At 72.2% G+C, this 47,681-nt stretch carries 26 protein-coding genes; 19 read left to right on the top strand and 7 right to left on the bottom strand.

Annotated elements, in window-relative coordinates; genetic code table 11:
- The 4 genes from ACFWU3_RS30725 to ACFWU3_RS30710 form a co-directional block, all read right to left on the bottom strand.
- On the bottom strand, positions 1-3,012 hold a 3,012-nt coding region (locus ACFWU3_RS30725), incomplete at its 3' end, for a beta-ketoacyl synthase N-terminal-like domain-containing protein (protein ID WP_384444243.1).
- Positions 3,013-3,340: 328 nt separating this feature from the next.
- On the bottom strand, positions 3,341-3,607 hold the full coding sequence (locus ACFWU3_RS30720) for an acyl carrier protein (RefSeq protein ID WP_384444241.1): 267 nt from the start codon (positions 3,605-3,607) through the stop codon (positions 3,341-3,343).
- A 321-nt stretch (positions 3,608-3,928) separates the two neighbouring features.
- A complete protein-coding gene (locus ACFWU3_RS30715; RefSeq protein WP_384444239.1) occupies positions 3,929-5,860 on the bottom strand; it encodes a BTAD domain-containing putative transcriptional regulator in 1,932 nt (643 codons plus the stop codon).
- Positions 5,861-6,053: 193 nt separating this feature from the next.
- On the bottom strand, positions 6,054-7,592 hold the full coding sequence (locus tag ACFWU3_RS30710; RefSeq protein WP_384444245.1) for an MFS transporter: 1,539 nt from the start codon (positions 7,590-7,592) through the stop codon (positions 6,054-6,056).
- 260 nt (positions 7,593-7,852) lie between these two features.
- Here ACFWU3_RS30710 and ACFWU3_RS30705 point away from each other — a divergent pair, with 260 nt between their 5' ends.
- Entirely contained in the window at positions 7,853-8,542 is a 690-nt protein-coding gene (locus ACFWU3_RS30705; protein WP_384444237.1) for a TetR/AcrR family transcriptional regulator, read from the top strand.
- 451 nt (positions 8,543-8,993) lie between these two features.
- Here the strand turns inward: ACFWU3_RS30705 and ACFWU3_RS30700 are convergent, their stop codons facing one another.
- Entirely contained in the window at positions 8,994-14,144 is a 5,151-nt protein-coding gene (locus tag ACFWU3_RS30700) for an SDR family NAD(P)-dependent oxidoreductase (RefSeq protein WP_384444235.1), read from the bottom strand.
- A gap of 128 nt (positions 14,145-14,272) precedes the next feature.
- Entirely contained in the window at positions 14,273-15,583 is a 1,311-nt protein-coding gene (locus ACFWU3_RS30695; protein ID WP_313946588.1) for an AMP-binding protein, read from the bottom strand.
- Between the two features lie 275 nt (positions 15,584-15,858).
- Here ACFWU3_RS30695 and ACFWU3_RS30690 point away from each other — a divergent pair, with 275 nt between their 5' ends.
- The 14 genes from ACFWU3_RS30690 to ACFWU3_RS30625 are packed head-to-tail and all read left to right on the top strand — an operon-like array spanning position 15,859 to position 37,353.
- Entirely contained in the window at positions 15,859-16,896 is a 1,038-nt protein-coding gene (locus ACFWU3_RS30690; RefSeq protein ID WP_384444233.1) for a ketoacyl-ACP synthase III family protein, read from the top strand.
- A gap of 11 nt (positions 16,897-16,907) precedes the next feature.
- On the top strand, positions 16,908-18,527 hold the full coding sequence (locus ACFWU3_RS30685) for a (2,3-dihydroxybenzoyl)adenylate synthase (RefSeq protein ID WP_384444231.1): 1,620 nt from the start codon (positions 16,908-16,910) through the stop codon (positions 18,525-18,527).
- A 1-nt stretch (position 18,528) separates the two neighbouring features.
- Positions 18,529-18,807: a phosphopantetheine-binding protein gene (locus tag ACFWU3_RS30680; protein WP_384444228.1), complete on the top strand. Its 279-nt coding sequence runs from the start codon at positions 18,529-18,531 to the stop codon at positions 18,805-18,807.
- The gene (locus ACFWU3_RS30675) at positions 18,804-20,288 is read left to right on the top strand and encodes an amidohydrolase family protein (protein ID WP_384444226.1); all 1,485 of its coding nucleotides are present in this window, start codon (positions 18,804-18,806) and stop codon (positions 20,286-20,288) included. Before ACFWU3_RS30680 ends, ACFWU3_RS30675 begins: the two co-directional genes overlap by 4 nt.
- A complete protein-coding gene (locus ACFWU3_RS30670; RefSeq protein ID WP_384444224.1) occupies positions 20,285-21,061 on the top strand; it encodes a 2,3-dihydro-2,3-dihydroxybenzoate dehydrogenase in 777 nt (258 codons plus the stop codon). The genes ACFWU3_RS30675 and ACFWU3_RS30670 overlap by 4 nt, the downstream gene beginning before the upstream one ends.
- A 55-nt stretch (positions 21,062-21,116) precedes the next feature.
- Positions 21,117-21,782 (top strand): isochorismatase family protein, encoded by a 666-nt coding sequence (locus ACFWU3_RS30665; protein ID WP_384444222.1) that lies wholly within the window; start codon positions 21,117-21,119, stop codon positions 21,780-21,782.
- Positions 21,779-23,665 carry an anthranilate synthase family protein gene (locus ACFWU3_RS30660; protein ID WP_384444219.1) on the top strand — a complete coding sequence of 629 codons (1,887 nt, stop codon included), beginning with the start codon at positions 21,779-21,781 and terminating at the stop codon, positions 23,663-23,665. The genes ACFWU3_RS30665 and ACFWU3_RS30660 overlap by 4 nt, the downstream gene beginning before the upstream one ends.
- Entirely contained in the window at positions 23,662-25,065 is a 1,404-nt protein-coding gene (locus tag ACFWU3_RS30655) for a 3-deoxy-7-phosphoheptulonate synthase class II (protein ID WP_384444217.1), read from the top strand. Before ACFWU3_RS30660 ends, ACFWU3_RS30655 begins: the two co-directional genes overlap by 4 nt.
- On the top strand, positions 25,058-25,822 hold the full coding sequence (locus ACFWU3_RS30650; protein WP_384444215.1) for a 4'-phosphopantetheinyl transferase family protein: 765 nt from the start codon (positions 25,058-25,060) through the stop codon (positions 25,820-25,822). Before ACFWU3_RS30655 ends, ACFWU3_RS30650 begins: the two co-directional genes overlap by 8 nt.
- Before the next feature lie 39 nt (positions 25,823-25,861).
- On the top strand, positions 25,862-27,217 hold the full coding sequence (locus ACFWU3_RS30645) for an acyltransferase domain-containing protein (protein ID WP_384444213.1): 1,356 nt from the start codon (positions 25,862-25,864) through the stop codon (positions 27,215-27,217).
- A gap of 14 nt (positions 27,218-27,231) precedes the next feature.
- Positions 27,232-30,543: an SDR family oxidoreductase gene (locus ACFWU3_RS30640; protein WP_384444211.1), complete on the top strand. Its 3,312-nt coding sequence runs from the start codon at positions 27,232-27,234 to the stop codon at positions 30,541-30,543.
- Positions 30,540-33,491, top strand: a complete 2,952-nt coding sequence (locus ACFWU3_RS30635; protein ID WP_384444209.1) for a KR domain-containing protein — start codon at positions 30,540-30,542, stop codon at positions 33,489-33,491. Before ACFWU3_RS30640 ends, ACFWU3_RS30635 begins: the two co-directional genes overlap by 4 nt.
- Positions 33,488-34,894: a cytochrome P450 gene (locus ACFWU3_RS30630; RefSeq protein WP_384444207.1), complete on the top strand. Its 1,407-nt coding sequence runs from the start codon at positions 33,488-33,490 to the stop codon at positions 34,892-34,894. Before ACFWU3_RS30635 ends, ACFWU3_RS30630 begins: the two co-directional genes overlap by 4 nt.
- Entirely contained in the window at positions 34,891-37,353 is a 2,463-nt protein-coding gene (locus ACFWU3_RS30625; protein ID WP_384444205.1) for an SDR family NAD(P)-dependent oxidoreductase, read from the top strand. The genes ACFWU3_RS30630 and ACFWU3_RS30625 overlap by 4 nt, the downstream gene beginning before the upstream one ends.
- Before the next feature lie 76 nt (positions 37,354-37,429).
- Here the strand turns inward: ACFWU3_RS30625 and ACFWU3_RS30620 are convergent, their stop codons facing one another.
- A complete protein-coding gene (locus ACFWU3_RS30620) occupies positions 37,430-38,023 on the bottom strand; it encodes a TetR/AcrR family transcriptional regulator (protein ID WP_384444203.1) in 594 nt (197 codons plus the stop codon).
- Between the two features lie 262 nt (positions 38,024-38,285).
- Between ACFWU3_RS30620 and ACFWU3_RS30615 the strand changes: the two genes are divergently transcribed.
- The 4 genes from ACFWU3_RS30615 to ACFWU3_RS30600 all read left to right on the top strand — a co-directional run bounded on the left by ACFWU3_RS30615 (position 38,286) and on the right by ACFWU3_RS30600 (position 47,549).
- Positions 38,286-40,469 (top strand): MMPL family transporter, encoded by a 2,184-nt coding sequence (locus tag ACFWU3_RS30615; protein WP_384444201.1) that lies wholly within the window; start codon positions 38,286-38,288, stop codon positions 40,467-40,469.
- A gap of 155 nt (positions 40,470-40,624) precedes the next feature.
- Positions 40,625-42,421, top strand: a complete 1,797-nt coding sequence (locus ACFWU3_RS30610; protein WP_384444199.1) for an ABC transporter ATP-binding protein — start codon at positions 40,625-40,627, stop codon at positions 42,419-42,421.
- Complete coding sequence (locus tag ACFWU3_RS30605; RefSeq protein ID WP_384444197.1) at positions 42,418-44,157, top strand: ABC transporter ATP-binding protein; 1,740 nt, start codon at positions 42,418-42,420, stop codon at positions 44,155-44,157. Before ACFWU3_RS30610 ends, ACFWU3_RS30605 begins: the two co-directional genes overlap by 4 nt.
- Positions 44,158-44,786: 629 nt before the next feature.
- Positions 44,787-47,549: a LuxR C-terminal-related transcriptional regulator gene (locus tag ACFWU3_RS30600; protein ID WP_384444195.1), complete on the top strand. Its 2,763-nt coding sequence runs from the start codon at positions 44,787-44,789 to the stop codon at positions 47,547-47,549.
- Positions 47,550-47,681: the final 132 nt, after the last annotated feature.

Raw genomic sequence — 47,681 nt, 5'->3', positions numbered from 1 at the left:
GACGGCGGGGGCGGACGCGGCGGCCGGCCGTGCGGCGGGCGGGGGGGCCGGGGGCTGGACCGTCACCGGGGCCGGTCGGGGCGTTGCGGCCACCGGTGACGGGGTCGGGGTCGCGGCCGCGGCCGCGGCCGCGGCGGGAGCCGGTACCGCGGGTGTGGCCGGGACGGCGATCCGGTAACCGTTGTCGATCGCGTCGCGGTAGGCCGCCCTGCGCTCGGGAGAGACGTAGTTGATGCCGTTCAGCAGGATCGACATGCCCTTGGCGGGCACCTCGGCGACGGCCTCGGCGACATAGCGGTCGGTGGTGGCGAGCGACAGTCCGAGGACGGCGAGCTGGGCGACGCCCTGCTTCAGCGCGACATCGGCGTCCCGTCCGGGGCCGGCGTCGAGGCTGACCACGGTGTGCTCACGGTCGCCGAGGATGCGGCGCACGAGCTGGGTGAGGACGCTCTTCGGACCGAACTCCACGAAGACGCGGAACCCGGCGGCGTACATCTCCTCGACGCGGGCGGCGAAGTCGACCGGGTTGATGAGCTGTTCGGCGAGGACCGTGCGGTTGGCGTCGATGTCGTCGCCGTAGGCCGCGCCGCGGGTGTTGGCGAAGACGGTGCCGTTCGGCCGGCGGACCTCGACCCGCGCCACGTCACCGCGGAAGGCGTCGACGGCGTGGCCGACGAAGGGGGTGTGGAACGCGGCGGACACCGGCAGCCGGCTCGCCCGCAGACCCGCGTCCTTGGCGGCGGCGACCAGTCGCTCCACCTCTTCGGTGGCGCCGCCGACCACGATCTGGTCGGCCGCGTTGCGGTTGCAGACGACCAGGCCGGGGCGGTCGGCGAGGAGTTCGGCGACCCGCTCCTCGGGGGCGGAGACCGCGGCCATCGCGCCGGCGTCGAAGCCGGACTCCGGCGGCGGGGCCATGGCCTTGCCGCGGGCCCGGGCGAGGGCGAAGAAGGCGTCGTCGTCGAGGGCGCCGGAGGCCCACAGCGCGGTCAGCTCGCCGAAGCTGTGGCCGAGGAACCCTTCGGCGCCGAAGCCGAGTTCGGACAGATAGCGGAACTGGCCGGCGGAGAGGGCGCCGATCGCGGGCTGCGCGTACGCGGTGGCCTGGAGGGCGGTCTCCTGCGCGGCGCGCACATCGGCGCCGAACAGCGGCGGCGGGAACGCGACACGGGACAGCGGCGCTGAGCCCTCGAAGTGCACATTGGCCCGGTCGAAGGCGGACCGCAGCGGCGGCAGCGCCATCACGGCGCTCTGGCCGAGGTTGACGTACTGGCTGCCCTGACCCGCGAAGAGGGCGCCGACCTTGCCGGCCGGAGCGGCGCTGCGGCGGTAGTGGACACCCTTGGGGTGCGACCAGGCGTCGGCGTCGGGCCGGGCGCGCAGTTCGCCGAGGGCCAGGTCGCGCAGGGACTTCAGCTCGTCCTCGCCGCGCGCGGCCAGTGCGACACGGGCGTGGCCCGCGGGGGCCGGACCGCCGGTCGCGGGCACGCCGTCCGCGAGCAGCTCGGTGAGGGCCGCGGTGTCGGGCGCGTGCCACAGGTGCACGCGGGCGACGGGGTAGGAGACCCGCAGGTCGTCTCCGTCGCCGTGCTCCTCCAGCACCATGTGGAAGTTGGTGCCGCCGAAGCCGAACGAGGAGATGGCGGCGCGGCGCTTGGGGCGCTCGGGGTCGCGGATCCAGGGCCGTGCCTCGGTGTTGACGTAGAACGGCCCGGAGGCGAAGTCGATGGCGGGGTTCGGCTCGTCGACGTTGATGGTCGGCGGCAGGACCTTGTGGTGCAGCGAGAGCGCCAGCTTGATCAGGCCGGCCGCGCCCGCGGCCGCCTTGGTGTGCCCGATCTGGGACTTGACGCTGCCGACGGCCGCGTACTGCCGGCTGTCGTTGCCGTCGGACACCACCGCGGACAGCGCGCTCAGCTCGGTCGCGTCGCCGACGGCGGTGCCGGTGCCGTGCGCCTCGAAGAGCTCGATGCTCGATGGCGTGCAGTCGGCGTCCTCGTACGCGCGGCGCAGGGCGACCATCTGGCCCTCCTTGCGCGGGGCGTAGATGGACTTGAACCGGCCGTCGCTGGAGGTGCCCATGCCGCGCAGGACCGCGTAGATCTGGTTGCCGTCGCGCTCGGCGTCGGCGAGGCGGCGCAGGGCGAGCATGCCGATGCCCTCGCCGATGAGGGTGCCGTCGGCGTCCTTGTCGAACGGGCGGATGCGCCCGGACTTGGACAGCGCGGGCGTCTTGCTGAAGCACAGGTACATGAAGATGGTGTTCTCGGCGTCGCAGCCGCCCACCAGCATCGTGTCCGAGCGGCCTTCGAGCAGCTCGCTCACCGCGGTCCTGACCGCGCCGAGGGAGCTGGCGCAGGCGGCGTCGATCGTCATGTTGATGCCGCCGAGGTCGAGCCGGTTGGCGACCCGTCCGGCGACGACGTTGCCGAGCATGCCGGGGAAGGAGTTCTCCTCCCACGGGGCGTACGCCAGGCGGAACTTGGCGACGATCTCCTCGGCGTCCTTGTCGGAGAGGCCGCAGCTGCGGACGACCTCCTTGAGGACCGGGCTCTGAAGCCGCGCGGTCAGCGGCTGGGTGAGCTGGTTGGCGCCGGTGATGCCGAGGACGACCCCGGTGCGGGAGGCGTCGTACCACGACTGGCCGGCCTTGTCGGCCCCGGCGTCCTTCAGCAGGTCCCGGGCGACCACCAGGCTGAGCAGCTGGAGGACGTCGGTCACCTCGAGGGTGTTCGGCGGGAGGCCGAACTCCAGCGGGTTGAACGGGACGTCGGGGATGAAGCCGCCGCGCTTGGAGTACGTCTTGTCGGGCACCGTGGGGTCGGGGTCGTAGTGCTCGTCGACGTCCCAGTGCCCGGCGGGCACGTCGTCGATGCAGTCGGCGGCCGAGACGACGTTCGCCCAGAAGTCCGTGAGATTGCTGGACTTGGGGTAGAGCGCGGAGAGGCCGACGATGGCGATGGGGTCCCGGGCGAGCCGACGGTCGAGGTCGGATTCCTGCGAAGAGTTCACGGCAAGTCTCTCTGGATCTGGGCGAACAGGGACTTCGGTCTCGGCGCCCCGGCTCCCGGTCCGTGTGGGACCGGGGCGGTCGGCGGCCGCCCTCGGGGCGGCGGACCGGATCGGCGACTGTCGCGGCGGCGGGCGGGCGGCCGGCGCCGTACCGGGGTCGTCTGATGCGATGTGGGAGGCAAGGCCGTCGGTGGCGGGGTTCCGCTCCGGCCGAACGGCACGTTCTCGGTGCCTCGTCGGGCCTTGCCGGGCACCAGCGGTACGGAACCGGCGGGTCTCGCTCGCCTGGCCGCACCGGCCGGCAGTGGCCGTCCGGTGCGCCGTGGCGCTACGCCGCGGCGGTGCGCTTCTCGCTCTCCTCGGCGATGTGGGCGGCGAGGGCCTCGATGGTGGGGTGGTACCAGAGGGCCGTCGTTCCGAGCTCGAAGCCCAGCCAGTTCTCCATCTCACCGGCGATGATCAGCGCCTGGGTACTGTCGAGGTCGAGCTCGTCGAAGTACTGGTCGGGCGGAACCTCCGTCGGCGCCACACCCAGGCGCTGGGCGATCTCCTCGATCAGCCATTTCTGGGCTTCTTCGGCCGTCACGTTCGCCATTTCCCATCCTCTCCAAACGGCTTATTGCATGCCTTCGGGGAATGTTCGGCTTTTCCCCGTGAGGGCGCCTCGCACATCGAGGCGCCAAAGAATCATCAGCATTGGCCGGACCGGCCGCTAATCGGGACTTGCCCGCGATCGTGACCATAGGTGGGCACCCCTGCCGGGGCAACCGAACTCCGCTGCCGCAAACGTCGATTTACGTGCGGCAAATCAGCCTGTCAACCTGCGGGCCCCGGAATTCCTGCGCTGAGCTGCGATGATTCCTTCGGAGCGGACGGGACGGAATTCCCTGTCAGCCTGGCGTAAGGCTGTCAGCGCTCATGTCAGCCGTTGCCGCCGGCTGTCAGCGGCTTTGTTTGTACGGCCCGGCCTCGACGCCCGGTGTGCGCGCAGCGGGTAGAGGTTGTCGGCCTCACCGCCGCGGGCGAGTTCGGAGACGAGTGCGCGGATGGAGACGTGCGGCGTCGCCGCGAGACGGGCGACGGCCATGCGCAGTTCCAGCGGATATTGCCCGCAGACGGCGGCCAGTTCCTGGGTGGCCTCGGGTTCCGCCGCCGTGCGTTCCGGACCGAGATACGTCTCGATCAGCTCGTACGCCTCGCCGGCGGACAGGACGTCGAGGGCCACGGTCATGGCGCCCTCGCGCGTCACCAGGTCGATGAGGGGCGCCCGGCTGGTGACGAGGACGACGTTGCCGGGTGTCCCGGGCAGCAGGCAGCGGACCTGCGCCGCGTCCGCCGCGTCGTCCAGCACGACGAGGAAGCGGCGGCCGGCGAGCAGGCTGCGGAAGAGGGCGGACGCCTCCTCCGGGTTGTCCGGAATCCATTCGTCGGGCACGCCGAGGGAGCGCAGGAACCGGGTGAGCACGGTACTCGGGTTCACCGGCCGCTCCGCCGGGTCGGCGCTGCCCTGCAGGTCGGCGTACAACTGCCCGTCGGGGAACTCGGCGTGGTGCTGGTGGGCCCAGCGGACGGCCAGTGCGGTCTTCCCGATCTCGGAGGGACCGTGAACGGCCGCGATACCGACCGCCGCGTATCCCTTGTGCTGCTGCGCCAGCAGGCCGTCGAGCGCCGCCAGTTGCTGCTGTCTCCCGGTGAAGGGGGCGATCACCGGGGGGAGCTGGGCGGGCGGGGCGAGGCTGCGGGGACGGGCGGACGACGGCGGGGTGCGAGGCGGCGGCCCGTCCCAGGAGTGGTCGGGCGGGGCGTACCGCCCGCCCGGTGCGGGGCCGGCGGCCTCGGGGCGGTTCTCCGCGCCGTCCTGGACGAGGATGCTGTTGCGCGCCTGCCAGATCTCCTCGCTCGGTTCCACGCCGAGTTCCTTCTTGAGCCGCATCCGCAGGTCGGTGAACAGGCGCAGGGCCGCCGCGCGGCGGCCGGAACCGGCGAGCGCCAGCATGATCCGGGCCTGGAGCGATTCATGCAGCGGTTCCTCGTACGAGGCGACTCTGAGGTACTCGACGGCGAAGGCCGAGCGGTTCAGCCGCAGCGCAAGATCGGCGAACTCGATGGCCACGTCGATGTGACGCTGGGCCACCCTGACCACGGACGGGTGGTGCCAGAGCTGGGGCAGGTCCTGGAGCAGCCGGCCCTGCCAGCAGCGCAGGGCCTGCCGGTACAGCTCCAGCGCGGCGGTCGGGTCGTCCGTCGCGGTCCGGGCGGCCAGGGCGGCGCGCTCCTCGAACAGCGAGAGGTCCAGCTGCACTCCGCCGCTGTTGAAGACGTATCCACCGCGGACGGTGCTGATCCTGCGGGTCGTGCCGCCGTGGCCGGGGCCGGGCTCGATGATGCGGCGCAGCCGGGCGACGTAGGTGTGCACCAACTGCGGGTAGGCGGGCGGCGCTTCGCCGTTCCACAGGACGTCGGCGATCTCTTCGTGGCTGACGGTCTGGTCGGGCTGCACGGCGAGCAGGCCGAGCAGGGCGCGCTGCTTGAGCGGCATGGACACGGGCTCGTCGGCACTCAGGACGGTGAGCGGTCCGAGCAGCCGTATCTCCTGGGCGAATGCGGGTGGTTCGGCAGGGGCGCCGATATCGGGAGCGTCATCCGGAACCGCGGCCTCATATCCGACGACCTCGGCCATACGGGCCAGGGTCTCGAGCCGCGGATTCTTCACGTGCCCGCGTTCAATGTGACGGACGGTTCGCACGCTGATGGCGGCGCGCCTGGCCACCTCGTCCTGTGTTAATCCTGCCTTGATGCGCGCGGCACGCAGTCCGGAACCCCGTACAATCCTCAACCATCCCCCCACCCTTCAAGCAGGCAAAGACAAAACCGGCGCCAATAGCTCTGACTTACGTTCCGCTCACAATCACTCTATTGCGAAAAATTCACGGAAGCGATCATTCCGATTCAGGAATTCGTCAAGGTCGGCCTACCGACCGGACGGTCATCCGTTTTCCGGGGCCCGCGCGCGGCCGGCCGCGTGCCCCGGAAAGCGGTTCTCACACGGCCCGGAGCGAACCCTCCGCCGCCGTCTTCGGGCGGTCGTCGTCGTCCGGCACCGCGGTGTCGTGGTGCTCGGGAGAGCGGCGCACCAGCAGCAGGACCAGCACCCCGGCGAGCAGCGCGGCGAGCCCGCTCACCAGGAAGACCTGGTCGAGTCCCGCGGCGTACGCGTCCTCGACGGCCCGCGCGCCCGCGGCCTGTGCCTGGGCGGGCAGTTCGGCGACCACACTCGCCGACCTGCCGCCGGTGACCAGTTCGGCCGCCGCGTCGGAGTCGGCGAACGCGCCGTTGTCGGCCAGCTCCCGTCCGATCGCGCCGGTCAGAATGGCGCCGACCACCGGAATGCCGACGGCGAAGCCCAACTGCCGGAACGTGTTCGCCGCTCCACCCGCCATGCCCGCCCGGCTCGCCGGCGCGGCGGCCAGTGCGGCCGACGCGAGGATCGGCGAGGCGATACCGACACCGATACCCGTCAGCAGCATGCCGGGCAGCAGTGCCGTCCAGCCGGAGGTGCCGGTGAGCAGCATCTCCAGCAGCGTGCCGGCACCGATCAGCAGCAGACCCGCCCCGATCGGCCACTGGGGCGCGACGTTCGCGAGGAAGCGGCCCGCAAGGCCCGCCGCCACGAAGGACATTCCGCTGAGCGGCATCAGGATCAGACCGGCCTTCACCGGGCTGAGCTCCAGTACCGACTGCGCCCAGACGGAGACGAACACCAGATTGGCGAAGGCGGCCGCACTGAAGACCACCGCACCGGCCATCAGCCCGCCGAACGACGGTGTCCGCAGCAGCTTCAGATCGAGCATGGGATCGCGCCGGCCGCGTTCGACCAGGACGAAGGCGATCAACGCGACCACCGTGCCACCGAACAGCGCGAGCGTGATGTCCGCGCCCCAGCCGTCCTCGCCCGCACGGATCAGGGCGAAGATCAACAGGGTGGAGGCCAGGGTGAAGCCGACCGTACCCGGGATGTCGACCCGGCGGTCGGTCCTGACGGACGAGCCCGTCAGGTGCTTGTGGCCGACGACCAGGGCGATGGCCGCGACGGGCAGGTTGACCAGGAAGATCCACCGCCAGTTCAGATGCTCGGTGAGCAGGCCGCCGAGTATCGGACCGGCCGCGGCGGCGGCACCGTTGACGGCGCCCCACAGACCGAAGGCGATGCCCCGGTCCTTGCCGCGGTAATTGCTCGCCAGCAGTGCGGTGTTGGTGGCGAACATCGCGGCCGCGCCGAGGCCCTGGACACCGCGCGCGGCGATCAGCATGCCGCTGCTGTCCGCGAGCCCGCAGGCGAGGGACGCCAGGGCGAACACGGCCAGGCCGGCGAGGTAGACCCGGCGGGCGCCGGTGAGGTCGGACAGCGAACCGATCGCCATCAGCAGTGCGGCGAGCACCAGAACGTAGATGTCGACCACCCATTGCAGGGCGGAGAACGACGCGTCGAGCGAGTCGGTCATCTGGGGCAGCGCCACGCTGACGATGGTCACATCGATCAACAGCATGAAGGTGCCTAAGCAAACCGCCAGCAGCGGCATCCATTTGCGCATGACGCGGAGCCTCTCAGGGAGCGAGCCGAAATGCGGACAATTGCGCCGGTCGGCAGGTCGGGTCGACCGACGGCCCGAGCGAGCGGGGCACGCCTCGACCAGCGCCGTGAGCGGCGGTATCGGCAGCGGGCAGGTCTGTTCGGGCACCTCTTAGACAGTGGCTAATAGGTTAGGCTGACTCTATGCCCTGCGGGTCGCCGGGCGTCAAGTCGCTCCGGCCACTTCCCCTCAGCGTTAGGTTTCTCGTCATGTCTGAGTCAGCGCCGCGCCGTCGCTCACGCGCCTCGGCAGGCCTGCCGCCGATCACGGCGGAGAAGATCATCGACGCGGCTGTCGAACTGACCGCGGAACGCGGCCTCGACGGCTGGTCGATCCGGCAGATCGCCACCAAGCTGGATGTCTGGCCCGGTGTGGTCGCCCATCACGTGGGCGACCGGGAGGCGGTCGTCATGGCGGTCACGGACCAGGTGATCGGCCGGATACCGGTACCGGATCCGGATGTTCCGTGGCGCGACTGGTTCAGCTCGCTCACCTTCGACGGGCGCGAGGTCCTCAAGCAGTACCCGGGTGTGGCGCGGCGGCTGGTCGTGGTGGGTCCGAACGTGCCGTCCGCGCTGCCGACGATCGACACCGGCATCAAGGTGCTCCTGCTCGCGGGGTTCGGCGACCACGCGACGGAGATCTACCGCTATCTGCTCAACAGCGCGTTCATGCTGGTGGCGGTGGAGGACGACCGCGACAGCTTCTTCCCGAGCGCACGCGCGGACATGGGCCGCACGATGGCCGCGTTCGCGGCGGACCCGACCCGGCCGGGCCTCGCGGCGGCGGGCGCGCAGGCGATGGCCCGCAGTGCGGACGCGGGGGCGCAGGACCTGGCGTTCTTCCGGCTGACGGTGGAGAGGTCGCTGGACGGGGCGGAGGCGTTGCTGAAGGGGTGAGCCGTGGGGTGGGGTCCGGGGGTTGCGGCCCCCGGGGCCCGCGCCTCGGGCTGGTGCCCCGCACGACCGGGCGCGGACCTGGTTGTGGCGGTGGGCCTGCCACCCGCCGTACGTGGCGCACGGCCTGCGGCCGTGTCCTCAAGCGCCGGACGGACTGCAATTGCCGGCCCGCACGACCAGGCGCTGACTCGTTGCGGGCCGTGTGTCGGCCGACCCGCCATCCGTGCCGCACGACCTGCGGCCGTGTCCTCAAGCGCCGGACGGGCTGGAATTGCCGGCCCGCACAAACAGGCGCTCATGCCGGACCCGTGACGCCGGACGAGCTGCAATTGCCGGCCCGCACAAACAGGCGCGCCTGCCGGACCCGTGACGCCGGGCGGGCTGGAATGGGCGCACACACCTGAGTGGCGGGACGGTCTACGCGACCGGCCCGCCACTCAGTCGTGCGCTGCTACGACGTCGGCTGGTGCGCCGTCGTCGAGGACTCCGTCAGGATGCCCGCCAGGAAGCCCGCGATCTCGCTCACCGTCGGGTAGTTCCACAGCAGCGTCGCCGGGAGCGCCACTCCGAGGTCTCGCTCCAGCGCCACCCGTACCGCCGCCGCCAGCAGGGAGTCGACGCCCGCCTCCGTCAGGGGGCGGTGGACGCCGACCGCCGCCGGCTGCATGCCGAGGACCGCCGCGACCCGGCGGCGTACGTCGTCGAGCAGATACGCCGCCAGTTCGTCGCCCGTGAGGCCCACCCAGTCCGGTACCTCCGTGGGACGGGAGGCGTCGTCGCCCGCCAGTTCCGCCAGCAGGGCGGGGCGCGGGCCCGTGTGGCCGCGCAGCAGGCTGATGACCGTGACCAGCGCGCCCGGGGCTCCCGCCGCGGTCTGGTCGAAGGCGCGCAGCGCCTGGTCCGGGGCGATGTCGGCGGTGCCGCGGGCGGCCAGTTCGACGTCGGTCGCGTCGGCCGAGGTCGCCATGCCCATCCCCCGCCAGCTGGTCCAGGCGATGCTCACCGACTCCTCGGCGCCTCCCGTCCGCCGGTGGGCGGCGAGCGCGTCGAGGTAGGCGTTTGCCGCGGCGTACGCGCCCTGGCCCGGCAGGCCGAGGAGCGGGCCCGCCGAGGAGAAGAGGACGAAGAAGTCCGTCGACCCCGGCGGGAACAGCTCGTGCAGGACCAGCGCGCCCTCCGCCTTGGGACGCATGACCTCGTGCAGTGCGCCCGGTTCCAGGCGGTGCATCATCGCGCTGTGCACGGTGCCGGCGGCGTGGACGACACCGCGGATCGGCGGGAGCCCGAGCGCGTCGAGCGCGGCCCGGGTCGCCTCCAGGTCGGTGATGTCCACGGCGACGGTGCTCACCGTGACCCCGGCGGACTCCAGCCTGCGCAGCGCACCGACCCGGCGGTCGTCGTCGGACCACGCGGCGCGCGGCGGCACCGCGGTACGGCCGAGGAGGACGATGCGGCGGGCGCCGCGCTGGGCCAGGTGCTCGGCCAGTTCGAGGCCCAGCACACCGAGGCCGCCGGTGATCAGATACGTACCGTCGGCGCGGCAGCTGAACGGCTCGGCGTCCGGCACCGGCGTCGCGGGGACCAGCCGGGGCACGTGGACCGCGCCGTCGGCGACCGACAACACCGGTTCCGCGGGCCGCAGATGGAGCAGATTGAGCAGCAGCGCGGCACTCACCTCGTCGGGCGGGCCCGTCGGCAGGTCGACGACACCGCCCCAGAACTCGGGGTGTTCGCTGGCCGCCACGCGGCCCATGCCCCACAGCGGTGAGCCCGCCAGGTCGCCGATCGAGGCCGCGTCCCGTACGCCCGCGGTCAGGCACCACAGCAGCGGCTTGCGGCCGGGCAGGGAGGCGATCTCGGCGACAATGCGGGCGAACTCGACCGCGATGTCCGCCGGTTCGCCCGCCATCGGGGCGAACAGCACATGGTCGGCGTCGGTCACCGCGGTCGCGTCCACACTCACCGTGGCGCCGTGCGCGGCGCACGCCGGCACCAGCGAGCGGGCGAGGTCGGTCGGGCCGAGCACCAGAACCGTGTGGTCGGGCAGCGCGGTGTGCGTCTCGGTGTCGACCGGGAACTGCTGCCACTCCAGCTCGAACCGGCCGCTGGTGCTCTGCTCCTCCCCGGAGAGGTCGCCGTCGAGCTCCCCGTAGTGCAGACCGCGCAGGGTGAGGACGGAGTCGGCCTCCTCGCCCTCGACGGTGCCGCGGATCTCCACGTGCACGGTCGTGGGCCGGGCGGGGTCGAGGCGGACGGTGATGGCGGCCCGGCGCGGCGGCGGACCGGAGCGGGTCACCTGGTCGATGTGCGCGGGCATGCGCAGCACGCCGGGGCCGGTGAAGATGACCGACGCCATCGACAGGGCGGCGTCCAGGACGGCCGCCCAGCTGCGGTCGAGTTCGGCGGTCGCGACGGCCGTCAACGTGCCCTCGCCGCGCCGCAGTTCCTCGATCCGCCAGGGGTATCCCATGTCGGCGACGCCGAGTTCGGCGAGCCGCTCGATGACATGCCCGGGGTCGAGCACCTCGGGTGCGTCCGCGTCACCGGCCGGCGCCGCGGGCTCTCCCCCGCCGACGGTGGCCAGGGTGTGCGTGGACCAGGCCGTGTCGGGCGCGCCGAGCTTGCGGGAGACGAGCCGCAGACCGGTGTCGTCGCGGACGATCTGCACCTCCCGGGTCTCCTGCTGCGGCACGACGACCGGCTGGCGCAGCCGCAGGTCGGTCAGGACGTCGGTGCGGCCGGCGGACAGGAAGGTGTTCACGAGCACGGCGGCCGGGACGATCTCGGTGCCGAGGACGGGGTGCCGTCGCGGATAGGGGCGGGTGCGCAGGTCGAGCGTGGTCTGCCAGATCCGCAGCCGGGAGGCGTGCACCGCGGTCTCGGTGCCCAGCAGGGTGTCGACCGGCGACTCGGTGAGCCCGCGGGCGTCTACCCAGTGACGCTCGTGCTGCCAGGCGGTCGTCGGCAGATCGGCACGGCGTCCTGCGGGCTGCAGGACCGACCAGTCGACCGGCACGTTCGCGCAGTGCAGACGGGCCAACGAGGTGAGCAGTGTGGTGCGTTCGGTCTTGTTGCGGCGCAGGGTCGGTACGACCAGCGCGCCCGGCACGTTGGCCGTGGTCTCGGTGACCGAGTGGCTGACCACGGGGTGCGCGGAGATCTCCAGGAAGGTCCGGTGCCCGTCCTCGACGGCGGCCTGTACGGCGTCGACGAACCGGACGGGGTTGCGCAGGTTCGCCGCCCAGTAGGTCGCGTCCTGCCTGCGGGTGGACCGCGGGTCGTCGAGCGCGGTGAGGTAGAGCGGTACGTCCGCGGCCTTGGCCTCGATGTCCGCGACGGCGACGGCGAGATCGGCGCTGATCTCGTCCATGTGCGAGCTGTGGAAGGCGACGTCGGAGTCGACCCGGCGGACGGTCCGGCCGAGCGCGGCCCACTGCTCGGCGGCCTCGTCGACGGCGGTGATGTCCCCGGCGACCACGGTCGAGGTGGGAGAGGCGGCGATGGCGGCGCACAGCGTGTCGTCGGAGCCGATGATCTCCCGCACCTCGTCGAACGGCCGGTCCACCATGATCATGGCGCCGTTGCCGGCCACCTTGCGCAGCAGCGCGGAACGGCGGCACACCAGCCGGGCGCCGTCGGACTCGGACAGCACACCGGCGACGACGGCCGCGGCGATCTCACCGACGGAGTGGCCGATGATCGCGCCGGGCACGACCCCGTAGCGCCGCCAGACCTCGGCGAGGCCGATCTGCATGGCGAAGAGCATGGACTGGATGATGTCGACGGAGCCGAGCTCCCCACTGGTGAGCACCTCGCGCGGGGTGAGCCCGAGCTCCTCGGCGTAGATGGGGCCGAGGCGGTCGATGGCCGCAGCGAACACCGGCTCGTCGTCGAGCAGTTCGCGGCCCATGCCCGACCACTGTGCGCCGTGGCCGGAGAACACCCAGACCGGCGCGCGGGACGGGCCCGACGCGTCGCCGGTGACGACGGCCGGGTGGGTCTCGCCCGCGGCCAACGCCCGCAGACCGGCGGTGAGTTCGTCCTTGTCCGCCGCGACGACGACACCGCGTCCGGCGAGGTGTGCCCGGCGCCGGGCGAGGGTGTGCCCGATGTCGGCGAGGTCGTGCGCCGCGAGGCCGTCGGCGAGGCGTGCGGCCTGCGCGGCGAGGCCGGGCTCGTTGGCGGAGGAGACGGGGTAGAGGGTGACGTCCGCGCTCGCGGGAGCCGCGGCTGTCCCCTCGGCCGCGCCCGAGGAAGTGTCCGCCGGGGCGTCCGCCTCCTGAGTGGCGTCCGCCGGGGCCTGCTCCAGGACGGCGTGCGCGATCGTGCCGCCGTAGCCGTAACTGGCCACACCGGCCAGCCGCGGCCGGTTCACCGCCGGCCACGGGGTCGCCTCGGCGACCAGGCTCAGACCCGACTCGGCCCACGGGATGTCCTTGCGCGGCCCGTCGACGGTCAGGGTCGGCGGGATGACGCCGTGCTGCATGGCGAGCGCGGTCTTGATGAGACCCGCGACACCGGCGGCCGCCTCGCAGTGGCCGATGTTGGTCTTCACCGATCCGATCAGGCAGGGACCCTGCCCGGGGGCACGGTCGCCCACGACCTCGGCGAGTGCCGCCGCCTCGATCGGGTCGCCGACCTTGGTGCCGGTGCCGTGCGCCTCGACGTAGTCGACCTCACCGGGCGCGACGCCGGCCGCCGCGTACGCCCTGCGCAGCAGATGCGCCTGAGCGGTCGGGCTGGGCGCCATGATCCCGTCGGTGCGGCCGTCCTGGTGCACGGCGCTGCCGCGGACGAGCGCGATGACGCGGTCGCCGTCGCGCCGGGCGTCGGCGAGGCGCTTGAGGACGACGATGCCGCAGCCCTCGCCGCGGCCGTAGCCGTTCGCGGCCTCGTCGAACGCCTTGGAGCGGCCGTCCGGGGAGATGGCACCCGCGATGTCGAGGACGGTCGTCAGGCCCGGGCCCGCCATCAGCATGACGCCGCCTGCGAGCGCCACCGGAACCTCGCCGCTGCGCAGACTGGCGCACGCCTGGTGGAGCGCGACCAGCGAGGAGGAGCAGGCGGTGTCCACGGCGACGCTCGGGCCGCGCAGATCGAGGGTGTACGAGATCCGGTTGGGCACGCCGCACAGCGAGGACCCGATACCGGTCCACGCCTCGACGCCCGGCAGGTCCTCCAGGAGCCGGCGGCCGTAGTCGTCGGTGCCGACACCGACGAAGACGCCGGTGTCGCTGCCCGCGAGGCTCGACGCGGGGATGCCGGCGTGCTCCAGCGCCTCCCAGGCCACCTCCAGCGCCATGCGCTGCTGGGGGTCGAGCTGGCGGGCCTCGGTGGCGGACATGCCGAAGAATGCGGCGTCGAACCCGCTGATGTCGTCGACGAAGGCGCCGTTGGAGATCACCCGCGACAGGACGGCGGCGTTCTCCCGGGACTGGGCGCGCTGCGGCGCCCACCGGTCCTCGGGTATCGGTCCGGACGCGTCGCCCGCGTCCATCAGCAACTCCCAGAGCGCCTGCGGGGAGTCGACGCCACCGGGGAAACGGCAGCCGATGCCGACGATGGCGATCCGGTCCTCGGGGCTCGGCGGCAGGGGGGACATCTCACTCACCATGGGTCACCGCTTACGGGTCGGGCGTCGTCCGCTGTGGACGACGGGAGGACGAGAGAGGGCCGGCCGGGGCCGGCGGGGGGCGGACGGGCCGTCGGATGCGCGCAGCGGGGGGCGGCTCATGCGTACATGACCGCCTTGTCCCAGTCCTCGCCCTCACCGAACAGATAGCGGGCCTTGAGGATGTCGCGCTGCGCGGTGAGCGCCTCGGAGGGGACCAGCGTGCCGAGCGGAAGGCCGGTGATGCTGTGCGGTACGCCGAGCTCGCGGTCGATGAGGCCGGTCAGTTCCTTGACGGCCCGCTCGCGGGTCGCGTCGGGGGCCTCGAACTCCACCCGCAGCACGTCCGGGTGGGCCATCGCGCGCCAGAACATCACGTCGTACTCGAAGGGCAGGCTGAACACCAGCTCCTCCAGACGCTGTTGGGTGACCGTCGCGGAGCCGACGGTGTAGCCGGTGCCGGAACGCCCGAGCACCCGGACGGTCGGCAGCAGCCAGCCGCAGGTGCAGTCGGCGGTGGACACCTCGACGTCGTCGGCGAGGTTGTAGCGCAGCAGGGGCATGGCCTCGCGGTAGAGCGGGGTCACCACGAGCTGGCCGCGGCCGGAGTCGGAGAGTTCGCCGGTGGCCGGGTCCCACACCTCGAAGACGGCGCGGTCGGCCCACAGGTGCAGGGAGCCGTCCGGGCACTGGCCGGCGATGGTGCCGGTCTCGGTGGAGCCGTACTCCTCGACGACGGGGATGCCGCCCCAGATCTCGCTGATCCGGCGGCGGCGCACCTCGGTGAGGGGCTCGGCGGCGGTGAACATCGCCCGCAGGGCGGGGAAATCCTTGTCGGGACGGAGACCCGCGGCCTTGGCGGCCGCCGCGAGCATCATGATCTCGGTGGGGTTGCACCAGGTCAGCGAGACGTCCAGGGCACGCATCACCCGCACCATGCGCGGCAGCGGGGTGGCGAGCGAACGGGCGTCGCCGGGCACGATGGTGGCACCGCGCAGCCGGCCGGCGGCCTGGGCGAGGTGCGCGGTGATGACCAGGCCGTAGGGGGTGCGGACGAGGAAGGTGTCCGACGGATGGATGCCGACCCACTTGCGTGCGTACCGCTCGGCCAGGTCGGCCCAGTCGTCGTCCGTGTAGTACGACGCGGTCGGGTCACCGGCCGTGCCGCTGGACTCGTGGTAGGTGGCGAGCTTCTCGCGGTCCACGGCGAGCATCCCGAACGGGTACTGGTCGCGCAGGTCCTGCTTGGTGGTCAGTTCGATGCCGGCGAAGTCCTCCGCACCGGCCGGTGCGCTGCGGCCCCGGTAGCGGGCGGCGTAGAACGGCGAGCGCATCGCCTGGGCGAGCACCCTCGGCAGCTCCGCCCGCTGCAACTGCGCGAGTTCGGCTGGACTTGACCAGTCGCCCGGTTCCGGACGCGACCACGACATCGGATCTCCCTCGTCTGTGCCCAGGGGCCGCGGGCTGTGGCACGCGGCGGCTACGCGCCCAGCAGAGCACCGCGCCGCACGGAGGGGCCCGAGTAGTCGCTACTCAATTCGGCCACCGCAACGGGCCCGCGGAGCGTGTATCGCCGCTGCACAGGCCGGTGCGGGATAGACAGTGTCTAAGAGGAGGGGGATGAGTACCGCCTACTCATGAGGGCCGGGATCGCAGCTGTTGTGCTTGCCGCCAAGGCCACCCCACCCACGAAGGAGTCGGCGCGATGAGGACCGAGAACCTGTATCTCGCCGGGATCGGCAGTCATCTGCCGCCCCTGTACCCGGCCGAGCGCGCGGTCGCTGAAGGTCTGTACGACGAGGCCGCCCGGCAGGCGTCGGGCATGCGGTCCGCGGCCGTCAGCGAGTCGACACCCGCGCCCGACATGGCGATCGACGCGGCCCGCGCCGCACTGGCCGGGTCCGGCCACGGCCCCGACGACATCGGCATCCTGCTGCACAGCTACACGCACCACCAGGGTCCGGACGGCTGGTCGGCCGTGCACTACATCCTGAACAACACCGTCGACCGCCCGGTGCCGGCCGTCGAGATCAAGCAGGGCTGCCTCGGCATGCTCGCCTCGGTGGAGGTGGCGGCCAACCGGCTCGCGGCCAACCCCACGCACGACGCCGCCCTCATCACGACCGGCGACAACTACTCGACGCCGGGGGTGGAGCGCTGGCGCGCCTCAGGTCTCTTCGTGCTCGCCGACGCCGGCTCGGCCGTGGTCCTGTCGCGGCGCGGCGGCTTCGCCGAGATGCTCGCCCTCGGCTCGCTGTCCGACTCCTCGATGGAGATCCTGCACCGCGCCGGCGAGGAGCTGTTCCCGCCCGGTGTCACCCGCGGCCGCGGACTGAACTTCGCCGAGCGCGCGGAGAAGGTGCGTGAGCAGTGGGCCGCCGGACAGGCCCCGCCCATCAAGAACTTCGGCGACCGCGTCGCCGAGATCGCCGAGCGCACGCTCAAGGAGGCGGACCTCACCCTCGACCAGATCGACCGGGTCTGCCACGTCGGCTTCGGCCGGCCGGCACTGGAGGCGATGTTCCTGCTGCCGCTGGACGTCCCCGAGGACAAGGACGTCTGGGAGTACGTCAGCACCATCGGCCACACCGGCGCCGCGGACCTGTTCCTCGGCCTCGAACACCTCTGGCGCTCCGGCCAGGTCGGGCCGGGCGACAACGTCCTGCTGATCGGTGCGAGCACCGGCATGGAGGCCGGTGCCGCCGTCGTCCGCATCACCGAATCCGCACCCGAAGCCGAGTAGGAGAGCCACCCATGCTTGCCGGATGCACTCCCTGGCCGTCCGATGTCGCTCAGCGCTACCGCGAGCAGGGCATCTGGCGCGGCGAGACGCTCGGCACGGTGCTGCGCGACGCCGCGCAGCAGTACGGCTCCGTCACCGCGCTGGTGCACGGCGGCCGGCGGATCAGCTACGCCGAACTCGACCGCTGGGCCGACCGGCTCGCCGCCGGATTCCTCGAGCACGGGGTGCGGGCCGACGACCGGATCGTGGTGCAGCTGCCCAACGTGCCGGAGTTTGTGGCGATCTCGTTCGCCCTCATGCGGATCGGCGCGAAGCTCGTCTTCTCGCTGCCCGCCCACCGCGCGACCGAGATCAGCCATCTCGTGGAACTGAGCGGCGCCACCGGCTACGTCCTCCCCGAGACCCACCGCGGGTTCGACCACCGAGACCTCGCGCGGCAGGTGAAGGCCGGCAGCGAGACCCTGCGCACCCTGTTCGTGCTCGGCGCGAAGACCGACGGATTCGTCTCGGTGTCCGAGCTCGAACTCGCCACCGCCGAAGCGGAGCCGCTGCCCGAGCCCGACGCGTCCGACGTGGCGTTCTTCCTGCTCTCCGGCGGGACCACGGCACTGCCGAAGCTGATCCCGCGCACCCACGACGACTACGTGTACCAGGCGCAGCGTGCGGCGGAGGTGTGCGAACTGACGCCCACCGACACCTATCTGGCGGTGCTGCCGATCGAGTTCAACTTCGCCTACGGCTGCCCCGGTGTGATCGGCACGCTGATGTCCGGCGGCACCACCGTGCTCGCCGACACCCCCAACCCCCTGGACTGCTTCCCCCTGATCGAGCAGCACGCGGTCACCGTCACCTCGATGGTGCCCTCGATCATGCAGCTGTGGCTGGAGGCCGCCGAGTGGAGCGAGGACGACCTGAGCAGCCTGCGGCTGGTCCAGGTCGGCGGCGCCCGCATGCTGCGCGAGTTCACCGAACGCATCGCGCCCACGCTGGGCTGCTCGCTCCAGCAGGTGTTCGGCATGGCCGAGGGCCTGCTCACCTTCAACAGGCCGGACGATCCGGAGGAGTCGGTGCTCACCACCCAGGGCAGGCCGATCTCCGACGCGGACGACGTGCTCATCGTGGACGAGAACGGTGACCCGCTGCCCGCCGGCGGTATCGGCGAGCTGATCACCCGCGGTCCGTACACGCTGCGCGGGTACTACGGGGTGCCCGAGTACAACAAGCGTGCGTTCACCGCGGACGGCTTCTACCGCACCGGCGACCTCGCCCGGCTCACCGAGGACGGTGACCTGGTGATCGAGGGCCGGATCAAGGAAATGATCATCCGCGGCGGCGACAAGATCTCCGCGGGCGAGGTCGAGGACCATCTTCTGGCGCTCGACGGTGTGGCGGCCGCCGCGGTGATCGGCGTACCCGACGAGTTCCTCGGCGAGCGGATCTGCGCCTACATCGTCGCGGACGGGCCGCAGAGGACCCTCGCCGCGCTCAAGCAGGCGGTCCACGCGCGGGGCGTCGCGGACTACAAGCTGCCCGATGCCGTCCGGTACGTGACCGAGCTGCCGCTCACCCCCCTCGGCAAAGTCGACAAGAAGGCGCTGGCCGCAACAGCCGCGTCCGAGCAGGAAGGCTGACGTGGACAACACCGACACCCGCACCCCGACCGAGCAGGATCTGCGTGAGGTGGTCGCTCCGCTGCTCGGCATCGAGCCGGCGGCGATCGAGCCGGACGCCAACCTGGTCGTCCTCGGCCTGAGTTCGCTGGAGATCATGCGGCTCGTCAGCCGCTGGCGGAGGAACAAGGTCCCGGTCGAGTTCGACGCGCTCGTCGCCGCGCCGACGCTGAACGGCTGGCTCGCGCACTTCGCGGCCGGCGCCGTACCCGCCGCGGCCGGGCCCGAGGTGTCCTCATGAGCGCCGAGCTGATCACCGGCGGCACCGTCTACACGGCGGACGCCGAGGAGAGCGTGCACGCGAACGGCGCCGTCCTGATCGTGGACGGGACGATCGCCGCGGTGGGCACGGCCGACGAGGTCGGGCAGGCCGTGGCCGCGCTCGACCCCGCGCGGAAGGCCGGGCTGAAGACGCGCGACGTCCGCGGGATGATGGTGCTCCCCGGATTCGTCAACGCGCACTGGCACGAGATGTTCGCCATGCGCTTCCCGATGCGCGGCGCGCTGCGGCCGGTCTCCGACCGGGACGACGAGGTCGCGTTCATGGGCGGCGGCGGCGACATGCACCAGATATCCGCCACCTTCGACCGGTTCGACGGCCTCATCGAGCAGATGACGCCCGACGAGGCGCAGGCCATCGCCGAGTACTCGATGTGGACCCAGTTGCGCGGCGGTGTCACCACCCTCGGCGACATGGGTTCGCTCAACCGCCCGCGGTCGATGGTCGCCGCCGCCCAGCGCGTCGGTATCCGCTTCTCCGCGAGCACCTGGGCGAGCGACGCGGTCTGCGCCCCCGACCAGGACCGCTTCGTGCGCACCAGGGACGCCGACGGCGTCCTGGCGGACGTGGAGTCGCTGCTGCGGCTCGCGTCCGAGGACACCTCGGGCCGGCTGCGGTGCCGTCCGAGCGTCGCGTACGTCACCAACATGACCGACGAGCTGGCGCGCGGCATGGCCGAGCTCGTCGCCCGCCACGACACCGGTTTCGCGACCCACGTCGGGGCGCTGCGCAACGAGGTCGACCTGATGCGCCGGTACTACGGCGAGACCGGTGTGCGCCGGCTGGCCGAACTGGGCCTGGTCGACGAGCGGTTGATGGCCGGCCACTGCGCCTTCCTGGACGAGGACGAGCAGAAGCTGCTGCTCGCCGGCCGCGCCCACATCAGTCACTCCCCCGGCAAGTACGGCCCGTCCGGCGAGTCGTCGCTCACCGAGACCGGTGTCGTCCCGGCGCTGCGCCGGCAGGGGCTGGACGTCTCCCTGTCGACGGACGGCTCGTCGATGCCGAGCGCCGGCATCGCCGAGACGATGCGTGCGGCCTGGCAGATGTACAACGAGATGAGCGCCGACCAGACCGAGGTGCTGCCCAGCGACGCGCTGGCGATGGGCACCCGGATCGCGGCCAGGGGGCTGCGCTGGGACGACGCCGTGGGCAGCCTGGAGACCGGCAAGCAGGCCGACCTGGTGCTCGTCCGCACCGACGACTGGCGCTACCTGCTGAACCCGCGGCCGCTGGAGAGCTTCCTGTGGCTGGCCGGTTCGGCCGATGTGGACACCGTGATCGTGGGCGGCCGCACACTGCTGGCCGGCGGCCGGGGTGTCGAGGTCGACGAGGCCGGACTCCAGGAGCGCTATCTCGCCGCGCTCGGTTCGTTCACCACCCGCGCCCTGCGGGTGCCGGACGAGGTGGTCGGGCGTGTGCTCGGGCGGTGGACCCGATGACCGGGCCGCTGTCCGGGGTCGCCGTGGTGACGGGCGCCGCCGGCGGGATCGGGGCCGAGGTCGTCCGTGCGCTGGTGGACGCCGAGCTGCCGGTCGCGCTGATCGACCGCGACGTACCCGCGCTGTGGGAGCTGGCGGCCGAACTCGACGCCGCCGGCGCCCGGGTGCTCGCGGTCGCGACGGACGTGACCGACAGCGCCGACGTGGACACCGCGGTCGCCAAGGTCGAGGTCGAGCTCGGGCCGATCGAGTACCTCGTCAACGCCGCCGGGGTACTGCGCAGCGGCCCGGCGGCCGAGCTCAGCGACGAGGAGTGGGACACGACCTTCGCGGTCAACGCGGGCGGGGTGTTCCACACCAGCCGGGCGGTCGCCCGGGTGATGGTGCCGCGCCGGCGCGGGGCGATCGTGACGGTCGCCTCCAACGCGGCGGCGACGCCACGGATGTCGATGTCCGCCTACGCGGCCTCCAAGGCGGCCTCCGCGATGTTCACCAAGTGCCTGGGCCTGGAGCTGGCCGAGCACGGCATCCGGTGCAACGTCGTCGCGCCCGGCTCGACCCGCACCCCGATGCTCACCGCCCTCCAGGGCGACGCCGCCGAGCGCGCGTCGGTGGACGGTGTGCCCGCCGCGTACCGCGTCGGCATCCCGCTCGGCCGGATCGCCGAACCCACCCACATCGCCGACGCGGTGCTGTTCCTGCTCTCCGAGCGGGCCGCCCACATCACGATGCACGACCTGACCGTAGACGGCGGCGCCGCGCTCGGTGTCTGAGCGGACCCGCGAGCAGACCCCCGCGAGAATCCCCCGCGAGAAGAGGACACGACCAGTGGCGATTGCGCCGATCGACTCCTATCCCATGCCGCGGCCCGCCGAACTGCCCGCCAACACCGCGGCGTGGACCGTCGACCCCCGCCGGGCCGTGCTGCTGGTGCACGACATGCAGCACTACTTCCTCGCTCCGTTCGCCGAGGACGGGCTGCGGACCGAGTTGCTCGACGCCGTCGCCGGGCTGCGCGAGAGCTGTGAGCGTGCCGGCGTCCCCGTGGTCTACTCGGCCCAGCCCGGCGGTATGACCCCCGAGGAGCGGGGGCTGCTGAAGGACTTCTGGGGGCCGGGCATGTCCGCGGAGCCCGCGGACCGGGGTATCCCGGACGTCATCGCCCCCGGCGAGCGGGACACCGTGCTCACCAAGTGGCGGGCCAGCGCGTTCCACAACAGCGGTCTGCTCGAACTGATGTCCGCGCAGGGCCGCGACCAGCTCGTCATCTGCGGCATCTACGCCCATGTCGGCATCCTGCTCACCGCCTGCGACGCCTTCGCCCACAACATCCAGCCCTTCGTGGTCGCCGACGCGATCGCCGACTTCACGCCCGAGTTCCACCGGATGGCACTTGAGTACGCGGCGACCCGGTGCGCCATGACCGTGCCGGCCGCGGCGGTGCACGACGCGCTCGCGACGGCGTCCACCGTGTCCGTAGGAGACGCCTCATGACCTCCCTCGACGAACTGGCGGCGGGCGGGCGGGCGTTCGCCGTGCTGCACCGCCCCGAGAGCGACCGGCCCGACACGGTCGACCTGCTGCTCGGCGACTTCACCGAGGCCGGGACGACGGCCGGCCTGCCGGTCGTCGACGACGGCGGGCCCGACCGCCACGAGACACTCGTCCTGCTGCCCTACCGGGTGATCGGCGAACGCGGCTACGACCATCACGACGACGGCGAGCCGCTGCTGGCGATGAACATCCGTGAGCAGTCGCGGCTGCCCGTGGACGAGGTGCTCGACCGGGTACTGGACTGGCCGATCGAACTCGCCGCCGACGAGGGCACCTTCGACCTCGACGACGAGGCGTACGGGGACCTGGTGCGCCGGGTGCTCGCCGAGGAGATCGGCCACGGCTCCGGCGCCAACTTCGTCCTCAAGCGCACCTATCTCACCGAGATCCCCGACTGGTCGGTGCGCACCGCGCTGGCGTTCTGGGGCCGGCTGCTGCGCGGCGAACCCGGCGCGTACTGGACCTTCCTCGTCCACACCGGCGAGCGGACCTTCATCGGCGCCAGCCCCGAGCGCCATGTGAGCCTCGACGGCGGGGTCGCCGTGATGAACCCGATCAGCGGGACCTACCGCTATCCCGACGGCGGCGCGAGCACGGCCGGGCTGCTGGAGTTCCTCGCCGACAGCAAGGAGACCAACGAGCTCTACATGGTCCTCGACGAGGAACTGAAGATGATGAGCCGGGTCTGCGACGACGTGCGGGTGGTGGGGCCGCGGCTCAAGGAGATGGCCCACCTCGCCCACACCGAGTACCGCATCGTCGGCCGCAGCGATCGCGACGTGCGGGAGATCCTGCACGAGACGCTGCTCGCGCCCACCGTCACAGGCAGCCCCGTGCAGAGCGCCTGCCAGGTCATCGCCAAGATCGAGCCCGCGGGGCGCGGTTACTACGCGGGCGTCGCCGCCCTCATCGGCCGCGACGCTGCCGGTGCGCGCCGGATGGACTCCGCCATCATGATCCGCACCGCGGACGTGGACGCCCGGGGGCGGATGCGGATCGGCGTCGGCGCGACGCTCGTGCGCGACTCCGAGCCCGCGAAGGAAGCGGCGGAGACCGCGGCGAAGGCGGCCGGGCTGCTCGACGCGCTGCACCGGGTCACCCGGCGCAGGCGTCCCGCCGGGCACAACGAGCACCCGCAGATCAGAGCGGCGCTCGCCGAGCGCAACGGGCCGCTGTCCGACTTCTGGCTCGCGCCCGCGACGCCCCGCCCGGCCGACCGCGGCCGGCTGCTGATCCTCGACGCCGAGGACACCTTCACGGCGATGGGCGCCCTCCAGCTCCGCTCGCTCGGATTCGACGTCACCGTCCGCCGGTTCGACGAACCGCACCGGCTGACCGGGTACGACCTCGTGGTGCTGGGCCCCGGGCCGGGCGACCCCCGCGAGGAGAACCACCGCAAGATCGCCTATCTGCGGGCGGTGACCGGCTCGCTGCTCAATCTGCGGGTGCCGTTCGTGTCGGTGTGCCTGAGCCACCAGGTCCTGTGCGGACTGCTCGGACTGCCGCTGCGCAAGCTGGACTTCCCCAACCAGGGCGTCCGGCGGACGGTCGATCTGTTCGGTACCGAGGAGCAGGTCTACTACTACAACACCTTCGCCGCACACACCGACAGCGATCTGCTGGAGAGCCCGCTGGTCGCGGACTACGTCGACGTCGCGCGCGACCCTGCCACCGGCGAGGTGCACGCCCTGCGCGGGCCCGGATTCACGTCGGTGCAGTTCCATCCCGAGTCCGTGATGACCCGTCACGGCTCGGCCATCCTGGACAACCTGGTCACCGGCGCGCTCGCTCCGGTGCCTCACAGAGTGGAGCTCACGGCGTGACCACTCCCCTGGTCGGCGTCCCTTCCGTGCAGGCCGCGCCGAGCTGGCGCTCCCTGCCGGCGCGCCAGCAGCCGCAATGGCCGGACGCGTCCGCACTCGACTCGGCCGTGGAGACCCTGGGCCGCAGTCTGCCCCTCGTCTTCCCGCGCGAATGCGACCTCCTCAAGCGCCGGCTGGCCGCCGTCGCCCGTGGCGAGGCGTTCCTCGTCCAGGGAGGCGACTGCGCCGAGTCCCTCGACGCGGCGGATGCCGCCTCCATCGGCCGTACCGTCGCCACACTGCGGCAACTGGCCACGGTGCTCGGCCATGCCATGGCACTCCCGGTGGTCACGCTCGGCCGCCTGGCGGGCCAGTACGCCAAGCCTCGCTCGGCCTCCACCGAGACGAGGGACGGGGTCGAACTGCCCGTCTACCGGGGCGACGCCGTGAACGGCTCCGCCTTCACCGCGGCGGACCGTACCCCCGACCCCCAGCGTCTCGTCCGCATCTACAACGCCTCCGCCGCCACCCTCAATCTCGTGCGGGCGTTCGGCATGCGCGAGCGGATGGGCGCGGCCGAACCAGGCGACGGACTGCGGGAGTTCGCGGCCGGATCACCGTCCCGCGAGCGGTACGAGGAACTCGTCGCCGGGATCGAGCAGGCGGGCGGGCTCGTCGCGGCCGACGGTGTGCACACCCCCGGCGATCTGTTCACCTCGCACGAGGGTCTGCTCCTGGACTACGAGTCCGCCCTGACGAGGACGGACGTCGACACCGGCAAGCGGTACGCGGTCTCGGGCCATCTGCTGTGGATCGGCGAGCGCACCCGGCAGCTCGACGGAGCCCATGTCGCGTACTTCGCCGGTATCAGCAACCCGATCGCGGTGAAGATCGGCCCGGGCATCGGCACCGACGAACTGCTGCAACTCATCGACAGGCTCGACCCCGAGCGCGATCCGGGCCGGCTCACCCTCATCGCGCGGATGGGCGCCGAGCGGATCCGTGACGTCCTGCCCGACCTGGTCGCCAAGGTGACGGCCGAGGGGTTCCCGGTCGGCTGGATGTCCGACCCCATGCACGGCAACACGATCGGCGCGCCGTGCGGGCGCAAGACCCGCCGGTTCGACGACGTGCTCGACGAGCTGTCCGGGTTCTTCGAGGTGACGAGCGGCCTGGGTGTGCACCCCGGCGGCGTCCATCTGGAGCTGACCGGCGACGACGTGACCGAATGCGTCGGCGGCGCCCCGGGCCTCACCTTCGACGATCTGCCCGACCGCTACCGGTCGCTCTGCGACCCGCGGCTCAACCGGGAGCAGGCGCTCGACCTCGCCTTCCGGCTCGCCGACACCCTCGCCGCCCGTCCGGCCGGCCGACGGACACCGGCCGGCGGTCGCCCCGGACAGGAGCTGCGGCATGGCTGACACGACCACCCTCGCCGAACGGGTCCCCGGCGCGGGGGCCGCCACCGGCACCTGTGCCACCTATCTGTGGCTGCTGCCGGAGCACGCCGTCGCCACGTTCGCCGCCGGCCTCGGCGGCGACCGGCTCCTCACCGAGGAGGAACGGGCCCGCGGGGCACGGCTGGTGACACCCGCCGCCCGGCAGCGGTTCCTGGGCCGCCGGCTGCTGTGCCGGTACGCGCTCAGCGACCGCACCGGCCGTCCGCTCGACAGCTGGCGGTTCACCACCGGACGGTACGGCCGTCCCGAGGTTGAAACGGAGACCGACGGTGTGCGGTTCAGCCTCTCCCACACCGAAGGACTGATCGTCTGCGCCGTCACACACGGCCGGGCGTGCGGCGTCGATGTGGAGGCGACGGCGGCCTCCGCCGAGTCGGCGCACTACATCAGCAGGTTCTTCGCCGCCGACGAACTCCTGGAGCTCGCCGCGCTCGACCCGGCGGAGATGGTCGCCCGCGTGGGCGACCTCTGGGTCCTCAAGGAGGCCTACCTCAAGGCGCAGGGCACCGGACTGCACCGGAGCCTCGCGGGATTCTCCTTCGCCTCGCGCGGACCGGCCGCAGGGCGCCGGATCACCGTGCACGACACCGAACGGACCGGCCCGTCCGCCGACTGGTCCTTCGAACTCATCCGCCCGACCCCCCGGCACCTCCTCGCCCTCGCGATCGAGGGCGCGCAGCCCGGGGCGCTCCATCAGACCTGGCTGACCAGCACCTGAGGGCCGCTTCCGGCCCGAGAACCGACGATGGGAAGACCGATGAACCGAGAACTGGACATGACTGTCGCCCTCTTCCCCGGGCAGGGCGCGTACCGCCCAGGCACTCTCAAGGGACTCTGGGAGCGCGGCGACGACGCCGTACGCTCCACCTTCGAAGAGGTCGACGCCGTCGCCAAGGACCGGCTCGGACGCGCGGTGTCGCCGACGGTCTTCCAGCCCTCTCCGCCCAGCCCCGCCACCCTGCTGGAGACCGCCCCGGACACGCTCCAGCTGGCCGTCTTCACCGCCTCCGTCGCCGCCCACCGGCTCCTCGCCGAGCGCGGCGCCCGCGCGTCGGTCCACCTCGGCCACAGCCTCGGCGAGATCGCGGCACTGACCTGCGCGGGCGCGTGGGACCTGGCGGACGCGGCCGCGGTGCTGTGCGAGCGGATCTCGGTCGTCCGCGAACACGACCGCAGCGACGGCAGGATGCTCGCCCTCGGCTGCGGACGGGGACGCGCCGAGCAGGTGGTGGCGCTGATCGGCCACCCGGATCTCGTCCTCGCGGTCGACAACAGCGCGAACCAGTCCGTCCTCTCCGGTCCCGCCGACCTGATCGGCACCGCAGCGGCGATCGCCGACCGGATCGGCATCACGGCGACGCAGCTGCGCTCGCCGCACCCGTTCCACAATCCGCTGCTGGGACAGGCCCGTCGACGGCTGACCGAGCGGATCGCCTCCTTCACCAGCCGGCCGCTCGAGGTCCCGGTGTACTCGCCGATCCTCGGCCGGTTCTACCGCGACGGGGACGACCTGGCGGAGCTGCTGGCCCTGCACCTGGTGACACCGGTCGAGTTCGGCACGTCGATCTCGGCCCTGCACGCCGCCGGAGCGCGGGTGTTCGTCGAGGCGGGTGCGGGCCGGGTGCTGACGGACCTGGTCGGGCAGTCCCTGCCGGGGGCGCACGTGGTGGCGCCGCTGGCCGGACGCGACGACGACGAGGGGCTCACCCGGGCGGCCGGTGTGCTGCGCCCGGCGCTGAGCGGAGCCCGGCCGACGGCCGCGCCGGACGCCGTCATCGCCGAGCCGGAGACGGCACCGAGCACACCGAACGCACCGAACGCACCGGTCACCGTCGACCGTGCCGAACTGGCCGGCCGGGTACGGGCGTTGTACGCCGAGGCCATGGAGTACCCCGAGGAGGTCTTCACGGACGACGTGCTGCTGGAGGCGGACCTCGGCGTCGACTCGGTCAAGCAGACCGAACTCCTCAGCAGGCTCGGTGAGCGCTTCGGACTGGGCGTGCCGCCCGCCGGGCTGCGGGTCGCCGACTACGACACGTTCGGCAAGGTGGTCGACTTCGTGGCCGCCGGTGCCGCGGACGGCGCCTTCGCGGGAAGCGCGGCGGTCCGATGAAGGACCGGCACCCCGTGACCGACGGCGAGTTCGCCGGACGGATAGCCCTGGTCACCGGCGGCGCGGGAAGCGTCGGCCGGGTCGTCGTGGAACGGCTCGCCGAGCGCGGCGCGACCGTCCTGCTGAACTGCTTCCACTCGTACGACTCCGCCAAGGAACAGGCCCGTGCCCTCGTCGGACGCGGTCTCGACGTACGCGTGGTGCGGGCCTCCGTCGCCCGTCCCGCGCAGGTCGAGCGGATGTTCGCGGAGATCGGCGACGAACACGGCCGGCTCGACATCCTGGTCAACAACGCGGCCGCGGGCTCCTTCGTCCCCTTCGACGAGATCACCGAGGAGCTGCTCGACCGCACCTACACCACCAACGTCAAGGGCCCGTTGTGGTGTGCCCGTTACGCGCGCCCGCTGCTCGCCGCGTCCGGCGGGCGGGGCGGTGCGATCGTCAACGTCTCCTCGCTGGGGGCGACGACCACACCCGCCAACTACCTTCCGGTCGGCGTCTCGAAGGCCGCGCTGGAGGCCCTGACCCGCTACCTCGCCGCGGAGCTCGCCGAGGACCGGATCCGGGTGAACGCCGCCTCGTGCGGCCTCATCGACAACCCGGTGGGCCAGATGTTCCCGGCCTTCGCGGACGTCCGGGCGAACACGGTCGCGGCGACGCCCCTGGCGCGCCTCGGCCGCCCGGAGGATCTCGCGGAGGTCGTGCTGTTCCTCAGCTCGGAACGCTCGGGCTGGGTGACCGGCCAGACGGTCCTGGCGGACGGCGGGCTGACGCTGCTGCGTTCCGCGATGTCCCCGACGCGGGAGCCGGCGGAGGAGGCTTCCACGTCGGAGACGGAGACGGTGTCGCCGCCTGCGGACAGCGCGAAACTGCCGGCGGTGCGGGGAAGTTCGGACGCGGGGACGAGTGGCGAAGCATCGCTGTCCACGGCGGAGGCTCCCGCCGGTCGGGGCCCGAGCCGCACGGCGGCCGACACCACTCCTGCCCGCCGCACGGCCACCACCCGCCCCACCACCGTGCCGGAACTCGACGACGAGGAGTTCCTGCCCGCCGGGGAGACCGCGGTCTGCGGTGATGTGCTCCTCCCGGACGCGGCCGCACCGGCCGAGTCCGCCGGACCGTCCGACACAGCCGACGTACCCGACGCCGCCGACCTCGCCCGCCCCACCGACCCCACCGACGACCCCATCGCAATCGTCGGCATGGGCATGGCCGTCCCCGGGGCGTCCTCCCCGGAGGAGTTCTGGCGGCTCCTGATCGACGGCGCGGAACTCTTCGTCGACGCCCCCGCCGACCGCTGGGACATCGCACGGTTCCACCACGACGACCGCCGCGCGCCCGACAAGACCTACCAGCGGCGCTCCGGCTTCATCACCGGCTTCCAGCCGCACGAGAAGCTGCGGGCGGAGGGCCTCGCCGACGCCGGGCTCGACCACACCGCGCTCTGGCTGCGGCACAGCCTCCACCAGGCCCTCGACGGCGTATCCCGGACTCCGGCGGACCGCTTCTCCTTCTGCGTCGGCTACACCCCCGACGGCAGCCAGCACCTCGAAGAGGCCTTCGTTCTCCGTTCCGCACTGGACACGCTGGCCGAGGACGGCGACGACGCCCTCGACGGGCCCGTCGGGGACGCCCTGCGGCGGCGGTTCAGCCGCGGCGACGACCCCTCCGCCGCGTATCTCCCCCACCGCGTCGGCCAGGACGCCATGGACGGCATCCTCCCGTCCGGCACCCGGCTGCACATGGTGGACACCGCCTGCTCGTCCTCGCTCTACGCGATGGACCTCGGCGTGCGCGATCTGCTCTCCGGGCAGAGCGACATCGCCGTGTGCGGCGGTTCCTTCGCGCTGGCGCCGAGCGGCTCGATCCTGTTCGCCAAGCTCAACGGGCTCTCCGCGGGCGGTGCCGTACGCGCGCTGGACGCCGGCGCGGACGGCGCGCTGTTCTCGGACGGCGCGGGGCTCGTCGTCCTCAAGCGGCTCTCGCGCGCCCGCGCCGACGGCGACCGGGTCCTCGGCATCGTCTCGGCGATCGGTCTGTCGGCGGACGGCCGCGGGAAGGCCATCTACGCACCGGCTCCCGCGGGCCAGGAGCTCGCCGTGGAGCGGGCGTTCGGCCGCAGCGGCCTCGGCCCGGACGACGTTGACTGGATCGTCGCCCACGCCACCGGCACCCCGGCGGGCGACGAGGCCGAGTTCACCAGCCTCGCCCAGCGCTACTCGGGCAGCCGCACCACCCTGGTGACCTCCAACAAGTCCCTGGTCGGCCACTGCGGTTGGGCCGCCGGCGTCGTGTCGGTGATCCACACCCTGCTGGCGCTGCGCCACGACACGATCCCCGCGCAGTACCGCTTCGAGCGGCTGCCGGACGCGCTCGCCGGGCAGGGGGACGGCCTCACGGTGCCGGAGCGGCCGGTGCCCTGGCCCGCCGACGCCCGCCGCCCCCGCCGTGCCGCGGTGTCGGGCTTCGGCTTCGGCGGCACCAACGCCCACATGATCATCTCCGAGGACCACCGGAGCACCCGCTCCGGGCACCCGGCGGCACTTCCCGCGCCGCTCGGCGAGGACCTGGTCGTGGTCGGCTGGTCGTCCCAGATGCCGGGCAGCCCCAAGGCCGACGAGGTCGCGGCCTGGGCGGCGAACGGCGGGTCCGGCGAGGACTTCGAGCCGTCGTTCGGACCGGCGTACCCCGTACCGCCGTTCCAGGAACTGCGGATGCCGCCGCCCACCGCGCGGACCACCGACCGCACCCAGCTGATGATGGTCCGCTGCATGCAGCGGCTCGACGAGCGGGTGCGCGAGCTGTGCCTCGGCCACCACCGGACCACCGGGGTGGTGGTCGGCCACACCGGCGCCACCCGCAACGCCCTGCTCTACAAGACCCGTGCCTACCTCGACGAGATCGGCCATGCGGTGGCCGGGGCGGGCGAGCCGGCCACCACGGCCAAGTTCCTCCAGCGCCTGGAGGAACGGGCGACCGGTCTGATCGCCGCACCGACCGAGGACTCGTTCCCCGGCGAGATGCCCAATGTCATCGCGGCCCGGCTGTCCAACTACTTCGACCTGCGGGGACTCAACATCACGGTCGACGCGGGCGAGGCATCGCTCCTGGAGGCGTTCGACGTGGCCGGCTCGTACCTGGACTTCCAGGAGATCGACGTCGCGCTCGTGGCGGGCGTCAACGGAACGGCGCTGCCCGGGTGGAACGACACCGCGGGCCGCCGGGCCGCCGAGGGCGCCTTCCTCTTCGTCGTGACCCGCAGGTCCCTCGCCGAGGAAGCCGGCCTGCCCGTGCTGGCCGTCATGGAAAGGAGCGTGGCAGCGTGACCGCCCCGCGCCAGGGTGTAACGACCCTGCTGGGCGCCGAGGGCGCCCGTGAACTGATCGCGTTCCTCACGGCGTCCGGGCCCGTCCCGACGCCGTCGGGCGGGACCGCGGTGATCGAACGCGCCGTCCAGGAGGGCGGCCCGGTCCACCGGCTGCGCCTGCGCCACCCGGACGCGCCGCGCACGACGGTCGAACCGGCCCCGCGCCCGACCACCGCGCAGACACCTCGTACGGCCGCCGAGCCCGCGTCCCGCGAGACCACCGAACCGGCCCCGCGCCCGACCACCGCGCAGACACCTCCTACGACCGCCGAGCCCGCGTCCCGCGAGACCACCGAACCGGCCCCGCGCCCGACCACCGACCGGGCACCGCGCCCGACCACCGGATCCGAGCCGGCCACAGCGACCGCACCGGCCGCACCGGCATCCGCTGAGCAGGAGGCCCCGGGTGCGCCGCACCTTCTCGACCGGCATGTCCTGCGGCTCGCCCCCGCGGCCCGTCCCGCACCCGTCGGCGGGCCCGTCCCACCGCTCTTCCCGCCCGGCACCATCGTGCTGACGGACCGTCATACCACCCTGGGCTCACGCCGACCGGGCCCCGGCGGCACCGTGCTGACACCACTCCAGGACGAGAACATCGAGGCCGCCGTCCTGGGCGCGCGGCCCCGCCATGTGCGCGTCCTGGTCGACCTGTCGCAGGAGGATCCGCTCGCCGGGCCCTCCGAGCGGCTGCTCCGGCTGCACGACGCGGTCTTCCGTACGGCCAAGTCGTGCGCCGAACTGCCCGAGCGACCCGAGTCGTTCGCCGTCGTCGTCCTCGGCGGCATCGACGCGTCCCGGGTGCCGCATCCCTGCACCGGCCTGTTCACCGGATTCGTCAAGAGCCTGGCGCTCGAATGGCCCGCGTCCTCGGTGGTGGCCGTGGTCCACGACGCCACCGAGCTGGCGGCGGCCGAGACGGACGCCGCGGCCGAGACCCTGGCCGAACAGATGCTGCCCGTCGTCTCGTTCGCGGGCGGCACCCGGCTCCTGTGGCAGGCCGTGCCCGAGCCGGGAGCCGTCCGGGCTTCCGCGGCGCCGACCGGGTACACCGTCGTCGCGGCCGGCGGCGGGCGCGGTATCGGCGCCGAGCTGCTCACCGCGCTGGCGCGCCGCGACCGGCCCCGTCTCCATGTCATCGGTTCCACCCGGCTCGACGGGGTGACGGCGAAGGACGCCCGGCTGACCCGCAAGGACTTCATCCGCGCGCGCAGCACCGGGCAGGACCGGCTCACCGTGAAGGAGGCGAACGCCGCCTTCGACCGGCTGTCCGCCGCCGTCGAGGTGCAGGCCAATCTGCGCACCCTGGAGGACATCTGCGGCCCGGACAGGGTCACGTACCACGTCTGCGATCTCCGTGACCCCGACGCCGTGGACACGGTCGTCGGGCGGATCACGGCGGCCGAGGCGGACGGTGTCGATCTGCTGCTCGACATCGCCGGCACGAACCGCGCCGCGTCGGTGGACCAGAAGAGCCTGGACGACTTCCGTACCGTCCGCGATCTGAAGGTCCGCAGCCACGCCAACCTCAAGGCCGCGTTCGGCGACCGGCAGCCGCGCCGCTGGTGCAACTTCGGCTCCTTCGTCGGCTTCACCGGCCAGACCGGGGAGACCGACTACGGCGCGGCGAACGACTACTTCAACACCGCCGCCCTGCACAGCGCCTCCCGCGGGCTGCGCGAGTTCACCATCGGCTGGACGCTGTGGCGGGACGTGGGCCTCGGGTCGACCCCGATCATGCGCACCTTCCTCGCGAAGAGCGCGCAGTTCACCGCCATGCCCACGCCGGAGGGGATCGACCACTTCCTGCACGAGCTCGACCAGGCGGAACAGAGCCCGGTCACCGTGCTGTTCGGCGAACCCGAGCGGGCCGCCATCGAGGCGGCCGTGCCCGGCTATCTGGAGTTCTGCCGGACCGGGCCGGCACCCGCCGTGCCCGCGGCCGCCACGGCTCCCGCCCTGCCGGACTTCTTCGTCGACGACATCGTCGACCGCGGTCCCGACCGGCTCACCGTGGTCCGCACCTTCAACCAGGAGCGGGACGCCTACCTCCACGACCACGTGGTCAACGGCTATCCCACCCTGCCCGGCACCTTCGTCCCCGAACTCGCCGCGCAGGCCGCGATGCACCTGGTGCCCGGCCGCGTCCCGGCCGTCCTGGAGGACATCCGGCTCGACTCGTTCCTGCGCGTCTACCGGCCGGGCCGCGACGAGACCAAGCGCATCACCGCACGCCTCGTCACTCACGGCCCCACCGAGACCGTCGTCGACATCGAGGTGACGGGCGACGTCCTGGCCCCGAACGGGCGGCTGCTGGTCAAGGACCGCCGTCACTTCTCGGCGCGCGTACGGCTGCGGGACGAACCGGTCGCGGCGCCGCGCTGGGACCACTGGGACGACCAGGGCGCCGAGCCCATGGCCGACCCGTACCACCTGCCCAACCCGGCCGTCCTGCTGAGCGGTGTGTTCGTCTCCACCGGCGACACCCGCACCCATCCGCACGGCAGGCGCGCCCGCTACACCCCCGACCGGCCCGGCATCGAGCGCTGGTTCTCCGGACTCGTCGTGCCCTCCGTGCTGCTGGACGGCCTGGCGCGGGTGTCCGTGCTCGATCGCAGCGACGGCGACTGGACCCCGTTGGCCGTCCCCCGCACCATCCGCCGCATCGATCTCTACGGCGGCCACACCGATGCCACGCTCGCCGCGGCGGGCACCCGGGTCGAGCTGTACTCACTGCCCTCGCGTCTCGACCTGGAGAGCGAGGAGGACAACCGGGCCGTGGCGGTCACCGCGGCCGGAGACGTCGTCCTGCAGATCAAGGACATGACCGGTGTCGTACTCGGCCATGTGAACCAGTCGACCGGCGAGTACCGCGAACGCCGGCGCCCTGCCGAGGAGGCAACATCGTGACCGAGGCACACGAGCGGACGACCGCCGCACCGCCGGCACCCGAGGGCGTCTGCCCCGTGACCGGCGCCCGCGCGAAGCAGGTCGAGGGACCGACGGGCTTCCCGCTGTCCTCGCCCGTCATCTCCACCGTGGCGTACGCGTCCGACCCTCCGGGGTACTCGCTGCGCGCCCAGCAGAAGCACGGCACCGTGGTGAAGCTGCCGATCCTGCCGCACAACCCGACCGTGCAGCTCTCCGCGCCGGACGCCATCCGGCGGGTGCTCCAGGGCAACGCCGACAACTATGCGCGCGGCGCGTACTACGAGGCGTTCGAGCTGTTCATGGGCCAGGGGCTGCTCACCCTCGACGACGGCGACTGGCGCGGCCACCGCAAGGTCGTCAACCCCGCCTTCACCCCGAACGCGATCGCCGCCCGCGGGGCGCAGAGCGACGAGGCCGTCGCGGACCTGCTCGACCGCTGGGCCGAACACGCCCGTGAGGGACGGCCGTTCGACCTCTTCACCGAGTCCATGAAGCTGACCTGCCGGGTGATGGGGCTGGCGCTGGTGGGCAAGGACCTGTCCCAGGACGGCGGGGAGTTCGCGCAGGCCGTCTCGGTCGCGCTGGAGGCGATCTTCAAGAACGTCGGCTCGCTGGACAAGGCGATCCCGTCGTTCGTCCCGACCCCCTACCGCCGCCGTGTGGCACGCGCCCGGCGCACCCTGGAGAGGGTCGTCGCCGAGGCCGCGCAGAACGTCGATCTCGGCGTCGGCGGCGAAGTCGCCACGCTCATCCGGGAGTCGGACCTTCCCGAGGACGCGCTCTGGGCCGACCTCGTCACGCTGTTCCTGGCGGGCGTCGAGACGACGGCTCTCTCGCTGTCCTGGACGCTCTACGAGGTCGCGCGGGACGCGGGTGTACGGGAGCGGCTGGAGGAGGAGACGGACCGGCTGCTGCGCGGCCGTATGCCCACCGCGCGGGACCTTTCCGAGCTCACCTACGCGGGCATGGTCGTCGACGAGGGACTGCGGATGCATCCGCCGGTCTGGCAGTTCACCCGTGAGGCGATCGGGGACGACGTCCTCGCCGGCCATCACATCCCCGCGGGTACGCCCCTGCTCGTCTCCGTGTACGGGGCGCACTACAACCCCGAGCAGTGGGAGGACCCGGAGCGCTTCGACCCGGAGCGGTTCCGGCCCGGCGCGTCTCCGACCCAGGACCGTTCGGCGTATCTGCCCTTCGGCGGCGGACGGCGTCAGTGCATCGGCAAGCGGATGGGTCTTGCGCTGCTCCAGCAGACGGTGGCGGCGGTCTCCGGCAGGTTCCGGCTCTCGCTCGCCCGTGACGCGGCCCGCGAGGGCGCCTTCATCACGCTGTTCCCCAAGGGCGGCATCCAGGTGAAGGCCGAGGAGCGCCACCGATGACGACCACGAGCGCCGGGCCGGCCACGGCCCGGACGACCACCGGACCCCCGCCCGGCCCGGCCCCGACGACCACCGCCGCCCCCGCCACGGATCAGTGGCCGGCGGTCCGGCCGCACCTCTCCTCGTTCGACCCGGACGCCTTCGTGCGTCCGGTCGACCGGTTCGTCTGGGAGCCGGTCCCCGTGCCGCACACCGGCCCCGCGCCGGACCGTCCGCTGGCCGGCCGCCGGCTGCTGCTCGTCGGCGAGTCGGCCGCACTGGTGGCCGCCGTGGCCGCCGAACTCGGCGGGCGCGGCGCGCTGGTCGTGCGGTCCGATCCCGGTACGCCGCTGCGCGCGGACGGCTGGGACGGCATCGTCGATCTCAATGTGATGGGCGAGACGTACGAACTGGGCGACACCGGCTGGCAGTCGGCGCTCACCCGCACCACCGAGGCGATCCGCGCCGCCTATCGGCGCTGGGCCGACGAGCCGCGCTTCGGGTGCCATGTCTATCTCGCCCTGACCCGGCTCGGCGGGCTCTCGGGACACGGCGACGGCGAGGTGCCGCAGCCGCTGGGCGGCATCTGGGCCGGTCTCGCGAAGTGCCTGCCGCGTGAACTGCCCGCCGCCGGCATCGTCGTGGTCGATCTGGACCGCGCGGACGCCGGCGCGATCGCGGACGCGGTCGAGCGGGAGTACGTACGGCCCGATCAGTTCGAGGTCGGGTACCGCGACGGTGTGCGTCATGTGCTCGCGGGCCGCCCCGCCCCCGCGTGCCCGCCCGGCGGGACTCCGCCGGGCCCCGGTGACACCGTGCTGATCACCGGTGGTGCGCGCGGTGTCGGGTTCGCGGCGGCCCGCGCGTTCGCCGAGTCCTTCGGCTGCCGTGTCGTCGTCACGGGCCGCGGAGAGCGCCCGGCGGCGAGCGAGGTGAACGCCCTCGACGACGAGGAGTTCACCGTCTGGCGCCGCCGCCGGATGTCCGGCGCGCGCACCCCGCAGGACCTCGCCGCGGCCCGGAGCGACATCCGCCGCGCGGACGAGAACCGTACGGTGCACCGCAATCTCGCGCAGGCGGCGGCCGACGGGCTGCGCATCGACTATCTGCGCTGCGACTGCACGGACGCGGAGCAGGTCGAGCAGGCGTTCGCCGCACTCGGCGACGGTCCGCAGTTCGTGGTCCACAACGCCGGGATCGACGACCCCGCCCGCTTCGACCGCAAGTCGGCCGAATCCGTGGTGCGTACGGTCGACGTGAAGGTCACCGGCTTCGCGAACCTGGTGGCGGCGATCCTCGCGCGACCCGAACGGCGCGCCCGGCTGCGTCTGTTGAGCAATGTCGGATCGCTCGCGGGCCGGATGGGCGGCATGGTCGGCCAGATCGACTACGCCGCGGGAAACGAGGCGCTCGCCCGGCTCGGTTTCTGGGCGCGCGACAATCTCGGACTGCCGGTGCAGACGCTGTGCTGGCCGACCTGGGAGCGGCTCGGTGTCATCGCGAACTACTCCGCCGCCGTCCGCTACGTCTCCACGCTCGACCCCGGCGAGGGCGCCCGCCGCTGGGTGGCGGAACTCGCCTCCGGCCACACCGACGAGGCCGTGTTCCTGGGCCGGATCGGTGCCGTCCTGGCGCCGGGTCAGCTGCGCGGCTTCGGCATGCTGACCGGCCACCCGGATCTGCCGCGGCTGCACGCGCTGGACCATCACCTCGGCGAGGTGGAGGAGTACGAGATCTTCCGGTCGCTGCGCACCACCCGGACCTGGGACGCCGATCGGCATCCGTGCCTGGCAGAGGTACGGGTCGACGGCGCCCCGGCGGTCCCGGTCGGCGTGGTCGTGGAGCACGCGGTCGCGGCCGGCGACTGGGTGGTCCCGGAGGGCTGGCCGCTGCTGCATCTGCGGGAGTTGCGCGGGCTGCGCGTACGGCTGGAGGGGCTGCGGTTCACCGGCGGGTCCCTGACCCTGCACCGCGAGGCCCGCGGCGGTCACCGGGACGGCGAGTGGTGCGTGGACGTCACCGTCCGCGACCCCGCCGGTGCCGGCATCGCGAGCGTCACCCTCGTCTACGGCCCCGAGCCGGCCGGGCATCCGTCGGTGCGCACCGAGCGGTCGTCGCTCGGGCCTGCGGCGGGGGCGGGCCGGCTGGGCTGGGCCGATGTGGTGTTCCGCGAAGCCCGGCCGGAGCCCGGCGACGGGGGGACGCTGACGCTCGACCCGGTCCTGCCCGCCGATCTGTGGACCGTGCCCTTCCCGCCGGAGCCCACGCTCGCCCCGGCGGCGATCGAGACGATCGTGCGCGAGACGGACCGCCGTTCGGTCCGTACGTCGGCGGGCGTCCTGACGATCGGACGGCTGGTGCTGAGTCCGGGGGCCCAGCGGGTCGACGAGCTGCGGGCCGGTGCCGTGCCGGGGCGGTGGACGGGGCTGCGCGCCGGGGTCGGTGTGCTCCTGGCGGAGGGCGTCGGGCTCACGGACTGATGCGCCGGCCCGGCGGGTGGGTGACGCCGGGCGGGCAGCGCGCCGTCGGCGCCGCGGCGGGACGGCCCGTGCCGTCTCAGCCGCGGCGCCAGCCGCTGACGACGGCGCGCAGGGTGGCCTCGTAGGCGTCGCCGATGTCGAGCCCCGGGGGCTCGTTCCCGGACAGCTCCAGGGACACCAGGCCATGGGCCGCGCCCCAGCAGGACAGGGCGATCACATCGGGCGAGCCGTCCTTGAACTGGCCGGCCGCCTGTCCTCTCAGCACCGCGTCGACGAGCGGCTGGATGGTCTCGCCGACCTCGTTCCTGCGCTCCGGCGTGGGTTCGTAGTCGACCGTGCGGTCGGCGAACATGATCGCGTACAGGTGAGGGTTCGCGAGTGCGTACTCGCGATAGGCCTTGCCGAGCCTGATGACATCGGCCGCGGGGTCGTCGGACGAGTCGACCGTGGCCAGACGCGCGACGAACAGCCTGGCCGCCTCCCGGTACAGGCTGTCGAGCAGCCCGGCCTTGTTTCCGAACAGCGAATACACCGCTGTGGTCGACGTCTTCACATCGGCGGCGAGCCGCCGCAGGCTCAGGGCCGCGGTGCCCCGGTCGAAGACCGTGGCGGCAGCGCGGTTGATGAGCTTGAGACGGAGTGCTTCGTCATGAGTCTTGAGCCGGGCCATGCGTCAAATGTATCGCAACACCGTTATACGAGCCGGTGCACAGCAGCCCAAGAGCTCGCTCACTGACACGGCGCTGACATCGCCCAAAAATCTTGCACACTGTCTAAGACGCTTATCATTGCAGGTCAGACCATGTGAGCACTGGTTCACTCCCACCCCGATGCACCCCGCTTCGCCAGGACGGCCATTGATAACGCTGTTACTGTTGCCGTAGCTTCGAGGCATGGCAAGCGGAACGTGCGGAACGATCTAGGGAGTTGGGATGTTCGAGGGGTTGGGGCGGTTCATCCACCGGGGGCGCAAGCCCCTGCTGATCCTCACACTGGTGTTCGCCGTGCTCTCCGGGGTGTACGGCGTCGGCGTCTTCGGCGACATGAAACCCGGCGGATTCGAGGACCCGAAGTCGGAGAGCCGCAAGGCGGCCCTCCTGGCCGAGAAGGCGTTCCCGCAGCGCGCACCGGACGCGGTCGTCGTCTACCGCAGTGATGACAGGACGGTCGACGACCCGGCGTTCCAGAAGGCCGTCGTCGGCAAGATCTCGTCGCTGCCGAAGTCGGTGGTCACCGGGTCGGCGCACTTCTGGATGACCAAGATGCCCTCGCAGGTGAGCCGGGACCGGCACGCGACGTACGTCGCGATGAACCTGCACGGCAGCGATGACAACACCAAGGAAGAGTCCTACAAGAAGATCAAGGACAAGCTGGACGTCGCCGGGTTCGAGACCCTGCGCGGCGGCCCCGTCCCCACCGGCCACCAGGCCGGCGAGGAGATCGGGAAGGATCTCGGCGCCGCCGAGGGCTTCTCGTTCCCCATCCTCTTCCTGCTGCTGGTGGTCGTCTTCGGCGGACTGGCCGCGGCGAGCCTGCCACTGCTCGTCGGCGGACTCTCCATCATCGGCTCCATGGCGGTCCTGAGGGTCATCGCCCAGTTCACCGACGTCTCGGTGTTCGCGATGAGCCTCGTGACGATCCTGGGCCTGGCGGTCGCCATCGACTACGGCCTGCTGATCGTGAGCCGCTACCGCGAGGAGCTGCAGGCCGGCCGCACCGGCGCCGACGCCCTCGCGCGTACGGTCGCCACCGCCGGACGGACCGTCGTGGTCTCCGGCATCACGGTCGCGGTCGCCCTGTTCGGCATGACCTTCTTCCCGTTCGCCTTCCTCAAGTCCATGGCGTACGGCGGTGTGGCCGCGGTCGTCCTGTCCGTCTTCTTCTCGATCATCGCCCTGCCCGCCGCACTGGCCGTCATGGGTCCGAAGGTCAACTCCCTCTCCCTGCGGCGCAAGAAGCGGGCCGCGGCCCCCAAGGCCTCGGACGAGGGCGCCTGGTTCCGGCTGGCCCACGGCCTGATGCGCCGCCCGGTCGCCGTCGCGGTCGTCACGCTGGGCGTCCTGCTCGCCCTGGCGATTCCGTTCCTGCGGATCGAGTTCGGCGCCAACGACGCCCGCCAGCTGCCGAACACGGCCGAGGGCCGACAGGTCCACAACATCATGGAGAAGGACTTCGAGGGCGACGGCATCAAGTCCATCGACTCGCTGCTGAAGCTCTCCGGCCCCGCACAGTCGCCGGAGCAGGGCGCGGCCCTCCAGGCGTACGCCGACAAGCTCGCCAAGGTGCCCGGCGCCAAGGGCGCCCAGATCAGCGGCGCCGAGGGCACCTCGGCCCGCGTCTCCGTCACCTTCGACGGGGTGGCCGTCTCGCCCGAGGCCCGCGACCTGGTGAACGACCTGCGCGAGGTCCCGGTGCCGGACGGCGCGACCGCGTACTTCGGCGGTGAGACCGCGGTGTTCGACGACACGCTGGACGCACTCGCGGACACGCTGCCGTGGATGCTCCTCTACATCGCGGTCGCGACCTACATCCTGCTGTTCCTGGCCTTCGGTTCGGTGCTGCTGCCGCTGAAGGCGATCGCGATGAACCTGCTGTCCCTGTCGGCCACGTTCGGCATCCTCGTCTGGATCTTCCAGGACGGGCACCTGGCCGATCTGATCGGCTTCGACCCCACGGGCAACATCGAACCCAACATGCCGATCATGCTGTTCGCACTGATCTTCGGACTGTCCATGGACTACGAGGTGTTCCTCGTGTCCCGGATCCGGGAGCAGTACGACACACTCGGCGACCCGACCGCCGCGGTGGCGACGGGCCTGCAGAGCATCGGCAAGCTGATCGCCAGCGCCGCGCTGCTGATGTGCGTCCCGCTCGCGGCGATGGCGACCAGTGGTGTGCTGACCATGACCCTGTTCGGTGTGGGCATGGTGATCGCCATCCTGCTCGACGTGGCCGTGGTCCGGATCCTGCTGGTGCCGGCCGTCATGAAGCTGATGGGCCGCGCCAGTTGGTGGGCTCCCGGCCCGCTCCAGAAGCTGTACGCGCGCTACGGCATCAAGGAGGGCGACGCGGCCCTCGACGACGCCTCCAAGGAGCGTGTCCCCGTAGCGGGCTGACACGTTCACCCCCTCGACCGGGTGAAGTGCCGCAGTCGGCGGCGGCACTTCACCCGGCACCACCACCAACCTCTGCACTTGACGCACCGACTCGGGCGTCGGGTACAGTCGATCCATCTATTAGACACCGTCTAACTGAGGTCACGGAGGACCGGATGGCCGCGGAAAAGGCCGCACTCGGCGAGATCCTGCGCCCGATCAGGGGAAGGCTGCGGCTGGCAGTGGCCGCCCAGGCCGTCTCGGCGATCGCCGGCGTCGTCCCCTTCATCGCCATCGCCGAACTCGGACGGGTGCTGTTGGACAACGAACCCGACCGCTCCGACCAGGCGTGGACCATCACCGCCATCGGCGCCGGCGCCCTGCTGGTCCGGCTGATCTTCATGCTGGCGGCGGGCGCGCTCACCCACTTCGCGGACAACGAGCTCCAGTTGCACATCCGCCGCGGCCTGGTGGCCCGGCTCGCCCGGGTCCCGCTGGGCTGGTTCTCCGAGCGCAACTCCGGCACGGTGAAGAAGGCCGTGCAGGACGACGTGGACGCGATGCACCACATGATCGCCCACTCCATGCTGGAGATGACCTCGGCGACCGTCGTCCCGGCCGCGTCGCTGGCGTATCTCTTCTGGGTCGACTGGCAGATGACCCTCGTGACGATCGCGCCGCTCGTCATCGGTCTCGGCCTCTACAGCGTCACGATGGCCGGGATGGCCAAGCATCTGCCCGACTACGACCGGGCGATGGGTGCGATCAACGGCAGCGCCGTCGAGTTCGTCCAGGGCATCTCCGTCGTCAAGACCTTCGGCCAGAGCCGCCGGGCGCACCAGAAGTTCCGTGACGCGGCCGACGACTTCGCCGCGTTCTTCCTCTCCTGGGTCCGCTCCACGCTCAACTCCAAGGCAGCCGCCGAGATCGTGCTGTCCCCCATCGCCGTACTGGTGGCGGTCATCACCGGCGGCGCGATCTTCGTGACCGACGGCCGGCTCGCCGGCGTCGACCTGCTGCCGTTCGCACTGCTCGGCATCGGCCTCACCGCGCCCGTGCTCGCCCTGTTCTACGCGAGCTACGAACTGCGCTTCGCCAAGGCCGCGGCCGAGCGCGTCAGCGAGGTGATGAACGCCGAGGAGCTGCCGGTGGCCGAGAGCCCGCGCACCCCCTCCGGCAACCACGTCAGCTACCAGGGCGTGCGGTTCAGCTACGACGGCAAGAAGGAAGCCGTGGCCGGCGTCGATCTGGAGCTGGCTCCGGGCACGGTCACCGCGCTCGTCGGCCCCTCCGGGTCCGGCAAGAGCACCCTGGCCACCCTGCTCCCCCGGTTCGGCGACGTGACCGGCGGCTCCCTGAGCATCGGCGGGGTCGACATCCGGGAGATGTCGCCGGACGACCTGTACCGCCGGGTGGCGTTCGTCTTCCAGGACGTCCGGCTCACCCAGGGCACCGTCGCCGACAACATCCGTATGGCCAGGCCCGATGCCATAGCCGCCGAGGTGGCGGACGCGGCCCGTGCCGCCTGCGTCCACGACGTGATCGAGGCGCTGCCCCGCGGCTACGACTCGGTGGTCGGTGAGGACGCCCGCTTCTCCGGCGGACAGGCGCAACGCGTCTCGATCGCCCGCGCACTGCTGGCCGACACCCCCGTCATCGTCCTCGACGAGGCGGCGGCGTACGCCGACCCGCAGTCCGAGGCCACCGTCCAGGAAGCGTTGTCCGAGCTGACGCGGGGCAAGATCGTGCTGCTGATCGCCCACCGGCTCTCCACCGTGGTCGACGCGGACCAGATCGCCGTGCTCGAGGACGGAAGGATCGTCGAACGGGGCACGCACACCGAACTCGTCGCCCGCGAGGGCCGGTACGCCCGTATGTGGCACGCACATGAACGCAACTCCGCCTGGCAGCCGCACCGGCCGGCCCCGGCCACCACTGTCAGCGCCGTCCCGGCGGGAGGTACCAGCCGATGATCCGCCAACTGCTCGACGTCGTGGGACCCGAGCACAACCGTCCCGTACGCAGAATGATCACCGCCCTGGTGGTCTGCGCGGTCCTCCAGGGCATCGCCTTCGCCCTGCTCGTGCCCGTCCTCGAAGCGCTCCTCGGCTCCGACCCCGACTCCGTCTGGCCGTGGCTGTGGACCCTGCTCGGGGTCTGCCTCCTCTACTGCGTCGCGTACTACGACTCGCTGCGCACCGGCTTCCAGGCCGGCGCCACGCTCTCGCGGACGCTGCACAACCGGATCGGTGACCAGGTGGCCTCGCTGCCGCTGGGCTGGTTCGCGCCCGAGCGGGTCGGCCAGCTGGGCCAGCTCGCCACCAAGAGCGTCATGGACGTCATGGGCGTACCGGCGCACCTGCTGCGGCCGCTGGTGACGAGCTTCGTCACCCCGGCGACCGTCGTCCTCGTCATGTACGTCTTCGACTGGCGGCTCGCCCTCGCGGCGACCCTCACGGTCCCCCTGATCGTCGGTGTCTACCGGTGGAGCGCCGGGCTGAACCGCAAGGCGGACGAGGCCCGCACCGCGGCGCACGCGGTGACCGGCGGCCGGGTCGTCGAGTTCGCCCAGCTCCAGCCCGTGCTGCGGGTGTTCGGCCGGGACGGCGCGAGCTCCGGCACCCGCGGGCTGGACGCCGCGCTGCACACGCAGTACGAGGCGTCCCGCCGGGTGCTCGTCACCGGCGTCCCCGGTCTGATCAGCTTCGCCCTGGTGATCCAGGCCGCGTTCACCGTCATCCTGGTGACCGGCACCTATCTGGTGCTCGACGGCGGGCTGGAGGTGGCCAAGCTGCTGGCGATCCTCGTCCTCGCGGCCCGGTTCACCGAGCCCATCGCGGAGACGGCGGTCCTCGGCTCCACCCTGCGCACCGCCCGGTCCGCCCTGGACCGCGTCGCCGACCTGCTCGCGGAGCCCTGCCTTCCGCAGCCGGACGACGCGCGGCTGCCGGCGGGCAACGAGGTCGAGTTCGAGAACGTCGACTTCAGCTACGACGGCGCCCGCGTGCTGTCCGGGGTCTCGCTGACGCTGCCGGAAGGCACGATGACAGCGCTGGTCGGCCCCTCCGGATCCGGCAAGACGACCGTCAGCAAGCTGATCCCCCGGTTCTGGGACGTGGACTCCGGCGTGGTGCGGGTGGGCGGCGTGGACGTCCGGGACATCGAGCCCGAGGTCCTGATGTCGAAGATCTCCGTGGTGTTCCAGGACGTGTACCTCTTCGAGGGCACGATCATGGAGAACATCCGGGTGGGCCGGCCCGACGCGACGGACGCGGAGGTGCGTGAAGTCGCCCGGCAGGCCCGGGTGGAGGAGATCGTGCAGCGGCTCCCCGACGGCTGGGACACCAAGGTCGGCGAGGGCGGCGCACTGCTCTCCGGTGGTGAGCGCCAGCGGGTCTCCATCGCCCGCGCGATCCTGAAGGACGCGCCGATCGTGCTGCTGGACGAGGCGACCGCGTCGCTCGACCCGGAGAACGAGCAGGCGGTGCAGGAGGCGTTGAGCCACCTCACCGTCGGCCGGACCCTCCTGGTCATCGCGCACCGTTTGCAGACCGTGGCCGCCGCCGGCCAGATCCTGCTGCTGGACGAGGGCCGGATCGTGGAGCGCGGCACCCACGCCGAACTCGTGGCGGCGGACGGCCGGTACGCGGACTTCTGGGCGCAGCGCAGCCGGGCCCAGCACTGGCGGGTGGCCCGACAGCCGTCCTGACGACGAGCTTTTCGGCCACGCCTCCCCGAACCACTCGTCCCCGGATGCCCCCGCACCGGGGACGAGTGCTGTCCGGACACGGCTCGTGGAGCGCATCCGGCGGCAATATCCGAAGCAGATCCGACATAAGTGAAGGGAAGGCATTCCAGGAACGGACCGGCAGTGCCCGCCGGCGGAAGTCAGAATTGCCGGTTCATGTTGCCGCTCGGCCTCCCCAACGGAAGCCGAATACCAGGGCCATCAGGCAATTTGAACGTTTCCGGCTCCGTCAGATTCATTCCAGCCCGGCTTCCGACGTGCCGGTCTATACTTACAACCGTCCTGTTGGCCCATCAGGTTCGAACGGCGCGAAAACAGCGTCGAATTCAAGCCGGACCGGTCGTGCACGCGTTTCCGCCAGACGCGTTTCCTTCCGGTTACAGGTTGTTCAATCAGTTGTCACATCAGGACACCTGAGGGCCGCGGGACATTCATCGAAGGGTGCTGACATTCTTCCTGCGGGGGCTTGAGAACAGATGTCAACAGATGTTGTATTCCACTGGCCGATAACTGCAAGAGAAACCGAGCTGCACGCTGTCGGAAACTCCCTTGCGCGCGGCAGCGGCGCGATTCTCGTCGGCGGCCCCGGGGTGGGCAAGAGTCTACTGCTCGCCACCGCGCTCGAGCGCGCTTCCGACGAGGGCCGCACCGTCCTCTCGGTGGGCGGGGCCAGCTGGAACAGCGGTGCACGCGCAAAGGGTTACGCCTCGCTCGGCGAATGTCTGGAGTCGGTGGAGCCGTCGACTCTGGACGGCACCGCGGCCGACCGCCCGGTCGTCGGCATCGACGACGCCCATCTGGTCGACGCCGCATCGGGCCACCGGCTGCACCGCCTGGTCGCCGCGGGGCGGCTCAGCGTGCTCGCCACCAGCCGCAAGGACGCACCGGCGCCGGCCGGTATCGACAAGCTCTGGGTCGACCGGCTGATCGACCATGTCGAGGTGGCGCCGTTCGACAGCGCGGCGCTCGGTGACGTCCTGCGGGCCCGCCTCGGCGGCCACACCGACGCCACCACGCTGGAGCGGCTGTGGGCCGCCACCCACGGCAACGCGCTGATGCTGCGCGAACTCATCGACCACGCGGTGGAGGACGAATCCCTGCGCTGCGTCAACGGCACCTGGGTCTGGGAGGGCCTGACCGAACGCCCCGGCCGCCGGCTGTCCGAGGTGATACGACTCGGGCTGCGCGACCTCAGCCACGACGAGCTCGAACTGGTCAACATGCTCGCCGTCGCCGAGCCGCTGGAGATCGACATCGCCGCGGCATCGGGGCTCGCGCACGCCGCCGAGTCGCTGGACCTGCGCGGCATCGTGACCGTCGAACGCAACGGTACGCGCGTAGACCTGCGGTTGTCGGTGCCGCTCAGCCGGGTCGTCGTCGCCTCCCGGATGTCCGGCCTCACCGCGCAGCGACTGCGCCGGCAGGTCGCCGACGCCGTGGAACGCACGGGCGCACGCCGGCCCGAGGACGTCCTGCGCATCGTCTCGCTGAGGATCGAGGCCGGACTCGTCCCGGAGCGCGAGCAGTTGCTGACCGCCGCGCGCACCGCGATCCGCCGGCGGAACTTCGCCCTCGCGGAACGGCTGTGCCTGCTCGCCCTGCGCGACACCCCGACCGAGGACTCGGCGCCCTACGGCCCGGTCCCGGACTCCGCGGAGTACGGAGCGGTGCTGTGCCGGGTGGTGTCGTACGCGGCACAGCGCTCGGACAGCCCCACGGACTGCGTCCGGGCCGCCCTGCTGCTCGGCAGGGTCCTCATCGGCAAGGGCTGCCACCAGGAGGCCGAGGCGGTGCTGCGCACGGCCCTCGGGGCCGGAGTGGAGGTCCCCCGGGACGAGTTCATCACCGCCGTGCACACCCGGGTCATCAATCTGGCCTGGCGTTTACAGCGCGTCCAGGCCGCCGGCGCGGTGCTCGACGGCGCCGTCGCGACGGTCGGCACCCAGCACGCCGGGATACTGCACGGCAGCCGCGCCATGATCGCCGTCATGTCCGACCAGCTCCAGGACGCCGTCGACATCGGAGAAACGGTGCTGCGCGCCGGTGACGCGGGCATCGCGGTCACCCAGACGCTGGTGCCGGTGGTGGCCTTCGCGCGGACCGAACTGGGCGACCCGGCGGGCGCGCTGGAGATGCTGAACCGGTACCGGGACGTCTCCTTCGACTGGGACACCGACGCCGTGGTCCTGCTGGACGCCCTCGCGGCCCGCTGCTCGTGGCTCGCCGGCAACCTCAAGGACGCTGCCGACACGCTGGACGCCCCGCGCCGGTACGACTCCGCGGACCGCTGGCCCGTCCTGCTGCAGACCGTCGTCGCCCGGTCCCGGCTGCTGCGGCTGCTCGGCGAACCGGAGCGGGCGGTGGCCCTGCTGCGGCAGGCCATCGCCGTCGAGACCGGCCACGAGTGGCCGGCCACCCGGGCCTGGCCGCTGGCCCAACTGGCGGGTGCGCTCGCCGAGTCCGGGCAGCACGCCGAGGCGCTGCGCACGCTCGTCGAGGCGCGGTCGATGCAGGGCGAGGCGGTCTCGCACCCGATCGCCGACGACGAGATCGCCTACGACCGGGCGCTGGTGCTCGCACACACCGGGGACCGGTCGGGTGCGGCCTCCTGCGCTCTCGAACTGGCCGAACGCGCCGCGGCCGGCGGACGGGCCGTCACCGCGATCATGGCGCTGCACCTGGCCGCCCGGGTCAAGGAGAACGCCTCCTACCGCTTCCGGGCCCGTGCCCAGCAGCTCGCGGCGCAGTGCACCGGTGGCGTCGTGCGGGTGATGGCCGAGCACATCCAGGCCCTCGCCGAGGCCGACGGCAACGCGCTCACCAAGGTGTCCCGGCAGTTCCGGGAGATGGACGCGCTGCCGCTCGCCGCGGAGGCGGCGGCCCAGGCCGCCCGTGCGCACCGGGCCGCGGGCCAGCGCCGCAAGGGCCGGGAGGCGTCGGCGGCCAGCCAGGACCTGCTCCGCGCCTGCGCCGGGACCCTGCCGCCGTGGATGGTGACCGAGACCCGCAGGGACAGCGACATCGCCCCGCTCACCCCTCGCGAGCGGGAGGTGGCCGCGCTGGCCGCGACGGGAATGTCCAACCGCGACATCGCCCACCGCCTGGTGGTGTCGGTGCGCACGGTCGAGAACCACCTGCACCGGATCTACCACAAGCTGGGGATCACGGCCCGCAACGCGCTGCGCCGGGGTCTGGAGCAGGCCGCCGCGCAGTCCGACGGTGTTCGCATGTCGCCGATGCAACTGATCCGGGCGCACGAGCCGGAGCGTACGGCGGCGTCCGACGGGGACCACGGGGGCCGGCGCACCCGCAAGCCCGGCAAGCTCCGGCTCGCCGACCGCACGGCGTCCTGAGGGACAGCCCTCGGGTCGTGTCCGCGGCGAACAGGGCGAAAAGGCGGTGGGCCCCGCGGGAAACCACCCGGGGCCCCCCCCTTTTTGCGGGCGGTGAGCCCCGCCACCCCCCTCGAGTATAAACAAAAACGA

It is taken from the genome of Streptomyces sp. NPDC058685 (assembly GCF_042714725.1).
Taxonomy (GTDB): Bacteria; Actinomycetota; Actinomycetes; order Streptomycetales; family Streptomycetaceae; genus Streptomyces.
The sequence above is the reverse complement of the archived record's forward strand: the minus strand, read 5'-3'. Positions and strand labels throughout refer to the sequence as shown.

Coding starts and splice junctions, on each gene's coding strand:
- ACFWU3_RS30710 (WP_384444245.1), bottom strand. CDS start 7,592: ATGCCGCTGCTGGCGGTTTGCTTAGGCACCTTCATGCTGTTGATCGAT.
- ACFWU3_RS30615 (WP_384444201.1), top strand. CDS start 38,286: ATGTTCGAGGGGTTGGGGCGGTTCATCCACCGGGGGCGCAAGCCCCTG.
- ACFWU3_RS30620 (WP_384444203.1), bottom strand. CDS start 38,023: ATGGCCCGGCTCAAGACTCATGACGAAGCACTCCGTCTCAAGCTCATC.
- ACFWU3_RS30675 (WP_384444226.1), top strand. CDS start 18,804: ATGAGCGCCGAGCTGATCACCGGCGGCACCGTCTACACGGCGGACGCC.
- ACFWU3_RS30605 (WP_384444197.1), top strand. CDS start 42,418: ATGATCCGCCAACTGCTCGACGTCGTGGGACCCGAGCACAACCGTCCC.
- ACFWU3_RS30610 (WP_384444199.1), top strand. CDS start 40,625: ATGGCCGCGGAAAAGGCCGCACTCGGCGAGATCCTGCGCCCGATCAGG.
- ACFWU3_RS30695 (WP_313946588.1), bottom strand. CDS start 15,583: ATGTCGTGGTCGCGTCCGGAACCGGGCGACTGGTCAAGTCCAGCCGAA.
- ACFWU3_RS30645 (WP_384444213.1), top strand. CDS start 25,862: ATGAACCGAGAACTGGACATGACTGTCGCCCTCTTCCCCGGGCAGGGC.
- ACFWU3_RS30700 (WP_384444235.1), bottom strand. CDS start 14,144: ATGTCCCCCCTGCCGCCGAGCCCCGAGGACCGGATCGCCATCGTCGGC.
- ACFWU3_RS30720 (WP_384444241.1), bottom strand. CDS start 3,607: ATGGCGAACGTGACGGCCGAAGAAGCCCAGAAATGGCTGATCGAGGAG.
- ACFWU3_RS30660 (WP_384444219.1), top strand. CDS start 21,779: ATGACCTCCCTCGACGAACTGGCGGCGGGCGGGCGGGCGTTCGCCGTG.
- ACFWU3_RS30670 (WP_384444224.1), top strand. CDS start 20,285: ATGACCGGGCCGCTGTCCGGGGTCGCCGTGGTGACGGGCGCCGCCGGC.
- ACFWU3_RS30690 (WP_384444233.1), top strand. CDS start 15,859: ATGAGGACCGAGAACCTGTATCTCGCCGGGATCGGCAGTCATCTGCCG.
- ACFWU3_RS30705 (WP_384444237.1), top strand. CDS start 7,853: ATGTCTGAGTCAGCGCCGCGCCGTCGCTCACGCGCCTCGGCAGGCCTG.
- ACFWU3_RS30685 (WP_384444231.1), top strand. CDS start 16,908: ATGCTTGCCGGATGCACTCCCTGGCCGTCCGATGTCGCTCAGCGCTAC.
- ACFWU3_RS30650 (WP_384444215.1), top strand. CDS start 25,058: ATGGCTGACACGACCACCCTCGCCGAACGGGTCCCCGGCGCGGGGGCC.
- ACFWU3_RS30625 (WP_384444205.1), top strand. CDS start 34,891: ATGACGACCACGAGCGCCGGGCCGGCCACGGCCCGGACGACCACCGGA.